Source organism: Glutamicibacter sp. AOP12-B1-11, from assembly GCF_052379245.1.
Classification (GTDB): Bacteria; Actinomycetota; Actinomycetes; order Actinomycetales; family Micrococcaceae; genus Glutamicibacter.
This window is the reverse complement of the sequence record NZ_JBQSYL010000006.1, coordinates 1-57,671: the sequence shown is the minus strand read 5'-3', so window position 1 is coordinate 57,671 and position 57,671 is coordinate 1. Positions and strand designations below refer to the sequence as shown.

The 57,671-nt window shown below is 57.1% G+C and carries 45 protein-coding genes and 2 tRNA genes (1 of these 47 running past the window's edge); 9 read left to right on the top strand and 38 right to left on the bottom strand.

Features of this window, described 5'->3' with window-relative positions:
• Together ACT3UQ_RS04840 and ACT3UQ_RS04835 are read right to left on the bottom strand one after the other, a co-directional pair.
• Positions 1–143: the beginning of an SH3 domain-containing protein gene (locus ACT3UQ_RS04840; RefSeq protein ID WP_444636562.1), read on the bottom strand. Its footprint begins 1,147 nt before the window's first position; the window shows 143 of its 1,290 coding nt (coding positions 1–143); its start codon is at positions 141–143; the stop codon falls past the left edge of the window.
• A gap of 334 nt (positions 144–477) precedes the next feature.
• The gene (locus ACT3UQ_RS04835) at positions 478–2,610 is read right to left on the bottom strand and encodes an acyltransferase family protein (protein WP_444636561.1); all 2,133 of its coding nucleotides are present in this window, start codon (positions 2,608–2,610) and stop codon (positions 478–480) included.
• A 568-nt stretch (positions 2,611–3,178) separates the two neighbouring features.
• Between ACT3UQ_RS04835 and ACT3UQ_RS04830 the strand changes: the two genes are divergently transcribed.
• Positions 3,179–3,337, top strand: coding sequence for a hypothetical protein (locus ACT3UQ_RS04830; protein ID WP_181150328.1), 159 nt, complete (start codon positions 3,179–3,181; stop codon positions 3,335–3,337).
• 83 nt (positions 3,338–3,420) lie between these two features.
• Here ACT3UQ_RS04830 and ftsY read toward each other — a convergent pair whose 3' ends face one another.
• Positions 3,421–4,611: a signal recognition particle-docking protein FtsY gene (ftsY, locus tag ACT3UQ_RS04825; RefSeq protein WP_444636560.1), complete on the bottom strand. Its 1,191-nt coding sequence runs from the start codon at positions 4,609–4,611 to the stop codon at positions 3,421–3,423.
• 186 nt (positions 4,612–4,797) lie between these two features.
• Between ftsY and ACT3UQ_RS04820 the strand changes: the two genes are divergently transcribed.
• Positions 4,798–6,051: an MFS transporter gene (locus tag ACT3UQ_RS04820; protein WP_181148275.1), complete on the top strand. Its 1,254-nt coding sequence runs from the start codon at positions 4,798–4,800 to the stop codon at positions 6,049–6,051.
• Between the two features lie 107 nt (positions 6,052–6,158).
• Positions 6,159–8,321 carry a cell wall-binding repeat-containing protein gene (locus ACT3UQ_RS04815; RefSeq protein ID WP_444636559.1) on the top strand — a complete coding sequence of 721 codons (2,163 nt, stop codon included), beginning with the start codon at positions 6,159–6,161 and terminating at the stop codon, positions 8,319–8,321.
• 38 nt (positions 8,322–8,359) lie between these two features.
• Here ACT3UQ_RS04815 and ACT3UQ_RS04810 read toward each other — a convergent pair whose 3' ends face one another.
• Together ACT3UQ_RS04810 and smc are read right to left on the bottom strand one after the other, a co-directional pair.
• Positions 8,360–9,790 (bottom strand): glycosyltransferase family 2 protein, encoded by a 1,431-nt coding sequence (locus ACT3UQ_RS04810; protein ID WP_444636558.1) that lies wholly within the window; start codon positions 9,788–9,790, stop codon positions 8,360–8,362.
• A 79-nt stretch (positions 9,791–9,869) separates the two neighbouring features.
• On the bottom strand, positions 9,870–13,442 hold the full coding sequence (gene smc, locus ACT3UQ_RS04805) for a chromosome segregation protein SMC (RefSeq protein WP_444636557.1): 3,573 nt from the start codon (positions 13,440–13,442) through the stop codon (positions 9,870–9,872).
• Between the two features lie 150 nt (positions 13,443–13,592).
• On the opposite strand from smc, the gene ACT3UQ_RS04800 reads away from it, so the two are divergent.
• Positions 13,593–14,408: a serine hydrolase domain-containing protein gene (locus tag ACT3UQ_RS04800; protein ID WP_105649210.1), complete on the top strand. Its 816-nt coding sequence runs from the start codon at positions 13,593–13,595 to the stop codon at positions 14,406–14,408.
• 12 nt (positions 14,409–14,420) lie between these two features.
• Here ACT3UQ_RS04800 and mutM read toward each other — a convergent pair whose 3' ends face one another.
• The 4 genes from mutM to ACT3UQ_RS04780 are packed head-to-tail and all read right to left on the bottom strand — an operon-like array spanning position 14,421 to position 16,786.
• Complete coding sequence (gene mutM / locus ACT3UQ_RS04795) at positions 14,421–15,347, bottom strand: bifunctional DNA-formamidopyrimidine glycosylase/DNA-(apurinic or apyrimidinic site) lyase (protein ID WP_444636556.1); 927 nt, start codon at positions 15,345–15,347, stop codon at positions 14,421–14,423.
• Between the two features lie 9 nt (positions 15,348–15,356).
• Entirely contained in the window at positions 15,357–16,055 is a 699-nt protein-coding gene (rnc, locus tag ACT3UQ_RS04790; protein WP_105554591.1) for a ribonuclease III, read from the bottom strand.
• Positions 16,056–16,058: 3 nt separating this feature from the next.
• Positions 16,059–16,262 carry a 50S ribosomal protein L32 gene (gene rpmF, locus ACT3UQ_RS04785; RefSeq protein ID WP_060701450.1) on the bottom strand — a complete coding sequence of 68 codons (204 nt, stop codon included), beginning with the start codon at positions 16,260–16,262 and terminating at the stop codon, positions 16,059–16,061.
• Between the two features lie 2 nt (positions 16,263–16,264).
• A complete protein-coding gene (locus ACT3UQ_RS04780; protein WP_096287240.1) occupies positions 16,265–16,786 on the bottom strand; it encodes a YceD family protein in 522 nt (173 codons plus the stop codon).
• Between the two features lie 391 nt (positions 16,787–17,177).
• On the opposite strand from ACT3UQ_RS04780, the gene ACT3UQ_RS04775 reads away from it, so the two are divergent.
• The gene (locus ACT3UQ_RS04775; protein WP_105649213.1) at positions 17,178–18,374 is read left to right on the top strand and encodes a CDP-glycerol glycerophosphotransferase family protein; all 1,197 of its coding nucleotides are present in this window, start codon (positions 17,178–17,180) and stop codon (positions 18,372–18,374) included.
• On the opposite strand, the gene ACT3UQ_RS04770 is transcribed toward ACT3UQ_RS04775, so the two are convergent.
• From ACT3UQ_RS04770 to coaD, 12 genes are all read right to left on the bottom strand, one after another.
• Positions 18,371–22,045 (bottom strand): CDP-glycerol glycerophosphotransferase family protein, encoded by a 3,675-nt coding sequence (locus ACT3UQ_RS04770; protein ID WP_181150329.1) that lies wholly within the window; start codon positions 22,043–22,045, stop codon positions 18,371–18,373. The genes ACT3UQ_RS04775 and ACT3UQ_RS04770 overlap by 4 nt on opposite strands.
• 337 nt (positions 22,046–22,382) lie before the next feature.
• Positions 22,383–25,892 carry a CDP-glycerol glycerophosphotransferase family protein gene (locus ACT3UQ_RS04765; RefSeq protein ID WP_444636555.1) on the bottom strand — a complete coding sequence of 1,170 codons (3,510 nt, stop codon included), beginning with the start codon at positions 25,890–25,892 and terminating at the stop codon, positions 22,383–22,385.
• Between the two features lie 61 nt (positions 25,893–25,953).
• Positions 25,954–27,069, bottom strand: coding sequence for a stealth family protein (locus ACT3UQ_RS04760; RefSeq protein WP_146113997.1), 1,116 nt, complete (start codon positions 27,067–27,069; stop codon positions 25,954–25,956).
• Positions 27,070–27,765: 696 nt separating this feature from the next.
• Positions 27,766–28,227, bottom strand: coding sequence for an adenylyltransferase/cytidyltransferase family protein (locus tag ACT3UQ_RS04755; protein ID WP_105649217.1), 462 nt, complete (start codon positions 28,225–28,227; stop codon positions 27,766–27,768).
• A gap of 66 nt (positions 28,228–28,293) precedes the next feature.
• Positions 28,294–29,184: a glycosyltransferase family 2 protein gene (locus ACT3UQ_RS04750; RefSeq protein ID WP_105649218.1), complete on the bottom strand. Its 891-nt coding sequence runs from the start codon at positions 29,182–29,184 to the stop codon at positions 28,294–28,296.
• A gap of 18 nt (positions 29,185–29,202) precedes the next feature.
• Positions 29,203–30,027 carry a CDP-alcohol phosphatidyltransferase family protein gene (locus ACT3UQ_RS04745; RefSeq protein WP_105649219.1) on the bottom strand — a complete coding sequence of 275 codons (825 nt, stop codon included), beginning with the start codon at positions 30,025–30,027 and terminating at the stop codon, positions 29,203–29,205.
• Positions 30,024–31,061 carry a glycosyltransferase family 2 protein gene (locus ACT3UQ_RS04740; RefSeq protein WP_444636554.1) on the bottom strand — a complete coding sequence of 346 codons (1,038 nt, stop codon included), beginning with the start codon at positions 31,059–31,061 and terminating at the stop codon, positions 30,024–30,026. Before ACT3UQ_RS04740 ends, ACT3UQ_RS04745 begins: the two co-directional genes overlap by 4 nt.
• An 8-nt stretch (positions 31,062–31,069) precedes the next feature.
• Positions 31,070–31,954: an ABC transporter ATP-binding protein gene (locus tag ACT3UQ_RS04735; RefSeq protein ID WP_258138435.1), complete on the bottom strand. Its 885-nt coding sequence runs from the start codon at positions 31,952–31,954 to the stop codon at positions 31,070–31,072.
• Positions 31,944–32,792 carry an ABC transporter permease gene (locus ACT3UQ_RS04730; protein WP_105649221.1) on the bottom strand — a complete coding sequence of 283 codons (849 nt, stop codon included), beginning with the start codon at positions 32,790–32,792 and terminating at the stop codon, positions 31,944–31,946. Before ACT3UQ_RS04730 ends, ACT3UQ_RS04735 begins: the two co-directional genes overlap by 11 nt.
• 144 nt (positions 32,793–32,936) lie before the next feature.
• On the bottom strand, positions 32,937–33,998 hold the full coding sequence (locus ACT3UQ_RS04725; protein ID WP_105649222.1) for an LCP family protein: 1,062 nt from the start codon (positions 33,996–33,998) through the stop codon (positions 32,937–32,939).
• A 120-nt stretch (positions 33,999–34,118) separates the two neighbouring features.
• Complete coding sequence (galU, locus tag ACT3UQ_RS04720) at positions 34,119–35,021, bottom strand: UTP--glucose-1-phosphate uridylyltransferase GalU (protein ID WP_105649223.1); 903 nt, start codon at positions 35,019–35,021, stop codon at positions 34,119–34,121.
• Between the two features lie 77 nt (positions 35,022–35,098).
• Complete coding sequence (coaD, locus tag ACT3UQ_RS04715; RefSeq protein WP_105649224.1) at positions 35,099–35,572, bottom strand: pantetheine-phosphate adenylyltransferase; 474 nt, start codon at positions 35,570–35,572, stop codon at positions 35,099–35,101.
• Positions 35,573–35,685: 113 nt separating this feature from the next.
• Here coaD and ACT3UQ_RS04710 point away from each other — a divergent pair, with 113 nt between their 5' ends.
• Positions 35,686–36,897 carry an aminotransferase class I/II-fold pyridoxal phosphate-dependent enzyme gene (locus ACT3UQ_RS04710; protein ID WP_105649225.1) on the top strand — a complete coding sequence of 404 codons (1,212 nt, stop codon included), beginning with the start codon at positions 35,686–35,688 and terminating at the stop codon, positions 36,895–36,897.
• Positions 36,894–37,676, top strand: coding sequence for a spermidine synthase (locus ACT3UQ_RS04705; RefSeq protein WP_105649226.1), 783 nt, complete (start codon positions 36,894–36,896; stop codon positions 37,674–37,676). Before ACT3UQ_RS04710 ends, ACT3UQ_RS04705 begins: the two co-directional genes overlap by 4 nt.
• Here the strand turns inward: ACT3UQ_RS04705 and rsmD are convergent.
• Genes rsmD through ACT3UQ_RS04685 form a run of 4 tightly spaced genes read right to left on the bottom strand, consistent with a single transcriptional unit; the run spans position 37,647 to position 42,480 of the window.
• Positions 37,647–38,237 carry a 16S rRNA (guanine(966)-N(2))-methyltransferase RsmD gene (rsmD, locus tag ACT3UQ_RS04700; protein ID WP_105649227.1) on the bottom strand — a complete coding sequence of 197 codons (591 nt, stop codon included), beginning with the start codon at positions 38,235–38,237 and terminating at the stop codon, positions 37,647–37,649. The two genes, ACT3UQ_RS04705 and rsmD, sit on opposite strands and share 30 nt — an antisense overlap.
• A 29-nt stretch (positions 38,238–38,266) precedes the next feature.
• Positions 38,267–40,438 (bottom strand): ATP-dependent DNA helicase RecG, encoded by a 2,172-nt coding sequence (recG, locus tag ACT3UQ_RS04695; RefSeq protein WP_258138430.1) that lies wholly within the window; start codon positions 40,436–40,438, stop codon positions 38,267–38,269.
• Positions 40,439–40,445: 7 nt separating this feature from the next.
• The gene (locus ACT3UQ_RS04690; protein WP_181148279.1) at positions 40,446–41,411 is read right to left on the bottom strand and encodes a DAK2 domain-containing protein; all 966 of its coding nucleotides are present in this window, start codon (positions 41,409–41,411) and stop codon (positions 40,446–40,448) included.
• 22 nt (positions 41,412–41,433) lie between these two features.
• Positions 41,434–42,480 (bottom strand): LCP family protein, encoded by a 1,047-nt coding sequence (locus ACT3UQ_RS04685; protein ID WP_105649229.1) that lies wholly within the window; start codon positions 42,478–42,480, stop codon positions 41,434–41,436.
• Positions 42,481–42,546: 66 nt separating this feature from the next.
• Between ACT3UQ_RS04685 and ACT3UQ_RS04680 the strand changes: the two genes are divergently transcribed.
• Positions 42,547–43,068: a DUF3515 domain-containing protein gene (locus tag ACT3UQ_RS04680; protein ID WP_308727283.1), complete on the top strand. Its 522-nt coding sequence runs from the start codon at positions 42,547–42,549 to the stop codon at positions 43,066–43,068.
• A 65-nt stretch (positions 43,069–43,133) separates the two neighbouring features.
• On the opposite strand, the gene ACT3UQ_RS04675 is transcribed toward ACT3UQ_RS04680, so the two are convergent.
• The 6 genes from ACT3UQ_RS04675 to leuC all read right to left on the bottom strand — a co-directional run bounded on the left by ACT3UQ_RS04675 (position 43,134) and on the right by leuC (position 49,722).
• Positions 43,134–44,246 (bottom strand): D-alanine--D-alanine ligase family protein, encoded by a 1,113-nt coding sequence (locus tag ACT3UQ_RS04675; RefSeq protein WP_105649230.1) that lies wholly within the window; start codon positions 44,244–44,246, stop codon positions 43,134–43,136.
• Positions 44,246–45,280 (bottom strand): NAD(P)H-dependent glycerol-3-phosphate dehydrogenase, encoded by a 1,035-nt coding sequence (locus tag ACT3UQ_RS04670; RefSeq protein ID WP_444636553.1) that lies wholly within the window; start codon positions 45,278–45,280, stop codon positions 44,246–44,248. Before ACT3UQ_RS04670 ends, ACT3UQ_RS04675 begins: the two co-directional genes overlap by 1 nt.
• Before the next feature lie 27 nt (positions 45,281–45,307).
• Positions 45,308–46,081, bottom strand: a complete 774-nt coding sequence (locus ACT3UQ_RS04665; protein WP_444636552.1) for a lysophospholipid acyltransferase family protein — start codon at positions 46,079–46,081, stop codon at positions 45,308–45,310.
• A 14-nt stretch (positions 46,082–46,095) separates the two neighbouring features.
• Entirely contained in the window at positions 46,096–47,415 is a 1,320-nt protein-coding gene (murA, locus tag ACT3UQ_RS04660) for a UDP-N-acetylglucosamine 1-carboxyvinyltransferase (protein ID WP_105569207.1), read from the bottom strand.
• 247 nt (positions 47,416–47,662) lie between these two features.
• Complete coding sequence (leuD, locus tag ACT3UQ_RS04655; protein ID WP_105569208.1) at positions 47,663–48,268, bottom strand: 3-isopropylmalate dehydratase small subunit; 606 nt, start codon at positions 48,266–48,268, stop codon at positions 47,663–47,665.
• A 14-nt stretch (positions 48,269–48,282) separates the two neighbouring features.
• Complete coding sequence (gene leuC, locus ACT3UQ_RS04650) at positions 48,283–49,722, bottom strand: 3-isopropylmalate dehydratase large subunit (protein WP_105649274.1); 1,440 nt, start codon at positions 49,720–49,722, stop codon at positions 48,283–48,285.
• 122 nt (positions 49,723–49,844) lie between these two features.
• Here leuC and ACT3UQ_RS04645 point away from each other — a divergent pair, with 122 nt between their 5' ends.
• Entirely contained in the window at positions 49,845–50,567 is a 723-nt protein-coding gene (locus tag ACT3UQ_RS04645) for an IclR family transcriptional regulator (protein ID WP_096287226.1), read from the top strand.
• A 12-nt stretch (positions 50,568–50,579) separates the two neighbouring features.
• Here ACT3UQ_RS04645 and thiL read toward each other — a convergent pair whose 3' ends face one another.
• The 7 genes from thiL to gltX all read right to left on the bottom strand — a co-directional run bounded on the left by thiL (position 50,580) and on the right by gltX (position 57,595).
• Positions 50,580–51,596 (bottom strand): thiamine-phosphate kinase, encoded by a 1,017-nt coding sequence (gene thiL / locus ACT3UQ_RS04640; protein WP_105649232.1) that lies wholly within the window; start codon positions 51,594–51,596, stop codon positions 50,580–50,582.
• A 6-nt stretch (positions 51,597–51,602) separates the two neighbouring features.
• Positions 51,603–53,246: a GTPase gene (locus tag ACT3UQ_RS04635; RefSeq protein ID WP_105649233.1), complete on the bottom strand. Its 1,644-nt coding sequence runs from the start codon at positions 53,244–53,246 to the stop codon at positions 51,603–51,605.
• Positions 53,243–55,012, bottom strand: a complete 1,770-nt coding sequence (locus ACT3UQ_RS04630) for a dynamin family protein (protein WP_105649234.1) — start codon at positions 55,010–55,012, stop codon at positions 53,243–53,245. The genes ACT3UQ_RS04635 and ACT3UQ_RS04630 overlap by 4 nt, the downstream gene beginning before the upstream one ends.
• A gap of 95 nt (positions 55,013–55,107) precedes the next feature.
• Positions 55,108–55,180: transfer RNA gene (locus ACT3UQ_RS04625), tRNA-Glu, on the bottom strand.
• Between the two features lie 48 nt (positions 55,181–55,228).
• A tRNA-Gln gene (locus ACT3UQ_RS04620) sits at positions 55,229–55,300 on the bottom strand.
• Positions 55,301–55,429: 129 nt separating this feature from the next.
• Complete coding sequence (locus ACT3UQ_RS04615) at positions 55,430–55,777, bottom strand: HAD family hydrolase (RefSeq protein ID WP_444636551.1); 348 nt, start codon at positions 55,775–55,777, stop codon at positions 55,430–55,432.
• Between the two features lie 312 nt (positions 55,778–56,089).
• A complete protein-coding gene (gltX, locus tag ACT3UQ_RS04610) occupies positions 56,090–57,595 on the bottom strand; it encodes a glutamate--tRNA ligase (RefSeq protein ID WP_105649236.1) in 1,506 nt (501 codons plus the stop codon).
• Positions 57,596–57,671 lie beyond the last annotated feature (76 nt).

The window sequence follows — 57,671 nt, the reverse complement described above, 5'->3', positions numbered from 1 at the left end:
GATTCCTGCCCGGCGGCTTGAAGCGGTACGGAGTCGACCGGCGCTAGGCCAAGTGCCGGGGGTGCCAGCGACAGCGGCGCCGCCAACGCGAGGAAGCCAACGATTGCCATCAATCGTTGGCCGAGTTTAGGTTGCTTGCGCATTGGAAAGCGCGCTCGGCCCATCGCCCACCTAGGAACCGATTTTCTAACCATCGATTACCCACCGGAATCTGTCACGATTCCGAGCAATAGAAAGTCCGGTGATGCCCGCAAGCTTTTTATCGATTGTTTGTAATTTGTTCATCCTTGCAAGCAGTTCACTTGCCAAATTCCTACGCGGCCGGCCGCGCAACGGGGCCGGTCCGCAGGTACCGCTGGGCAAGCACTGGGCGCGGCATGGCTGTGGGGCACGTTTCGCCGACGAAACGTGCCCCACAGCTTTATTCGATTGCCTGCCGCCGAACCGTACTGACGAGGCGCTGGGTTGCATTTACCCTTAGGACGAGGCGAACAGCTTGTCGTTGTCGAGCACCGATTTCAGTCGGGCATCCAGTGGTTTGGCCAGGTGCGCGGCCATGGTCTGCGACAGATGAGAGTGATCCCAAAAGGCGATCACCCCGCCAACAACGCCGCGGCACAACTCGTCCCGGCAGAATTTGTCATTCATGCTCAGCGAGACGATATTCGGATCGTCCAGAGAATTCACCGCATCGACCTGTGGATCCATGGGAATCCATTCTTCGGCCGCACCGCTGCATTCGCCCAAGCGTTGCTCATTTTCGGCTACGCAATCGGGCAGGTTATCCATGGTGCTTCCGGGGAATGGGGTATCACGGATGACCGCGACCTGCGCTCCGGTATTCTCCCACTCACGCAGGGTCTTTTCGAATGCTTTTCTTGCTGGCCCTGCGGAGCCTTCCAGATCTTCCCCGACAACCGGCAACGACTGTCGACTCGATGAGATGACCAAGTCGTAGTCCTTTTTCTCAATCTCACTGGTAACCCACCCGGCGTACTCAGTGCAGCCATCAATGGAGGCTTGCTCGTCATAGTCCTGCGGCTCGCCCATCACTGCGCAGCGACTGATCAGGTAGGTGTCTAGCGCCCAACCGCGTTTTTCTGCAATGGACTTCAGCGCAGGAACCCACTGCCCAGCATGCGAGTTGCCGACGAGAGCAACCTTGATTTTCCCTTCGCCGAAGCTGCACACGGGACGCTCGGCGTAGTTGTCACCTTGGCCGGCGAAGCAGTCGTCCTTGTAGATATCGGGCTTGTCCTCCTTGGCCATGATGGGCGCCGGAGCCAGTTGCTGATATCTGTCCGGAATGCCCTTTTTGGCCACGCAATCATCCGTCAGCCCGTTGGACGCAAAGCAATCGACGCCGACTTGGGCGCTAACCCGCTTGACGGACGCGGAGATGTCCTTGGACTCCTCCATGATGGCGCCGCTCATCGAATAGAACGCGCCGGCGGCCAAGGCCAAGGTCGCGGAGCCTGCAAGCAAGAAGCGCGGAGCGCTGAAATGCTTGGATACCTCGATGAACTTGCGGAAGCGGACTTCCACGAGCTTCTGCGTGAGCACCGACAGCACCAAGGTCAGAGCCAGCGCACCGAGCTGGGCCGCGACTCCGAAGTCTGCCACCACGTAGGGGGCAAGGATCAGTATCGGCCAGTGCCACAGGTAGATGGCGTAGGAATTATCGCCGAAGAAACCCATGAAGCGGTTTGCCAGCAACTTGTTCGGAGACCACTTGTGTGTCGAATGAGCTAGCAGCAGCAGAGCGGTGCCAAGGACCGGAAGGAGTGCAATGTATCCGGGGAAAGGCATCTCGCCGTCGAAGCTCAGCGCACTGAACACGATGGCCGCTAGCCCCACCCAGGTGGCCAGCATACTCAGCACGCTATTCTTTGCGGCGTAGGCTCGCTTGCCCAACGCAGCGACCAACGCGCCTGCGGCAAATTCCCAGGCACGGGTGAAGGTCGAGAAGTAGGCGGTGCCCGCATCATTGGCCGTAGCGTACATGGAATACCCCAGGGACAAGGCGAAGATCAGCCCGACGCCGGCCAAGGCAACGTTGCGCCGGTTCCATCCCAAGCGCACGGCCGCCATGATCAGCACGCCAATGAGAATCGGCCAGACCAGATAGAACTGCTCTTCGCCCGAGAGGGACCAGAAGTGCTGGAAGGGGCTTGGAGAATCCGCCTCGGCGAGATAGTCGACCTTGGAGGTGGCCAGGTACCAGTTCTGGAAATAGAAGGTGGCCGCGATGGCCTGGAATCCCCAGTCCTGCCAGAGGGTGATCGGTGCCAGCAGCCAAACTCCGACGAGGGCACTGAGGATCACCAGAAATGAGGCGGGCAGCAGGCGCTTGACGCGGCGCATCCAGAATTGCGCTACGTCCTTGATGTTCTGCGGTGGGCGTTTGATCAGGTGCGTGGTGATCAAGAATCCGGAGATCACGAAGAAGACGTCGACCCCGACAAATCCGCCGGGCAGGGCGGTGGGCCAGAAATGATAGAGCACCACGATTCCCACCGCAATGGCACGCAGCCCTTGGATGTCCCCACGAAAAACCGCCGGTTTGGGTTGTGGCGCGGACGCGACAGTCTTGGTTTGCTGCAGGCTCACGTGCGGCGGGATCCTTTGTCCGGGGATAGATTCGCAAGGCAAGACGGGTATGCGCGGCTTGCCAACGTAGAAACGGCCTCGAATAATCGAGGCCTGCTTTTCATGTCTATCGATCTAAGCTGAACAAAGACTGAACAGTTACCTAATCTTAGCTTGACGCGGGAGCGGCTTGATCTGCATCTATATATAAACTTCCCTACCCATCGGTGCATTCAAGGGGGTTCTTGCCCATCTGCATCGATGGCATTGTGACCCAAGGCTCAGGAAACTCCTATTAGCTGCGGGCCAAAAAGGTCCCGCGGTGCGCAAGCATGCCTGGCAGCACCGGCAGTTGCCGCTTGCTAAACGCGCAATTGCTCACCAGCTGCCTACTGGATCTGACTCCGGCCGCGCATGGCACACCGCGTGCGGCACCTCGCAAGAACACCCAGCAATGGCTTCCGAGGTTGCACTGCTGCAGAATTGGAAGATGGCTCCGCGTACGGATTCGAGCTGATGCCCGCACCTCCACTGGTGCCACATCTCCAATAGTCTGGATCTTGGAGGCCGCGAGTTCACACGAAGACGCTTGCCCACACTCGGCGGCGGGCTTTCCAGCCTCGTCGGCGTTCTTGGCCACCTGCCATTCGAAATCAAGCAGATCTTCTCCCCGGCCAGCGGATCGGTGGCCTTCGCTCGCGAAATCACCAGGCGCCGAGGCGATACCTCGAGCTCTGGCTTCTGTTGAAGTATCCCTCGCCGGTTAATGCAAGAGACACCTGGCCCTGTACGGAAGCACAGGGCCAGGTGCCTCTTGCCGGATTTCGAAGATTAGTCTTCGAGCAATGCGTCCACAAATGCTTCTGGATCAAAGGGCGCCAGATCATCCGGGCCCTCGCCCAGACCCACGAGCTTCACCGGAACACCGAGCTGGCGCTGGATGGCCACGACGATGCCGCCCTTGGCGGTGCCGTCAAGCTTGGTCAGCACGATGCCGTTGACGTTGACGACCTCGGAGAACACCTTGGCCTGGGCCAAGCCGTTCTGCCCGGTGGTGGCGTCCAAGACGAGCAGCACCTCATCGATGGTTGCCTTCTTTTCGACCACGCGCTTGATTTTGCCAAGCTCGTCCATCAGGCCGACCTTGTTCTGCAGGCGCCCGGCGGTGTCGATCATGACGATGTCCACTTCCTGGTCGATGCCGGCCGAGACCGCTTCGAAGGCTACGGATGCCGGATCCGCCCCGTCGATCTCCGAACGCACGGTGGGCACTCCGACCCGGTCGCCCCAGGTAGCCAGTTGCTCTGCGGCTGCGGCACGGAAGGTATCCGCGGCTCCGAGCAACACGTCCTTGTCCTCGGCAACCAGCACGCGGGCGAGCTTGCCGATGGTGGTCGTCTTGCCGACACCGTTGACGCCAACCACCATGATGATGCTTGGACGGTCCGGATGCGGAGCAGGCAGGTAGCTGCGGTCCAGAGTTGGGTCCACCAGCTTGAGCAGCTCTTCACGGAGCATTGCCTTCACCCGCTGCGGGTCGCGGCTGCCTTCAACCTTCACTCGCTCGCGCAGGGCGTCCACGAGTTCGAGAGCTGGTTCGGTGCCGAGATCCGCCAGCAGCAGGGTCTCTTCGATCTCTTCCCAGACGTCCTCATCAATCGAGTCCTGGCTGAGCAGGGCCAGCAGGCCCTTGGAGAACATGTTGTTCGACTTGGTCAGGCGAGCGCGCAAGCGCGCCAGACGTCCCTGCACCGGCTCCGGAACATCCAGTGCCGGGGCGGCGGGAGCCGCCGGCTCGACGGGAGGTTCTTCGGTCAGTACTGCGCCAGCCGGGCTCTGCCCCGCTGCTGGGGTATCGCCTGGCTCGGCTGAGGACGCGCTGGTTGGCGTATCGTCGGCGTCGCGCTCGGAAGTGTATGGAGTCTTGGGCTTGCGCCCCTTGGCCACGAACGCGATGACACCTATGGCCACCACGGCGATGACCGCGACAATGATAATGGTAATTAATAGCTGATCGGTCACGAGTGAAATTCTCTCATAGTCTTGCCAAGCCGAGGCGCTTAGACCTCGCACGAGTCTTCGGTCACCAGTTGGACGCCGCTTCGCCAAGACGGCATAGACTTGCTGTGGCCTTACCGCCAGCAGTTTTCATTGTCCTCAAGAAAGGTCACACCACGCTGTCGCGATGACAGTTTGGAACCGGTCACAATGCCACGTCAACGTTCGTCTAAGCCACGTCCGCCCATCCCCCGTGAAATCGGGATCCTCTTGGTCGCAGCCTTCATCATTGCCTTGGGCTTCGGGCTCATTGCACCGATCTTGCCGCAGTATGCGGTGAGCTTTGATGTCGGCGCGGCCGCCGCCAGCGTGATCGTCAGCATCTTTGCCTTTACCCGGCTGATCTTCGCCCCGGTCGCGGGCGTGCTGGTAGGCAAGCTGGGCGAACCACGCATCTACGTCACCGGCGTCCTGCTGGTTGCGGTCTCCACGCTGCTGTGCGCGGTGGTCCAGGATTACACGCAGCTGCTGATCGCGCGCGGGCTCGGCGGCTTCGGCTCCACCATGTTCACCATCTCGGCCATGGCGCTCATTGCCCGTCTGGCACCGCAGGAATCGCGCGGCCGGATCTCGGGCATGTATGCCGGTTCCTTCTTGCTCGGCAACGTGATCGGCCCGGTGCTGGGCAGCCTCTTGGCACCCTTTGGCATGCGCATCCCCTTCGTCATCTACGGCACCGCCCTGGTGATCGCCGCGGCCGTCGTCTATTTCGCGCTGGGCCGCCGGCGTGACCTGGACAAGGACCCGGCAAAGAACGGCGCCGCCTCCGCGGTGGAGGTGGTCACCACCCGCGAAGCCTTGAGTTCACCGGCCTACCGGGCGGCCCTGGCCTCGGGCTTCAGCTATGGATGGCTGGCTTTTGGCATTCGCACCAGCATGATTCCGCTCTTCGCGCTGGCGGTCTTCGGCGAGGACCTCGGCCCGAAGGTCGCCGGCATCTCGCTGGCCATCTTCGCCGTCGGCAACGGAATCGCGCTGATCTTCTCGGGCAAGCTCACGGATCGAATCGGACGAAAGATCCCGATCCTGGTCGGTATGACGGTGCTGCTCGGCTCCATTGTGGCCATGGGCTACTTCACCTCGCTGACCGGGTTCATCATCCTCTCGGTCTTGGCTGGTTTCGGCGGCGGCATCTTGGGCCCAGCCCAGCAGGCGGCCGTGGCAGACGTCATTGGCTCGGGACGCAACGGCGGCAAGGCGCTGGCCGGATTCCAGATGTTCACGGACCTTGGGGCGATTATCGGCCCGCTGATCGCCGGGGCCATGGCGGATGCCATCAGCTACCAGGTGGCCTTGAGCGCTTCGGGGGCCGCTTGCCTCGTCGGCGTGGTCGCGTGGTTGCTGGTCCCCAAAACCATTCGCCCGGTTGCCGTTGACGCGGAGAACGCAAACCAAGGCAAATAACTGAAGTCTCCCGGACCCGCACGCGGAACAGGGCGACTTTCGTTTGTCGGTTTTATAGACTGTGGGGAATCACCGCTGACACACTCGCATTCCCTACAGGAGATTTTATGCCTGAACACCGTTGGGCAGGCACACGCCTGCTTGCGCTATCCCTGGGGGCGGCATTAGTTTTGCCGCTGGCCGCCACAGCACCAGCCGTGGCTCAACCCGCCGAAGAAACCGCCCCTAGCGCTTCGCCCTCCCCCACGCCATCACCGAGCGGCTCCGCAGAACCGGATACCCCCGAACCTTCGACGCCAGCAAGCGCCCCTAGCCTTGCCGGGTCTGCAGCCAAGGCCATTGAAGACGGGCTAGCCAAGCGCACCGATCTTTCGGCGGAGGAACGTATTTCGCTGGCGGATCTGGCCCTGGATGCCCTCGGCGAAGATTTCATCGACGCGACCATGGGCCAAGGCCAGAAGCGAATCGATGAGTCCGGGGATCCAACCGCTCCGACGCTGGCAGAGCTCGCCGACCTCGCCCAAGAGGTCGCCGTCGAAACCGGGCAGCAGGAAGAGCTGGACCTCGCGGTGCCGGGGTCGCTCGAAGAACTTCGCACCTGGCGCCCGCCTGGTCCATTGGGAATCGACGTCTCCCACCACCAAGGGACCGTCGACTGGACGCAGGCCTATAAGAATGGTGCGCGCTTCGGCTACATCAAGGCCACCCAGTCTTGGCCTTCCACCCTCTTCAAAGATCCAAAGTTCAATGCGAACTACGCCGCTTCGCGCAACGCAGGAGTCATCCGCGGCGCCTACCACTTCGCCATGCCGGCCCACTCCTCGGGTGCCGCGCAAGCAAAAGAGTTCCTGGCCAATGGTGGCGGATGGTCAGCCGATGGCAAGACCATGCCACCGCTGCTGGACATCGAATGGAACCCATACTCGGCCAAGGCCTACCCGCAGGGCAAGGGCGATGTCTGCTACGGCATGTCTCCGGCCCAGACGGTGAACTGGATCAAGAGCTTTGGCAGCACCATCAAGGCTAGCACCGGACGCCTGCCGATGATCTACACCGCCCAGTCCTGGTGGGATAAGTGCACCGGCGATTCCGAGGTCTTCAAGTCCTGGCCGCTGCATGTTTCAGTCTTCCCCACCGCAAACGTTCCCAAGAACCCACGTGAGCTTCCCGAAGGATGGAAGACCTTCAGCGTGTGGCAGTATTCATCGAATTCGAACCTCATTGGCAGCGCAAAGAATGTGGATGCCAATGTGTGGAACGGGGACCTCACCTCGCTGCGTGACTTCGCCAAGAACACGCGCAGCACCCCTTACCGGATGGTGACCTCATATCTTGGCAATGCGGATGTGTGGCCTACCCGGCTGGAGCCCGTACGCCTCTACGGGCACCGCTGGTTCGATACCCCGGTGGCGATCTCCAAGCGCACCTTCCCGTCCTCGGCATCCACCGTGGTGATCACCTCCGGCGAACGCTTCCCCGACGCCCTCGCCGGTTCGCCCCTTGCCTCGTTGAAAAATGCGCCGCTGCTCTTGACGCAGAAGAATTCCTTGCCCTCTTCCGTGGCCGCCGAACTGAAGCGGTTGAAGCCAAAGAACATCGTCGTCTTGGGCGGTCCGATTGCCATCAGCGAGAGTACCGTCGAGAAGATTAAGGCCTACGGCCCGGTGACCCGAATTTGGGGCAACGACCTCTACGACACCAGCGCCTTGATTTCCAAGAATTGGAAGACCTCCAATCAGGTGTTCCTGGCCACCGGCGAGCGATTCGAAGACGCGATGTCGCTGGCAGCCGTGGCTTCCGGACGCGAGGCCCCGATGCTGCTGACCAAGAAAGCCTCGGTTCCGTCGGCAACCATTCGCGAACTCAAGCGCCTGAAGCCAACGCGCGTGTATCTGGCCGGCGGCCCGCTCGCCATCTCCGCGAAGGCCGAACGCCAGGTACGCAATGCGGTTCCCAACGCGAAGGTGATTCGCTACGAAGGGGCTACGCGCTATGACACGAGTGCGCTGATTGCCAAGACCTTCTGGCCTAAGGGCTCGCAGCGCCAGTTTGTGGCCACGGCCGACGATTTCCGGGACGGGCTCACCGGTGCCGTGATTGCTTCTTACAATGATGCGCCCTTGTTGTTGACCAAGAAGAGCTGCATGCCCTCTTCCGTGGCCAGCGCCATGCGGTCCATGAAGGGCTGGACCAATGTCTTGCTCGGCGGCCCGGTGGTGCTGGACGAGACCGTGGCCTATAAGAAAAATGGCCAGCAGAATATCTGCTGACCATTTTAGCTAGGTAGTACCGAGAGGCTCGGCGGGCGTTAGCCCCGCTGGGCCTCTCGTGTATCCACGCTCAAATAACCGTAGGCGGTGCGGTAGACCCGCACACCGGCGTGGACCACTTCTCCGGCTTCCTCCGGGAGGCTGATCCGGCGGCGGTCCGTCTCGGAGTAGTGGACAAGTGCATTGCCCAAGCGCGGGATCTGCGCTATCAGCGCGTGGTGCGCGAACTTCGCGACGTACGTATGGGAAGCGGTCGCCACCAGTTCGGCGTTCACGGTTGTTTTTGACTCGCGGTCTTCGAACAGCAGGGCCTTGGGCACCGGGGCTCCGGCCGGTGAGGTCAACACGACCTCGAGAGTGGAATCGGCGGCACGGATCTTCTCCACCACGGGGTTGGCGGTGGCCTCGATTTCACCGGTTGCCAGGCGTTCCAGAGCTGCCAGGTCTCCGCGGGCGATGAGCTCGACCTTGACCAGCCGCGCAGGATTGAATACCGTCTCGCGGTCGGTGGCGATGAACTCGTCGAGGTATTTGCGGTGATGATCCACCCAGGCTTGGCGTGCCTCGGGCGTGTATTTCATGAAGCGCCGCCCTTCGTAGAAGGACAGGGCCTTGCGCGTGAATAGTCCTGCCATCAGGCGCCGGGTATAGGCGGCATCCTGCTGGGTGTGGTTGCGTACGGTCCGGGCTATGTGGCTGAGCGAAGCGACGTAGCCGGCCGGGTCGATTTTCCCCACGCTGATATTCTGCCCATCGGAGCGCAGCCGAATCTCGTAGTAGTCGTAGTCGGCGAGGATGCTGATGCGTTCGGCCGCCACATAGGCCTGGACCATCGCCATGCCGTCCTCCAGGCGCACCTTGTCTTCGCGGAAGCGTATCTGGTGCTGCTCGATGAGCCGGCGGCGAATCATCTTCTGCGGGGACAGTGAGGCCAGCACGAATTCGAGGGAGATCTCCGGGCGCGTCTTGGCGAAGAATCCTTGCTGGACACGGCGCCCGCCGATTCCGACCATCCGCGGTATGAGGATGTCGAGGTCATGGGTGGTGGCGTAGCTGGTCATCCGCCGCAGTGCTTCGGAACCCAAGCGGTCATCGGCGTCGCAGAAGAAGACGTAGTCGCCCCGGGCATGGTCGATGCCGACGTTTCGCGGTTTGCCGGGCCAGCCGCTGTTTTCCTGATGGATGATGCGGAAGTTGGCGTTCCGCTTGGCGTAGATATCAAGAATTTCATCACCGAAGTCCGTAGATCCGTCGTTCACTGCGATGACTTCGAACTTCTCAGCTGCCAGATCTTGGGTCTCCAGCGAATTCAGCAGCTCGGTGAGATAGGGCATCGAGTTGTAGACCGGGATGATCACGCTGATCAGCGGCGCCGTCCCGGGTTGTGCTTCCAGGCCAGCGTTTTTCGAATCATCCGCAGCCGGAGGAACAACGGTTTTGTCCCGTTTGCGATTACTGAACAATGCCATGGAACACCCGCATAATCATTTGTCACTGAATTCGACCAGATGGCCTGTGACCAGTATATCGACAGACGTGAAATAGATGCTAAACGGGCTGGGACCGAGCCATCTTCTGGCTGATCACCGTGGAGACACCGTCTCCGCGCATGGTCACCCCGTAGAGCGCGTCGGCAACTTCCATGGTCTTCTTCTGGTGCGTGATGACGATGAGCTGTGAAGCTTCCCGGAGCTCCTCGAAGACGGTGATCAGGCGCCCCAGATTCACGTCATCGAGTGCGGCCTCAACCTCGTCCATCACATAGAAGGGCGAGGGGCGAGCCTTGAAGATCGCTACCAGCAGCGCCACGGCGGTCAGCGAGCGTTCGCCGCCGGAGAGCAGGGAGAGCCGCTTGATCTTCTTGCCTGCCGGTCGCGCCTCGACTTCGATGCCGGTGGTGAGCATGTTCTCCGGATCGGTGAGCACCAGCTGGCCCTCTCCCCCGGGGAAAAGACGTTCGAAGATTCTTTTGAACTGCACCGCGGTGTCGTTATAGGCCTCGGTGAAGACGCGTTCCACATGTGCATCTACATCCTTGATGATCTGCTGCAGATCGCTTCGCGACTTCTTCAGATCCTCCAGCTGTCCGCTGAGGAATTTATGCCGCTCTTCAAGGGCCGCAAATTCCTCCAATGCCAGCGGGTTGACCTTGCCCAGGGCGGCGAGGTCGCGCACGGCCTTTTTCAGCCGTTTTTCCTGCTCCACGCGGTCAAAGGGCTTGGTCCCCAGGAGGTTGCCTTCTTCATCCACGTTTTGGCGAAGCTCGGCCCATTTGTCATCGGGGTCCGCTTCTTCGGGAATCAGCTGGTCCGGACCGAAGTTGGCGATCAGGTGATCCGGGGAGAGCCCCAGATCTTCCAAGGACTTGCTCTCCAAGGCCTCGATGCGCATGCGCAGTTCGGCGCGCGCCATTTCGTCGCGGTGCACCGCATCGGAAAGGCGGGCGAGTTCCGCGGTCAATTGCTCGGCTTCGACCCGCTGGCTGGAAATCAGCTGGTCCAGCTCATGCTGCTTGCCGGTCAGCTCTTCGCGTTCCTGGGCCGCCAGGCCCACCGAAACCTCGATGAACTGCAAGACGCGTTCGGCGGCTTGCGCTACGCGTTGCGCGTTGGCCGCTTGCGCCCGGCGTTCCTCGGCTCGGCGGGCGGCCACCTCGCGGTGGGTGCGCTCGGCTGCGGCGGTCCGGCGCAGCCCCTCTACGCGCGAGCGCAGGGCGCTGACGCGTTCCTCGCTGCTGCGCAGGGCAAGGCGTGCTTCGAGTTCGCGCTGGCGGGCCGAGGAGGCGGCATCTGCCAAGGCCGCCCGCCCGGCATCATCTACCGCGTCTTCCTCCTGGTCTTCGGAAGCCATCTCCATGCGTTCGGTGATTTCTTCCAGGGACTCTTGCTCGAGCTCAAGCTTTTCCCGGGTCGCCAGAACCCGCTGGTGCAAGGTGTCCTTGTCGGTGCGTGCGGTGCGCAGCTTCTGCCCCAGCTTGGCCAGGTAGCTGGAGATCTCATCGATGCTGGCATCCGACTCGGCCAGCGCACCTTGGGCGTCCTCGTACGCCAGTTGCGCCTCGGAGAGCACCGGGGCCCGGGCTGCCAGGCTGGATTCGCAGTCTTCCAGCTCACGCTGGGCGGTGGCCAGCTCGGAGGCCGTCTGCTCCACCAGAGCCTGTTGGGCAATGAGCGAAGCACCGGCCGAGTCCCCCACGGAGCTGCGCAGCGCGGAGACCGTGGTGCCTTCCAGGGTCGTGAGCTGAGCGAGTGGGTCGACCTGCAGCAGGGCTGCGGCTTCGGCGAGATCCTCCACGACGTAGTGATGCGCAAACAGCGCGTCCAGGAGATTGCCGAGCTCCGGGCCCGCAGCGACAACGTCCCGGGCGGCAATCGCCGCAGACTCTGGCGTCGGGGTGCTTATATGAGTTGCCGAGGCATGGACGAAGCTCGCATGCGTGGCTTCGTCCGAGCCGATGGCCTGAAGCAGCTGCAGCGCCGACGCTTGATCCCGGGTGACCAGGGATTCTGCCGATTCGCGCAGGATTGCAGAAATTGCCTGCTCATATCCGGGAGTCACCGATATCAGCTCGCCGAGCCGGCCCAGGATCGCCTCCGGAGCCTGCTGGATCATCCTTTCGGAATGATCGTCGCGTTTGGTGTTGAGTTGCAACGCATCAAGGCGGGCCTTCAGTCCGGAAATCTGGACCGACAGTGCGCGTTCCTGCGCGGCGGCCTCGGACTGTGCCTTGGTGTGCAGGGCGTAGTCCTTTTCCGCGCGGTCGAATTCGTCGTTCAACGCGGATTCCATGGCCAGGCGATGTTCTAGGTCCACCGACAGCTCGGCATGCGACTTCGCGTCCGCGTCGAGATCCGCGTCAAAGGAGCGCAGCCCGTCTTCCAATCGCGCAATCTCTGCTCGCGTGACATCCACACGGCTGCGCGCCGAGGCTACCTGGGAGGCCAGGCGCGACATGCCTTCGCGGCGGTCGGCGGCCGCGCGCAGCAGCGCGGCCATCCGCTGCTGTTCGGCCCGCGATTGCTCCTCGGCCAGTTCCTTGGCTTCGATTGCTTCGGCCAGGATTTCGTGCCGGTCTTCGACCGACTCCTCGAGCTCTGCCAGCTCTTCGGCTAAGCGCTCCGCTTGGGATTCCAGCCTGTCCGGGTCGCGGCTCGAGTCGAAGTGCGCCTGGTTGCCTTCCAACAGCTTCCCGCGCTCATGTGCCAAGGCGGCCAGGGACCGGAACCGCTCGGACTGGGTAGTCAGTGCTACCCATGAATCGTTGATCAGGCCGAGCCGTGGCGCCAGCAGTTCCATTTCTCCGCTCAGCTTGGCCACATGCTTCTTCACATGTTCCAGCTTGAGGTTGGTGTCTTGCTGGCGAGCTTGGATCTTGGTCTCGTCGTCAATGTCCTGAGCCAACTTGTTATTCAGCGACACCAGGTCATCGGCTAGAAGCCTGGCCTTGGCATCACGCACATCGAGCTGCACACTCTGCGCACGGCGCGCTATTTTTGCCTGGCGTCCCAGCGGCGCCAGCTGCCGGCGCACCTCCGAATTCAGGTCCTCAAGGCGGTCCAGGTTGCCCTGCATGCCCTGAAGCTTGCGGAGGGTCTTCTCCTTGCGCCTGCGGTGCTTGAGCACGCCCGCGGCTTCTTCGATGAATCCGCGGCGGTCTTCGGCCGTGGCGTGCAAGATTCTATCCAGCTGGCCCTGGCCGACAATGACGTGCATTTCTCGGCCCAGACCGGAGTCCGAGAGCAGTTCTTGGATATCCAGCAATCTGCACGACGAGCCATTGATAGCATATTCGGATCCGCCGGCGCGAAAGAGGGTCCGTGAAATGGTGACTTCCGCATAATCGATGGGAAGCTTGCCGTCGGCGTTATCGATGGTCAGCGACACATGGGCACGGCCCAACGGTGCGCGTCCGGAGGTGCCTGCGAAGATGACGTCTTCCATCTTGCCGCCACGCAGGGTCTTGGCCCCTTGCTCCCCCATCACCCAAGCCAGTGCATCCACCACATTGGACTTCCCTGAACCGTTGGGGCCGACCACGGCGGTGACGCCGGGCTCGAATTCAAAGGTGGTCGCCGAGGCAAAAGACTTGAATCCGCGAACGGTGAGAGTCTTCAGATGCACGGCGTAAAGTTCCTATGTTTGGCGTTGTGTCGCTATGGTTGGCTAGGGAAATCCATCCAATCCTTGCTCGTAATTCTAGCGAAGCGATGCCTCGATTGGGTGTTTCCCGCTCGCTTTCACGAGAACGAATATTGAGGGATTGGTCAAATCATGAGCGTCTTAGCCGAGATCGAACAGTGGCCGGCAGATAACGCGGTATCGGTCGTGGTCCATGGAGATGGTTCGATATCCGACCAGCACGGCGACATGCAGCGCGTATATCCTTTAGCCTCCGTGACGAAACTACTGAGCACCTACGCGTTCCTCATCGCCCTCGAAGAAGAAGCAATAACGTTGGAAGATCCTGCCGGCCCGGAAGGTTCCACGGTTCACCATCTGCTGGCGCACACGGCCGGCTACGACTTCGACTCGACCACCATCCGTTTTGCCGTGGGAACCAAACGAGGCTATTCGAACACCGGCTTTGAGGTACTGGCGGAGCATCTGGAACGCGAAACCGGCATGAGCATTTCGGAATACGCCCGGGAAGCCGTCTTCACGCCACTCGGAATGAGCAATACCGAGATTGCCGGAAGCTGCGCCAAGGACGGCAGGTCGACCGCGTCCGATCTTGCGTTGTTCGCAGCAGAATTGCTCAATCCAACGTTGCTGGCTCCGCAGACCATGGCCGATGCGACCAGCGTCCACTTTGAAAACCTGGCCGGCATCCTGCCCGGATACGGAAGGCAGAATCCGAATGATTGGGGCTTGGGCTTCGAAATCCGCTCCACCAAGAATCCGCACTGGACCGGCCCAAGCCACCCGGCAACGACCATTGGACACTTCGGACAATCAGGTACGTTCCTGTGGGTTGATCCAGAGAATCGGATTGCTTGCGTGGCTTTGACCGATAAACCATTCGGGCAATGGGCCGTGGACGCATGGGCGCCATTCAACGAAAAAGTACTTAGCGAATTTACCCAGTAATTCGCAGATAGGTTATCGGCGCCGCCGAGGCCGCGGCTGACATACAGGGCAGCTGTACGAGGAGCGTCCCATGAAAGGATCTCGGCGGATCACCGATTCTCGTCCGTTTCCGGCGCAGCGTTGGCAGGTCTTGCCCTCGCGACCGTAGGCGTTCAGGGAACGGGAAAAGTAGCCACTAGCGCCGTTGACATTGACGTATAGGGAATCGAAGCTTGTCCCTCCGGCGTCAAGCGCACGGGACATCACATCGATCAGTGCCGCGTCCAGGCGTTCGACCTCTGGGCGCCTGATGGTCGCGGTGTTACGGAGTCCCGATAGTCCTGCCTGCCAAAGCGCCTCGTCGGCGTAGATATTTCCAACCCCGGAGATCACCGTCTGGTCAAGAATCGCCCTCTTCAGATCGGTGGTGCGTTTACGCAGCGAAAGATAAAGCGAATCAGTGTCCCTGTAGGGGTCCAAGACATCTCGGGCTATATGCGCGGCGGCTTGTGCAATACACGGTTTATCGCTGCCTGCACCGCCTGGATGCCCATCCACGGTCGGCACCAGCGGGGACAGGAACATCCCGCCAAAAATTCGCTGGTCGACGAAGCGCAGCTCGGATGGTGCGTCGCTGCGTTCGCTGAGCGACAACCGGACCTTCAGGTGCTTTTCATCCGGCGCATCTGGCTCTTCGACCAGGAGCTGACCGCTCATTCCAAGATGCGCCACTAAGGCTGCCGGCGCAGAAAGGCCTTCGAGGTCCATCCAGAGAAACTTGCCCCGACGTACCACCGAAGCCAGGGTGCATCCGGCCAGGGTTTCTTCGAAATCGCGCACACCGTCGGCATGCCGCCGAACGGACCGTGGGTCCAGGACCTGGGCAGATTCGATCAATCGCGCGCGAATCCATTTATCTAGTCCTTCACGGACAACTTCTACCTCTGGCAGCTCAGGCATATCCGTGCCCTAGTGTTTCGGGAGATCTTCACCGGGGTGAAGCATCTTCCAGGTGTTCCGCGCGGCTTCTTGCTCGGCTTCCTTTTTCGACGGACCGGTGCCTTTGCCGTGCAGCTTATCGCCAATGAGCAGTTCCGCTACGTATGAGCGAGCATGGTCAGGGCCGGATCCGGTAACCGCATAGCGCATTTCACCGTTTTTGGCGGCGGCGACTTCTTCTTGGATGACGGTTTTCCAGTCGGTGGCAGCACCGAGCAGTTGCGGGTCGGAAAGCAGCGGGCCGACGAGGCGCATCACCATGTCACGCGCTTCATCCATGCCGTGCACCAGATAGACGGCGCCGATAAGGGCCTCTACGGTGTCTGCGAGGATGGAAGACTTGTTAGCACCGTTGGACTGGCTTTCGCCGCGGCCCAGGAGAATGTGCTGGCCAAGTTCGAGGCCTCGGGCAATATCAGCCAAGGCGCGGGTACTGACTACTGCGGCACGCAGCTTTGCGAGATCGCCTTCAGGGAGATCGGGGCACGTCTTATAGAGGTGCTCTGCAACGCTAAAGCCCAAGATGGAGTCGCCAAGAAACTCTAGGCGCTCATTAGTGGGTATGCCACCGTTTTCGTATGAGTACGAACGGTGGGTCAACGAAAGATGAAGCGTCTCGGAATCGATGTCGATTCCGAGACGCTTCAAAAGTTCTTCTTTAGAAGACATGTCTTAGACGTCTGCGACCTTGCGACCCTTGTATTCAAGGAACAACTCGGTACCTGCTGAGTCAGTGACAACCTTTGCCTGGTGAGGCAGGCTGTAGGTTACGCGGCCGTTTTCAACGGTCTTCACCAAGCTCGGTGCGGTAGCCTTCCACTGTGAACGGCGGGCACGAGTATTCGCACGGGACATCTTCCGCTTTGGAACAGCCACGACTACTTCTCTTCTCTCTCGTCTGACGTTTTATCTGTTGCCACATCTTCTGTGGCGGCCTCGGACAGCTGCGCAAGCGCTGCCCAACGAGGATCTACTACCTCGTGGTGGTGCTCAGGTTCATCGTTGAGGCTGACTCCGCATTCATTGCAGAGGCCCAAACAATTATCCCGGCATACCGGCTGGAACGGTAGGGCTGTGCCCACTGCGTTCCGCAATACCGGATCGATGTCAATATAGTCACCGACAACCCAATACTGATCTACATCATCATCTTCTTCGAATTCATCGCTCTCTTCATAGTAGAAGAGTTCCTGAATATCAGCCCCGTAGTTGAACCCGATAGGCGCAAGGCACCGTCCACATTCGCCAGCGATTTCCACCGTGGCAATGCCGGATACCAAAATTCCCTCGTGCACAGCTTCGAGGCGAAGATCTAAGGAAATCTCAGATCCTCCACGAATACCAATGAGTGCGTTACCCACATCAGCGGGTGCCGGAACTTGTTCGTTAAGAGCCTTCATGGAACCTGGCGCTCGGCCAAGGTCCATGGCTGATATAACCAATGGCGAGTTGCGATCGAGTGCGCCATGTGACGATCGATCAGAACGCTTATCGCTAATGATGACTCCTATAAAAACATAGTCCGACATTTCATCTTAGCTTGATTGAAGCTCAGTTCCCAAACCAGGAACGCTTCAAACGGCATAGAATCAATGTTGCACTAAACACACAATATCGCACCTTCCTCTCGCATCGAGACAAGAAGGGGCCCAATTCCGCGATTTTTGCTCGAATGAGCCCAGATCATCACACGATTTGAAATTTTTCTGCCATTTGGCCTGTCCACCAATTCCCGAAATAATCTCTTGCATAGAATGATTCATGAGTTTCTGAGGTTCATGAGAGGGATAAATGCGCGCGATTCCAGTTTTGGCCGGTGCAGCTAAATTTGCCAAGATGCGTTTGGACGCCCGCCAGCAGCGCGCTCATGTCCAGCGGCACGCTCGTCACCTATTCCATCAGCCCACCGGTGAGCAACGGTATCGAGTGGCACTGTACTTTGCCGATGCGATGGTCAATGCGTATCAGATCCGCCAGTGGTATGAGCCGTTGAAGCACCTGGCCGAGTCCGCTCCGGTCGTGGTGATTACCCGCAACGCCGGTACCGCGCTGGCCTTGTCTGATGAATGCCCGCTTCCCGTGTATCTTGCACCCACAATTGGCGATATCGAAGAATTAGTTGATTCCCAGAATCTCAACGTGGTGTTCTACATCAACCAGAACATCCGCAACTTCCAGATGCTCCGCTTCAACGAACCCAACCACGTGTTCATCTGCCATGGGGAGAGCGAAAAGGCCTATATGTGGTCTAACCAGCTCAAAGCCTATGACTATGTTTTCAGTGCAGGCCAGGCCGCTCGTGACCGGCTAGCGCTGAACTTGCGTAGCTATGATGTCGAGCAGCGAACCCGATTGGTTGGCCGGCCGCAGATTGATGCGGAATATCTGGCTCCCTATGCGCTGAATAGCGCGCTGCCCACGGTGCTCTATGCACCCACTTGGGAAGGGGACCGTCCGTCAATGAACTACGGATCGGTATCGAGCCACGGCGTGCAGGTCATCGATTCGTTGATCAATGACGGAGGCTTCAACGTCATTTTCCGCCCGCATCCTCGGTCCGGGGTCAACGTTGAACAATACGGCGCGGACGTTGCCAAGATCCGGGAAAAACTCAACTCGGCGAATTCAAGATCAACTGGACGGTTGCTCTTTGACGACACCGCGCATTGGGGATGGCAATGGCATAAGGCGGACGCCTGCATCACGGACATCTCGGCTGTAGCCTACGATTTCTTTGCTACCGGGAAACCCATATTCATCACCACGCCTGTGTCCTCGGAGGCTGTCGTGGCCGACTCCCCCGCATTGGAACAGCTACCGGGCCTAAGCTCAGTTCAAGCCGCGCACACTGCAGGTCTAGTCCGTGAAGCGCTGGAAACCAAGGATGCCGAGCGTGATGCCCTCATTGAGAAGTACTTCGGGGACATCACGCCCGGCGCGAGCATGACGCGGTTCCTGACGGAGTCGCTCGCCCTGCTCGACTCCTAGCCCAGGCGCGAACCGGTAGGCACTGGCTTTTTCACCAGAGTTTCGAATTGTTCTAGCGCCTGCAATTGGTAGCGTTCGGCATTAAACTCAAGCTCGGCCTTGTACCCGTTGAGATGACGCTCCATGCCTTCGGCCAATCCCTCGACGGAATTTTCGACAAGCAGTCCGAATCCTCCGGTCAAGACGCTGCGCGAACCGACGACGTCGGTGGAGACTGCCGGTAGGCCCAGCATCATCGCCTCAATCATTGCGAGTCCTTGTCCTTCATAGTCCGAGGAGAAGACGAAACAATCGGCAGATTTCAAGGTCGGGAACGGGTTGGCTAGCAGACCGGTGATAACTACTTGGCCGGATAAGCCAAGTTCGGTTATCTGCTCTTCGAGGCTCAGACGCAACGGTCCGTCGCCGATGAGCAGCAGGCGGGTATTTGCATGAGCGGCGTGCACCCGAGCGAATGCGTGCAGCAGCTTTGCCTGCCCCTTTTCGGGGGAAAGACGTGCCATATTCGCGAAGACCGTCAAACCCTCTCCGCTGAACTCGTGCACCGGTTCGGACAGTTCTGCCCAATCCGAAGGCTTGTTCAGATCCAGCAGGTTTTCCGAGACGGTGAATTTTGATTCGTCGATACCGAACCGTTCACCTAGTTGCCGTTGATTGATCTCCCCCACGCTGTCGGTCACCGAAACGAGGGCGTCATAGTGCCCGTAGGTGGCGAACAAGCCTGGCATGGTGCCGAAGCGCAGCAGCCATTCGCCCACCATATCGTTGTGAAGGTAGATGCTCGTGCTAGCTGCGTGGCTGTGGGCCGCGGCGAAGAGCGCGGCCCAGAACCGTGAATATCCTTCAAAATTGATGGCCATGTCAAAGCGAGCGGAGCCGAAGCTGCGGTTCATTTCCCGCGCCATGGTGCCCAGATGAATATTTTCAGCCTCCGCCGAGCTGAAACCGCGCTGCGCATGGAAAGAATCAGATACCCAGCGTTCCTCGGCGGACATCGCCGTGGCTCCTGCGCGCGGCAGCACCTTCACATGGCTGGGCAGCGAATTGAGGATTTCCATGGCAGCAGGGTCGGAACCCGTCGCGTTCATGTCCACTGCCACCGCGACGAGATACTTGTCGGGATCCAAGGAGCCAATCAGGTTCACGAAAGCAGTTGCGATTCCGTTGGGCTTGAATGGGCCCTGGTAGAAGAGGAGTTTGGTTCGAGTGTCGGCCTCTGGGGCGAGTACGTGCGCCTGATCTTCAAAGAAGAAGAATTCGATGACCCGTGCGCTCGCGTTTCCATCCTCCATCGGAGCGAACTCTGCAAGATTCTCCTCGAAATTTGGGTGCGCGATGCCTGCAGTGGCTTCCAGCGTCTGGCGCAGGCTGCTGACCAAATCGTCAATGTTGTCGCTAACTTCTCCGGGCCAGCTTTCGCGCTCGAAATACAGCCCGCGTTCGGCATCATAGGCTTCGAAGTCCGGGGTGTAGAAGAGTACGGGCTTTCGCGCCGGGAGAAAATCATAGAAAATCGATGAATAGTCTGTGATCAGCACGTCGACAACGGCTAGAAGTTCGTTGGTATCAATCGATGCCGGAACCACTGTGGCGTCCAATTGCGCGTCGCCAATGAGCTGTTCGGCGAAGCGGTGCGCGCGGAACAGCATCTGGTGGTCGCCGCGCGCCATTTTGGCTACGTCCGTCACCAACGAATCCACGTTATAGCTTCGGTCATTGAGCTGTCCGCGCCAGGTGGGGGCAAAGAGCACGACAGGTTCATGGTTCTGCGGATCAATCCCCAGCTCGGTGAGTATTTCTGCACGGCGCTGCGCGCTGAGGTTCACCATCGAGTCAACACGTGGGCTGCCGGTCAGTGCCACGGTAGCCGGGAACATCCCGTCCAGGTCGTGATCCTGCGACAGCGTCTTCAGCGTGTGCCGGTTCGGCACCATCAGGTGTGTGGTGTGCAGGAAGTTGCGCTGCACATTTCTATGTTCTCCAACGGCGCCCTTGACGAGCTTTCCCATGAATTTCAGCGGGGTGCCATGCCAGGTATTCAGGACTTGCTGCCCCTCGCGCCTTGAGTAATATGCCGGGAAGGTAGCGTTATTCACCAGGAATTTAGCGGTTCCCAGCACCCGGATATAAGCATCCGAGTGTTGCTTGATAATCGCTACATCCAGATCTTCCGAAAGCTGCGCAGGGACCTCGTTGTGGTCGTTGTAGACCCACGCGTAGCGGAACCCGTCGAAGCGTTCGTCTTGGCGCATGGCCTGGTAAATGGCCAGAGGGTGGCAATGCACGTTTTTTCCATGAGAAGACTCAAAAAGCACCAGCTTCTCATCCAGCGGAAGCTGTTCGCTCGCGTGAATGTATAAGGCGCCCCGGTGCCGCCCCACGCCCTTGAGTGCGGTTCCTAGACCTGCCACCGAAATCTCGGTGAAGAGCAGCATATTCTCAAAATAGCCGCAGGCAACTCGCGGCTCACCGCTCTTGGCTAGCGCTTGTCCTGCACGTGCCTGCCACGTCCGTTGGGTCGTAGAGGTGTGCCATAGCGCATCTCGATACGCTTCCGCGGCGTCATCCCACTGCCCGCGTTCTTCGGCCGCCTGTGCTAGGTCGATATGGTGGGCGGCGCGCGGCCCGGCTGCGGCCGGGACCTTCAGCGTTCCGTCGAGGTAGCCCCACGCGCTAGCCGCCCGAAGGTACACTCTTGCCGCTTGTTCATAATCGTTCATTCGGTGCAGGGCATGGGCATAACGGTAGAGCGCTACAGGTTCTTCCACACGGCTTTGCTCCGGCAACAATTCGACAAAGCTCGAGTAGGTATCCGCGGCACCGGCGGAATTGCCGACACGGGCGTAGACCCGGGCTTGGGCGTATGCCGATAATACCTGCTCCTCTACTGTCGTGGCGGTTGCCCGAGCTTCGCCGAAGTACTTGGCTGCCGCTTCGAGATTGAACAGTTTGCTGTTCACTTCGCCTGCGCGATAGTTGAGTCCTTGCCTCGTCCCCGGGCTGCTGGAGACGGCCAACGCTTCCCGGTAGGATTCCGAGGCTCGCACCCAGTCGTTTGCTCGTTCGTGCAACCGTCCGACACCTAGCGTCGATATTTGTTCGTCATTGCTGGTGAGCACGGCTTGGGCGTCGGCTCGTTGTGCGTTCTCGTATTCGCCTAGTTCCTCGTAGGCACGAGCTAGGCCATACCAGGCCTTGGAATACTCCGGATCCAGGGCCGTGGCCTGCTGGAAATAGTCTCGGGATATTTCGAACCGAGCCATGAATTGTGCCGCCTGGCCGGTGAGCAGCATCCACTTGGCTTCATGCTCGTGCACCGGGGCGTATGCCTGGCGTACTTCGAGCTCACGCCACCGCTGCCCGGTTTGAAGCAGATGATCTGCGAGGGAAGCGGAGCTCGAAGGCTCGGAGGGGAACCTGACGACGAGATTCTCTAATATTGACCCGGCAAGATCCTTCTTGCGGGCAGCAACCGCGCACTTGGCGTAACGGGTGTGCCACCGAATATTTTGCGGTTGTCCAGCGCAAGCCGCCGCGAACAGCTCCAGGGCGCGGTCGAACTTTTTCATCCGCTGCATGTTCATGGCAAGGGCTTGAATCCAGCCGAAGCGGTGGGGTTGGTGGGCAATGGCGGATTCCATATTAACCATGGCCAAGGAATACTTTTTCATCTTGAACTGACAGAATCCCAGCCGGAAACGAATTTCGTCGGATTTCAGGAGTTTCGTTGCCAGCGCCCGTTCATAGAATATTGCGGCAAGGCGGAATTTGCCGCGATGTTCGATACGTCGTCCAATTCCTAGGATGACGCGGGTACTAAATCTATTCACAATGTTCCTTAAAACCATCGGTCCGCGCTGGATCACGCAGGCTGTCCATCGGTGGCTCGCGAGCTACCTGATGATTCTTCCCTATTTACCCGGACAATCAGCTATATTTCAGCCGTGTTGGCCGCCCTTCGCAGTAAAGCCCGGCATCGATAGATCAATGCCGGGCTTTACTGACTAGCTATGAACTGCGTGGGAAGAAGCGTTCAACGACGCGCTGTGAGGCTGATCCGTCGTCGTGTGGCGCGAAACGGGCAATGAAGCTCTCACGGTCCACTCCCCCAATGTCCTTGCCATCCAGAGCTCGCTGCACCGTATCCCACAGCTCCGTTTCGGTCTCGACAATCGGGCCAGGCATTTCTTTCTGGTAATCCAGATAGAACCCGCGAAGGTTATCCCGATAATTTTCCAAGTCATAGGCGTAGAAAACGATCGGTCGACGCAGCAGGGAATAGTCGAAGAACACAGATGAATAGTCCGTGATCAGAACGTCTGCCGCCAGGTACAGCTCCTGGATGTCCGCGTAGCTCGAGACATCCATGATCCGCGTTTGGAGCTCTTCCGGAATGCTGATCGCGTTGGAGACGAGCACGTGCATGCGCAGCAGCAGCACGGTGTCCGCACCGAAGCGCCGGTCAAATTCCTCCAGATCCATGGGAAGTTCGAAGCGGAATCGACCGCGGCCCGTTCCTGCGTCATCTCGGAAGGTGGGCGCATAGAGGATGGTTTGCGCTCCCGGTGCAAGACCGAGCCCTTCACGAATCTTTGCCTCCCTGGCTGGTGCGTCGATGGACATGAGAATGTCGTTGCGCGGATAGCCAAGTTCGGCGGCGATCCCTGAGAATGAATACGCCGATTTCATGATCTCGGTGGTGTACTGCGACGGCGAGATGAGGTGGGACCACTGCTTGGTTGCATTGAGCACACGCTGGACATATCCCTCATCGCGGCCATGGATCTCCTCGATATCCAGGGCCATATGCTTCAGCGGCGTTCCGTGCCAGGTCTGCAAGAAGATGCCATCCTTGCGACGGCGCAGGTAGTGCGGGAAGCTCTGGTTGCTCACCCAGTATTTAGCCCTCGCCAAGTACCAGAAGTACTCGGGAGAGAGCCGTTTGATGGTGATCGTGTTGGAATCGGTGAAGCGATGAGCACCCGAATAGATCCAGACCTTTTTACGGGTATCGCCGCTGCGAACCAGTTCCTCATAGATGTACCGCGGAGAGTCGCCGTATTGCTTGCCCAGACCCGACTCGAAAACAATCAGGTTATCGTCGGCCGGCGTGCGCGACACCGCCTTGAACAGGGCGCGCATGACCGAGAAGTAGCGCTTGTCCTTCCGGAATCGGCGCATGAGCTTCTCGGGCAGTTCAGCCTTCCATCCGTCCTGTGCACGGCGGCGCAACGCGGCCTGCTCGATCTCAGCGGTAACGCGCTGGCTGTTACGTTGGTCCCGGTGGGTCATGAAGGCGTCTGCTCGCAGGACGTATTCGGCCTCCATGGCCTTGTCGCGGTCCATCGTCTGCGCAAGATCCTGCAGGAGGGTAGCGCTGTCAAACGCGATACGCCCCGGCAGCTCGGCATCCAGGTCAAGATGCGAGCCTTGCCTGCCCAGGAAGCGCGCACGGTCGAATTGGAAGTAGTGCACCGGTTTGTGCAGGAAGCTGAAGTCGAAAGCCACCGAGGAGTAATCGGTAACCATCACCGCAGCAGTTTTGATCAGTTCCTGGACATCGACTTCGCCCTGAACGATCAGTCGCGCGGGAGTATCCTTGAAATGCTCGCGGAAGTGCTGCATATTCGGGTGCAGGCTGAAGACAACCTCCAGCGAATGCTCGGCAGCCAATGCCGCGAGTTCCGGAGACGAGAGCAGATCCTTCCACTGCTGCAAGTACTCTGATTCGAGGAATGCTTCCTCGTTCTGCAGCCAATCCCGCCAGGTGGGAATGATCAGCAGCATGTTCTGGTTGGTTGGAATATCTTCGGCAAGCAGGGAGTCGAACCTCGACAGGCCCGTGACTTTGACATCTTCCGCGGAATACAGGAAGTCCGAGACGATGTACTGCTTTTCGCGCTCGGAGGACACCATGAACAAGTCCGTGGTGAAGCCCGGGGAGTTCTTTCCGTAGTTGGGCACCATCCATTTGGTGCCCATGACACCGTGCTGGAGGAAGACTCGGGTCGCGCGGGTTCGGGACGAGAAGCTTTGGTGACGGGTGGGGTACAGATAGTCCGCATGGTGGGTGCCGACAAATCGGGATGCTCTAATGGCCAACTCGAAGTGCTCTTTGCTGCCATGGAACACTACATGATCCATCGAGTCGAAGTTGCGCAGATCCGGGGCATTCTCGTCAATGACATAGTAGGCATCGATGTCCTTGCGCTCGGCACGCAAATAGCGGAACAGATGAAGCCCATTGTCTTGAGCTTTGTAGGACAGCTCTCCGACAATCCAGATGGGCTTGCGCCCGGCCTCAAGAATCGGGAAATGCCGCGCCTTTGAATCGGCCAGGACCGCGAAGGCCTCCTTGTCGAAGACTTCTAGAGTCAAGGACGTGGATTTGGCCTTGAAGGTGAAGTACGGCGAGATTGCCAGCGTCTGGTTCCCCACCTGTACTGCACCGGCACGGGTGGTTGAACGGACCACGAACGGGGTTCTGGTGACACGGATGCGACGTGGTTCGTCGCTTCCCACGGAGGTGACCATCAAGTAGACATCGTAGTTGTCACCCCGGTCGATCAAAGACCAGTCTTCTTTGGAGAAGTCCAGAGAAGTCTGCCAAGAGTACGTAGCCTTGCCAAACCGGCGGTCCGCAAGAGCATCGTCCAATGCCAATTCCACGGGCGACTCGAAAACCAGTTGGGAGCGGCGCCCGACAATGCTCAAGTGCGCCCCGGTCAGCCGATCGGTTTGCGTGTCAAGAATCCCGGCAAGGCTGAAAACTCCCTCATGGACTTGCGTCTTGTCGGTTCGAATCCGGTAGGAGTGCGAAACATCGCGGTTCAACCCGATGGAAACCTCGGCGCGTTTGTTCACGTAGACGCCGGCGCTGCGTTCTCCCGCATGGAAGTGAGCGGCACTGCGCAGTTCGGTCTTTTCGAACCTTCCCATAATGCGGTGCGCGATCACCGGTCCGTCGAGGACCAACGCTTCCTCGGCGAGAAGATCCTTGACTTCCTTGCGGCGCAACAACTCGCCATTGGGTTCTAGCTGTACCCAGGCGATCCCGGTTGGCAAATCTTCAAAGAGGCAGTTGAAGCTGAATGCCAAGCGTACGGTGCCCGCGGGAAGACCCTCGTCGTCCACTGCGGACTCTTCGGATACCGCAACGTCGTCATCATCCGGGACGGTGTTCCCCGCCTCTGCAGCTTTCTGGGCGCGGTAGTCTTCCCATGCATCAAGCAGTGCTGCTAGCTCGATCTTTGCTTTGGCAGTGATCCGTCCGGTATCTGCGTGCTCCTCGTTATCCGTGGGCGTGTTGAACACGAGGGTCCGGCCATGCAGCACCGAGACGCCGGAGGGAGCGTAGTCCAGGCCCGCGTCCACGAGCAGGGCACCGTCGCGTGATTCCAGGCCTAGCGCGTGATGACCAGCGTAGTAGCGGAATGACTTCCTTTTCAGTCGCTGGCCGCGGACATCGCTGACGAGCGACTGGACCAGCGTTTGTGCGGAAAGCTTCTTAAGAACCACTGACGATATTCCTTAAAATTGTGCGTCACTAACTTTCAGATGCTGGCGTTGCGGCCAGAACCTATTTTTCGAATGAAGAACGATACGGATACAGGACTTCGAGCAACTGCTTCACCACGCGCGCTCGCTGCCGGATGTCTGTTGGCTGCCGGACTTCATTCAGGCAGAACATTTGCGGCGGTTTACGCCGGGCTAGCCGAAGCGCCTGCACTGAAAGACTAGGGCTGCCTATATCTAAGTAAGCGTAGTCGAATTCTGCAGGGTATCCGTGACCGGTCCGGGCAGCTAGCTGATGCGCAAGCGACGACGGCAGAGAAATATCGGCGGGGTTTCGAAATTTGTTCATTGCCGTCGCGGCCAGCTCTTCTTCAAATATTTCATGGGCTAGCCGGTGAACGCTGAGTCGCTGGGGGTGCGCGATGTGCTTAAATTTACGCGAGGTAGTGCGTCCGTAGGACGAAACTACGAGCTCGCGATTATTTGCCGCAGCCACGTTGACTGGAAGTTCTGCCTCTGCGGCATCCGCAAAGTGCCCTTGAGCCAGGGAGAACTTCGCTTGCCCAGTCGGTCCGAAGAAGGTGTGGGGCGAAAGCGGTTGCCCGAAGAAGACATCATCATTGACGTAAATAAAATGTTCGCTGAGGCCCGAGATGAACGATAACCGCGATTCGATGGCATGAGAGTTGAACGTTGGCAGGCAATGTGGGTCGAAGATCTCTGCGTGGTCAACCACTGTGAGTTTTGGGTGCTCAGCTACAAGCCACTCGGGCACTTGAGCAGCAGTAACCAGATATATGTTGTTGACCCAGGGAAGATGCATTTCCAGCGAACGCAGCGAATACCGGAGCTCATCATGAGAAACGAATCGCCCTAAGTCCGCCGCACTTGATTCGAGTTCGCCCTGTTCCTCCAACAGTGCCTGCCGATACTCGGTCCGCCAAGTCGGGTCGTCGGCATCTACCCAGGTGTAGACCACATCGATGGGGCCGACAAAGTCCAAGGCATCGTGCGTTGGTTCTATTTCTCCCGGAAATACATTCCATCTCGCTCCGGTGCCTTGGGAACGAGAATCGAGCCGCGAGAGACCCACTGCCCAAGAGCTGGAAGCTGCGTATGAACCAAGCTCCGTGATGGGGTAGCAGAACATTCCAGCCAGTTGGAGCTCTGCTTCCAACACGCGCCAAGAGTCTTGGTTCGTGACGTAGCTAGTGGAATTTTGATCCCAAGAGTAGTTTATGCCCAGCCGATCGGCGACGGCCCTTACTGCATCTTCATTCTCAGAACGCACGTTGGATATAGAAGCCAATGGCGGTAAATCCCCGGATTGCTGGGAAGCTAGGATCTTGCGCAGCAGTGCCGACGGCAGGATCCTGCCTAGTCTGCCACGCCATCCAGCGAATTCCACGACTCTCCCGATTCTTGGTCAACTTAATAGTCCGTACCCATTCTATGGATTGCTGGGTCCGCAGCGGCGAGAACATCCGGGCGTAATCGCCTAGTATTCCCTGATAGTTTTATCCAAGTCTGCCCCGTAGAAGTCCAAGCGTTCGAACTGCTCCATGAACATTTGTCGTGGGTTTCGCAAAACTTATGGCCGGGTCTGTGGCATAAACCCGACCCGAAAAACTCGTCGTACGGGTTCTATTCAAATCACGACGTGACTTTCAGCCCGCCTCGTGCCGGTGAGCGAAGCAGTCAAGGAAATATTCGGAATGCGGAGCAGCCAAGCAGTTCCGGACTTTCTGCGGATACAAGCCGAGTCATTAGGAATGCTCTGTGACTAATCGATGTAGCCGGTTGCCAAGCGACAGCATTCCGGGCAATCAATCGCTTCTTGGGGCATCTTCCTCGGGGAGAAAACCACTCACTCCGACTAGCTCAGTTCCTTAACGATTTGGCTCAACGAGTCCAAGGTATTTTTCAATGATTCAACATGCCGCTCATCGAATTCGCTCAATACGCGTTTCATCTCGGTAGTCGAGATCCCGGCGGTGCGCGGCAAGTAGACTACTTCTACTTCGTCGCCCAGGTCATCAAATTTGCCCTTCCAGTCTTCGCCGATGCCAAAGACCTTCGCATCATATTTTTTGATGTCCAAACGCTTCTGCTCCCAGTTCTCTTCCGGGATCGCCAAATCAACATACTTGATGGCTTGGACGATTTCTAGACGCTGCGCAAACGGAACAACGGGCTTCTTGCCCTTGATCGCATTGAATTCATCAGTTGATACGCCGACGACGAGTCGGTCACCTTTTTCCTTCAGGCGCTTGAGAATATTCAGGTGTCCAATATGGAACAAGTCGAAGGTTCCGTAAGTGAGAACTGTTTTAGTCATGTTTACCTCCGCGCCATTTAGCTGGTGCATAGTTATAGTGGCGAGCTATGTCGCTCGCCATAAGTTTTAAAGTACTGGTGGTCTTCCCGCCATAGTCATTCTAAGCACGGTTGACCATCTAAGCTTAGGCCGAGCTTCTCGATGCCAGGGGCTTCCACGCCAGCCAGCGCGCCAACCAGCCACATATTGACTGACTGCAGAACGATTTTTCCTCATCCTGAGGCACTCAACCAAGAGCCATGAAGTTGGATAGATCCAGCACAAGGGAGCCGGCAGATTTCGACGTGCCAGCCATACCCTGTTTCGTGCGTTGAGCCGGTAAAACTCGTCGTGGCGACGCGGGTCAACCACTGGATGGCCGATCCTCATGTCTCCGGCATACCAAACATAGTGTCCGGTGTCCCAGATGCGCCAAGCTAGTTCGATTCCCTCATGTGCGTACCAGAAACCGGCGGCCCAGCCCCCAGTTTGGTCAAATAGCGCGCGAGGGCTGACCAAGCAGGTCTCCCCCACGTGGAAAACCTTGCTTGGTTCTTCTGCCGTGCGCTTATTCAAGCGAGGGATCCAACGGGTGGGATCATTCTCGAAAGATTTCGGATCGGTAATACGCGGCTGCAGCAATCCCATCTTCGGATAGCTCTTGAAGCGCTCAACTGAGGTAATCAAAAAGTCATCGTCAAGGAACCAAGAGTCATCATCGAGAAAGCAGAGAAATTCGCCTTCAACTAGACTCACACCGGCATTGCGGCCCGCAGGAATTCCAAGGTTCTCCGGAAGGAAATGCGTCTTTATGGATGAAGGGATATCAACAGGGTCCCAACCATTGCCAACGACCACGGCGTCAATCTGTACTGACTCCTGGGCAAGTAGGGAGTCCAAAGCACGCCGCAACTCTGCGGGGCGATTTCCCATTGTCAGCACTACGACACCGACGCGAGGTAATTCTTTTTCAGACATCTTCTTCCTCCCTTCGAACTAACTAGCTTTAAGCCGTGTGGACGCCATGTTCGCGATGAAATGACCAACATTAACCAAGACGGTTGCTGGCAATAGAATCCAAATCATCCACTTTTCGGCAATTCCAGGAACTCCTGCCAGAGCGGAGATGATTGAACAAGCCAAAATTACCAAGCTGAGTTCCACCGCGTGAAGCATCCGGTGGAAGGGCAAGAAGCGGGCCAGCGAACGCAAGCGACCTACGATGGATGTCACTGGAATTGAACGCGCATCCGCGGTATCTGGAAGTTTCGCCAGTCCAGCCATGCTCCGTGCAGCATGCACCATCAAGGACTGGGACCTGTTTAATACAAGCAACACAGCTAGACACCCAGCCATGAACAGTGTTGGCCAGGCTTGGACTGAGCTTGCTCCGCCTGCCGATAGTTCCAGGAAAACGCGATATCCCAAGGCAATAGGTATTAGGGCTTCGGTCGTATGGTGACCGACCATGTCGATAAAAATGCCACGTGGTGACTGCGTACCACGCCACCGAGCGACTTCCCCGTCCGAACAATCAAAGTAAAGCTGGACTTGCGACAGTACCACCGCGAGAATGGGGCCCCAGATCCCCGGGATCAGCAATGCCAGGGACATGCACCAACCGGCAAGAATCATCAACCCGGTAACACCATTGGCCGAGATACGGGTGCGGACCAACACTGCGGTGAGATAAATCGAGATATGGCGCAGGTACAGCTCAGCTGTCCAGTGTTCCGCGTTCTTGCGCGCGCGGACTTCAGGGGGTTGGCAAACGGCCCGCAGCTCTTCTAGCGTGGGCCGAGTCGGGCGCTCGGCAATCATTTGATTCGCCCTTTGTCGAGAGTACTTCCTGCTCCCACTGCACGGCCCTTGATATAACCGGCGGCCCATGGAAGGTGTATGGCCGGGAAGGTGGCCGCGGTAAGCAGCTTTTCCTTGAGGCCTTCTCCCTTGGCACGAAAGCCGGCGAGCAAGGTGCACACGCCGTAGAGAACCGGAATTGCTTTACTGAGCGTCAGCAGGATATTGACTGGCTTCGGAAGTCTTTCACCAGCCATCGGCTGAATTACTGTTGAAGCTATTCCCGCGCCAATCCCGGCAAGGAGCAATGGAGGAAGGTCATGGCGCAACGACTTGCCCTCTGGGAAACGACGAGCAATTTCCCCGCGCCAAGTTCCGGAGGCAAATGACTGCTTAATCAGGGAAGGGAAGTTGTCCCGCGGGTAGTAGCCAACTTTAAGTTCCGGATCAAACCAGACCTTATGCCCAGCCTGCCGAATTCGCAGGCATAGCTCCCAGTCTTGAGCACGCCACATGTTTTCGTCGAAATAGCCCACTTCTTCAAAAACTTCGCGACGGAAGATACCTAGGTATGCTGACTCCGCTTCGCCCTCGGGTGCGCCCGAATGGTAAGCAGGTCCGCCAAAACCGAACTTCGAGTGATAAGCCGCGGCAACGGCCCGTTGGAGTACAGTGCGGCCACGGGCGTCCATAAGGCCACCCACGTCGTGTGCGCCTACTCGATTCAAAGTCTCAATGCCCTGCTTCGTGTACGAAGCGGGCAGTTCGCTATGCGCATCGACGCGAATAACAATCGGATTCGTCGAGTTGCGGATGGCGAGATTCAGCGCAATCGGGGTTCGCCCTTGCGGGTTGTCTACCAAGGTGATGCGAGAGTCTTGAGCCGCGAGGCGCTGTGCGACAAGATTCGTCTCATCCGTGCTTGGACCCAATGCAAGCACCAGCTCCTTGTCACCGTCGTAGTCCTGAGCCAAGATCGATTCAACTGCTTCTTGAAGGTAGTTGGCTTCGTTCAGCACAGGCATTACGTAGGCAACGCCAGGATATTCAGTCATCCGTCCCTTTATTTCTTCTTCAGGTGTGCTTGATAGGCCTTGATCACGGAGTCAGGGTCGCCATCCATTTTCTGGACGCCCTTTTCAATCCAGATGCAACGGTTGCAGGTTTCCTTGATGGAATTCATGGAGTGGGACACGTTGAAGATCGTTCCCGCGTTCTCACGGATTTCGCGGATCTTCGCTTCACTGCGTTTTTTGAACTTCGCGTCACCGACCGCCAAGGCCTCGTCGATAATCAAGATGTCGTGCTGCTTCGACGCCGCTATTGCAAATTTAAGGCGCGCGCTCATGCCGGAAGAGTAAGTTCGCATGGGCAAATCGATAAATTCTTCAAGTTCGGCAAACTTGATGATATCTTCGCGCATCTTCTCGACTTCTTGACGGTTGTAGCCAAGGGCGAGTCCACCAAGAGTAATATTCTTATCTCCCGAGAGTCCAGGGATAAGGGCAGCGCCGACGCCCAAAAGGCTCGGGCGCGATCTTGCAAACACGCTTCCGGAAGCAGGAGGAGTCAAGCCCGTTATGGCCTTGAGCAACGTCGACTTACCTGAACCATTTGATCCGATAACTCCGATTGACTCATTCTCATAAGCTACGAAGGAGATCCCTTTCAGGGCATGAACCGTACGGACACCGCGCATATTTGACTGGAGCAACCGACGAGCGCCAGAAGCTCCCACCGCTTTGCCACTTGAGTACACCTGGTACTTCACGTGGAGGTTATCCACCATGACTACAGGTTGGCGGCTGGAATCAATACTGAGATTCGAGCTCGTGACGTCTTCCGCGCCCACCACATCAATAAATGACGTGTCGTCTGAAAAAATCCGTTCTGGCTCATATTCCGGGTGTAATTCAGGATTGATGAGGTCATCAAAATTAATCCGCACGGCCGTAACGCTCCTCAGCTTTCCAGAAGTAAACAAGCCCGACCACCAAAGTTGCTAATGCCCAAAGACCAACAACAAACCAAGCACGCGGATCATAAGGACTATTATCCATAATCATTGCTCGTGCAATGCTCAGGGTCTGGTACAGCGGGTGATAGTCAAAGATCGCGACCATCCATGGCCATTGGTTCAGGATTCGATCAACACTGAACAACACGCCTGATGTATAGAACAGGACTCGTCCGATCAGCGGCAGAATGTTCGTAAAGTCTCGGATATGAACGGTAATACGCGCACAGATAAGGGCCACACCCATGTTAAACACGCTGAATATAAGCACGAGAGGAATGATCACGAACCAGGTCCATTTCGGAGCTGTGCCCAATATGAGCGCGTAAACGAACATTACGCCTAGCATTGGCGCCAAAGTTAGAAGATTTTGAGTAACTTGCGCTACCGGGAGCGAAAGCCGTGGGAATGCTAACGACTGCACAAGTGCCGTATTTCCTGTAATCGACTTTGCACCGCCATTCATCGAAGTCGTAAAGAATTCGAAAAGGAACACACCGATGACTACGAAGATCGGGAAATCCGCCGGCTTACTCTCACCCTGCAGGACGCCGAAAATGAACCCATACATCAAGGCATTGAAGGTTGGCTTAAGTACCACCCAAATCATCCCAAGACGGTTGCGTTCGTTCTGCGATTGTACGCGGGCCTTGGCAAGTTCATAAATGAATTCGCGACGACTCCAAGTCTGCTTCAGGTAATTAGCCAATGACGGCCTTGCCCCTACTCGGTGCAAGCCGTACTTCTCGGCCTCCTCCGCAACTGTCATGTGCAAAATGTCCTCTTGTCGAATGCTAACTACTACTTGAATTCGTAAGCACAGATGATCAAAGTCTAGTTTACGAGTGGTGGTTACACGTGATTTCGCGCTGCGTACGCGAGTGCAATTGCTCCCACTCGTGCTTGGGCAGGTCTACTCTGGCGGGTATTCAGCCAAATAATTTGCCATCGTATCGGTTTGCAGTGCCTCAGAAATTTGAGCGACTGCAAGTTCGCTGACAAGTTCGATTGACTGCCCATCGGCACTAGTGGAACTACCTGCAGTCGGCATCGTGAACATCTCCAGGTTTTCGGTGTCCACGTTTTTGAGCTGCATGCCCAAACCAACTAGTGTCGCCGCATCGAATTGTGAGTCGAAGGTGAGGTAAGGCGAAACTTTATCTACAATATCGTAGAGCTTCACCGGATTGGTGAGCGTATCGTTGGACAGCATCTGGTTCACAGCCGCAACGAGGAATGTCCGTTGATTCTTGACGCGCTGGTAATCACCGTCGCTGAATGACTTTCGTTCACGTACGAAACGCAAGGCACGATCCCCTTCAAGAGTGACCTCGCCTGCAGGATAGAAGTAGTCCGTGTCATTCGCGGTGAAGGGTATTTCATTGGAGACCGTAACGCCGCCCAGGGCCGTGGAAAGCTCTCGGAAGCCCTCAAAATCTATCATCGCCACGTGATCAACTTTCGTGTCGAATAGACCTTCCACGGTTTGCATCAGTAACGGTACCCCTCCAAGCGACACCGCAGCGTTGAGCTTGTTCTGGCCATATCCTGGGATATCTACCCACATATCTCTGACCAAAGACATGATGTAAATTTGCTCTCGGTTTTCTGGAATATGCACCAGCATCATGGAGTCACTGCGTTGATTCACCGCGCCGTCTAGCGCCGCTGCGTCCGATTGCTCATCATCAGCATGATCTACTCCTAGCATCAAGATATTCATGGAGCCATCGTCGGGATCTTTGACAGGTCTCGAACTCTGCTGCTCATCGCTGTAGTCGATGGACAAGGTATTGGTTTTCGAATTGAACTGATGTTGAAGACTAAATAGGTAGAACCCTGCACTCAAGGCTGCAACGACTACGACCGCAACGACGGATAATAAAACGCCGCGCAGGCGGCGCTTCCGCCGTCGCTCCACACCGTAGCGCGCGCTACGAGACGTAAAGCTTTCACTTGTGTTTTGGGTATTCATTCCTGCAGCTTCTCAAAGAAAATCTAGGGTATGCCCATGTGGCAAGTTCAATGCTCGCTACAGGGGCAAAGAAAAAGACTACTCAAGATAAATGTGATTATCCTGAGTAGTCCCTTATGATTAGTCTTCGAGGTTTGCGACAAACGTCCTTAGCCACGTCTTCATGCCCGCGCCTAGTTCCTCGTTTTCAACGGCCAAAGTCACGTTTGCCTGGAGATAGCTCAGCTTGTCACCAGTGTCATAACGTCGGCCGCGGAAAACTACGGCATGCACTCCGGCTCCTTCATCGCTGCCCACAGCAAGCTCCTGAAGAGCATCCGTCAACTGAATTTCACCGCCGCGCCCCGGAGCCGTGTGCTCAAGCACTTCGAAAACTCTGGGGTGCAGCAGGTACCGGCCAATGATTGCCAGATTGCTTGGGGCTTCCTCCAAGCTCGGCTTCTCAACCAGGGCGTTCACTTTCACATAGTCTTCGCCCTCGACGACAGAAACGTCCGCACAGCCGTAGGCGCTAATCTGTTCAGGCTCGACCTCCATGAGCGCGATCACCGATCCACCGGTCTTCTGCTGGGTTTCTACCATGAGTGAAAGAAGTTCATCGCGTGAATCAATTAAGTCGTCCCCCAGCAAAACCGCGAAGGGTTCCTGCCCTACGTGCTGCTTTGCGCATAGGACCGCATGCCCAAGGCCTCGCGGGTCGCGTTGGCGAACGTAGTGAATATCGCCAAGTTCCGTTGCTTCCTGAACCGAACGCAACTTCTTTACGTCGCCTTTGGCTTCCAAGGATGCCTCCAAGGAAGGAACCCGATCGAAGTGATCTTCGAGAGCACGCTTGCTACGTCCGGTAATCATCAGCACATCATTCAGTCCCGCGTTCACGGCTTCGGCAACGACATACTGGATTGCAGGCTTATCAACTACGGGAAGCATCTCTTTAGGCATTGCCTTCGTTGCTGGCAAAAACCGAGTTCCCAGCCCGGCAGCTGGAATGACTGCCTTGGTAATTTTTGGAGTCAACGCCATTTTGATAATCCCTACTGTTCTCAAAAGGTAATTTAAATCTGATGAAGTAAGCAATCTTCATCTCTCGAGCAATGTTTCTAGCTCTTCTTCGACAATCGCTTGATAACCGCGCGTGGAAAGTATTCATTGACATCGCCACCGAGTGCCTGCACTTCTTTGAGCAGTGACGAAGACAAATGAGTAAATCTCGTGTCCGCCTGCAAGAAGACGGTTTCCACGCCGGTGAGGTGGCGGTTCATGGTGGCCATGGGGATCTCATAGGCATAATCCACGGTGCTGCGCAGCCCCTTGACAATGGCTTCGGCGCCCTGCTCCTTGCAGAAATCCGCGAGGAGCCCTTGGCCCATGGGCATTGCGGAAACTCCGCGAAGACCTCCTACTGTCTCTTCGACAATGGCTACTCGTTCTTCTTCGCTAAAACGATACTTCTTGGAGTAGTTCGTCGACACAGCAACGATTACCTCGTCAAAGAGGCTCGCCGCACGGGCAATGATCTCAACATGGCCATTGTGAATGGGATCAAAAGATCCTGGGCATACAGCTCTGCGCATATATTGAATCTATCAACAAACCGCTGATAGCGCGTGATTTTGAAGGGGCTGTCACGTAACGATTCATGCGTGTTACCTAACGCCAAAATCCTGATACGAAGCATAATTGACCTATGACCTACGAATCCACGCCATGGCGGCGTACCGCACACAGTGCAAACCTGATGGGACCAACGGGAGAACCCGGGGTCACAATCTTCGAGGAGATTACCGGTCTGGCAAATAAACACCAGGCAATAAATTTAGGTCAAGGATTCCCCGACACCGAAGGCCCTCAAGAAATTCGCGAATTGGCAGTCAAAGCCATACATGACGGAGCCAATCAGTACGCTCCAGGCAGCGGTATTCCTGCGTTGCGGCAGTCTATCGCGGCGCACCAGAATCGTTTTTATGGTTTGAAAATTGATCCGGATACACAGGTGGTAGTCTCCACCGGCGCCACGGAAGCTATCGCGGCGACAATTTTGGCATTTGTCGAGGCTGGTGACGAGGTAGTCACTTTTGAGCCTTACTACGACTCCTATGCAGCCATGATTGGGTTGGCAAATGCTGCGCACAAGGTGGTGAAACTGCGAGCACCATCATTCGCGCCAGATCTGGTTGAACTTCGGGCTGCCGTCACCGACAAGACACGATTAATCATTGTCAATAATCCGCATAATCCCACGGGCACGGTTTTCGACGAAAACGTCTTGAATGAAATCATTGCCCTCGCGCATAAGCATGATTGCATCATTATGGCGGATGAAGTCTATGAACACCTCACCTTCAATTCGCCGCATATCCCCGTCGCCTCTCTTGCTGGCGGTTTTGAACGCACGGTCACGATTTCCTCTGCCGGCAAATCGTTTTCCTTCACCGGATGGAAAGTTGGGTGGGCGTCTGGGCCTCGGGAACTCATTACCGCAGTACGAACAGTGAAACAGTTCCTTTCGTATTCCTCTGGACCAGCTTTCCAGCCAGCCGTCGCTGAGGCTCTGGCGCTTCCGGATTCATTCTTCAACAACTTTTCTGCCGATCTCGGTGCGCGAGGTGCACAACTTGCGGACGGGCTAGAAAAGGTGGGGATCCCGGTGATGCGCCCTAAAGGCACCTATTTCTTGGTCGCCGATCTCAAGGGACAGGGTGCAGAAAGCGCCGTGGACGTGGCGAAGCTAATGCCCGAACGAATCGGTGTGGCCGCAATACCGCTATCGGTTTTTGCGCACCAAGAAAATCAGTCGGATTATGCTTCTTTACTGCGTTTTGCCTTCTGCAAAAAACCCGAAGTCATTACACGCGCAGTAGAACTGCTGCAGAACCTACCCGGAGAGCTCGCTAAATGAGCAATAGACCCATCAAACGCTGGCTCGGTGGTGTTCAGGCTCATGCGACCATTTATGACGATGATCTAGTTCCCGGTGCCAAGATTCTCGCCATTGGTGGCGCCGAGCAGTCACATGTAAATTTGGCTGATCCGGAACAGATTTTCTATGAATACTTGGCTCGGATTGCCAATCATTTGAGCGTGTTGCGCCCCGAGCCAGAACCGTTAAAGTTCCTCCATCTGGGTGCCGGAGCGCTGACCTTAGCCCGTTGGGGCGCCCAACGCTATCCAAATAGCACGCACGTTGCTGTTGATATCGAACGCGAACTGCTCGACTTCGTACAGTCGCACCTTCCCTTGCCAAAAGAATGCGATTTACGGGCCATTGTGGCCGATGCCCGTGCGGTGCTTTACGAAGAACTGGCAGGTGAGCTCTATGACGTCATTGTCGTCGATATTTTTAGCGGACCAGAGGCACCGGCGCATCTGACCACGGCAGCGTACTATGCAGAACTTGCGAACTCGCTGGTTGCGGATGGACTGCTCTTCGTGAATATCGGAGATGACCCGCCCTTGGCCTTCACCGATCGCCAGGTGGCGGCCGCGCAAACTGTTTTCGAACACGTACTGCTCAGCTCAACTCCAGAAATGTTTACCCGGCGATTCCCCGGAAACCTCATCCTTACCGCGTCGAAAGCCAGGATCGACGAGCCGGCTATAGAGGCTTGCCAAGCTGCAGGTCCCTATCCGTCAGAGATCAAACATTCTCTAGCCTTGGACCGGTTCGGCAAACCATAGGTGCGTCTCTCCGTATTTCTTATCCGCGATCTTCTCAAGGCTCGACGGCCATTGCGGTTCAGGAGAACGGCTGGAACGTTCAACAATAAGGGTCGCGTCCTCGGAAAGAACCTTGGAGACTTTCTTCAAGGTCGCCGAGAGCTCCTGCTCTGTCAACGGGTACGGCGGATCCATGAAGACCAGGTCAAATGTCTTGCGGGGCAGGGAAGTTTCTTCGTCGAAGAAACCTGCGAGTATAGAATCCACCTTGCCTCGTTGGACCGAAGCAATCTTGTTCTTCAAGGCCTCATTGATTTTTGCGGCATTCTGCTGGCACACGCTTACAGCTTTTGGTGCCAGTTCCACCAGCAGCACCTGACGCGCGCCACGGCTGGCGGTTTCTAGCCCGAGAGCGCCGGAACCGGCAAAAAGGTCCAGCACTCGCGCCGAAGAAATGACGTTCCAGCTTTCCAGCCGGGAGAACAAAGCCTCCTTGACCCTGTCGGTGGTGGGCCTCGTGGCATCTCCAGGAACCGACTTCAAGGTAGTGCCACCGGCTATGCCGGAGATAATACGGCTCATGTGATGCTGCCACTTTCGAAAGATAGATATTAGTTTTTATTCAAGAATTCGCTGGTGGACTGATCGATCCACGATCCTACAACCGAGGCGAGCTGTGAGTGCTCGGTAGCCCAATTCCCGGATCGCATGAGCAGTTGAACGTCGTCACGGGCCGATTCGATCAAGCCACGATCTTTGATGATACTCAATTCACGCAGTGTTGACCGGCTACCGGACTGTTGAACGCCAAGGATATTTCCTTCCTTGCGTTCGGCAAGGTCCGCTTCGGCTAATTCGAATCCATCCAAAGTCGATTCAATGGTGCGCAGCCTATTCACCGACTGGTGATCGGCATCCAACCAGGTAGTCAGCAGGCAGGTACCCGGCAATCCTCCACGGCCGACACGACCGCGCAGCTGGTGGAGTTGTGAGATCCCGAATCTTTCGGCATCCATGATCACCATCAAGGTTGCGTTGTGCACGTCCACACCGACTTCAATCACCGTGGTGGATACCAGGACATCTATCTGCCCGGCTGCAAATTCATCCATGATCTCTTGCTTTTCATAGGAGTCAAGCTGCGAATGCAAAGCTTCCAGACGAACGTCCGTGAACGAAGGCATAGAGGATAGAAGCTCAAACATTGCTTCAACGCTCATGGTTTGGTTGGCCCCGTCTTCGGCGGTGGCTACCAAGATTCCTTGCTCCGCTGCCGTTTCTGAAATTCTCGGACAGACCACATACACCTGATGCCCTTTGGTGACTTCTTCTCGTATCCGTGAGAACAGCCGGTCCCGGTATCCGGTGAGCTGCATGGGAACGATATGCGTGGAGATGGGGGCGCGACCGGCAGGAAGCTTCCTGATGGTGGAGGTGTCCAAGTCGCCGAAGACAGTCATCGCCACCGTCCGTGGAATGGGCGTAGCGGTCATGACAAGGGTGTGAGGTACTGCGTCTTCACCCTTGGCCCGCAACGCATCACGCTGTTCGACACCGAATCGATGCTGTTCATCGATGACGACTAGGCCGAGCTCGGCAAATCGCACGTGTTCGCCGAGCAGTGCGTGCGTGCCGATGATCAGTCCGGTCTCCCCGCTGGCAATGCCTAACAAGGCTTCCCGGCGTTGAGCCGTTTTGGCGGAACCGGTCAGCAGCGCTACCCCAGTTCCCTCGCCCTCACCGAAGAGGCCTGGTTCGGCTAGGTCCCCCAGCATCTTCTTAATCGAGGAAAAATGCTGCGCGGCGAGGACCTCCGTCGGTGCCAACAGCGCCGCTTGTCCCCCGGCGTCAATGACTTGCAAGATTGCACGGAGGGCAACGACGGTTTTACCCGAACCAACTTCGCCTTGCAGCAATCGGTGCATGGGATGCGCTCTAGCTAGGTCGGCGGTGATCGCAGCCCCGACCTCTAGCTGATCGTCAGTGAGTTCGAAGGGCAATCTTGATTCGAATTTATCGGCGAGCCCGTCTTTGACTTGCGTTCGGGCGATTGCTGGCTGACTTCCCAGCTTTCGATTTCGTTCGGCGAGCGAAAGTTGCAGCAGAAAGGCCTCTTCGAAGGCAAAGCGCTGCCGGGCAATATACGCCTGTTTGATTTCGCGCGGGCTATGCCTATCCAGGTAGGCCTTCGCCCGACGAGGGTAATGATGCTGCTCGAGGATCTTCTCTGGCAGGAACTCCGGAAGCTGCTCTTCGGTGAACAAATCGGTGAGCAGGCCCATCAGGTCACGAATTTTCTTATTCGGCATTTTGGCCGAGGCCGGATAGATCGGTATTGGCCGCGGATCGGCCTGCTCGGCCGTGTCCAGAATTGCGTAATCCGGCTGGCTCAGCTGCAAATGATCTTGGTACCAGCCCACCTTGCCGCTGAACATCGCGATGGTTCCGATTTGCAGATCATTGCGCGCTTGGTAACCGTTGAAGAAGGTCATTCGCAGTTCTTGCCCATTGCTGGCAAGTTCATCGCTCACCGTCACTTCAAAGATGAAACCACGCCGTGAGTGCATCTGCCGCTGGCTGACGTTGACCACCTGGGCTACTACGGTGACATGTTCGTCAAAGGGCAGCTCGGCAATGGGGGTCAGCTCCCCTACGTCCACATAGCGGCGGGGAAAATGCCAGAGAAACTCTCCGACGGTGGTGTACCCGAAGGCCTTCTCTAGGGCTCCAGCATTCTTGGCGCCCAGAACCTCGGAGAGTTCGGCAAGCTCAAAAGTCTTCAAACGGACTTCATCCATCATGGGTACACAGATCTGTGACGCTGACGTTCACCGGCTCGCCCTGTTGACGGATGAGGTCTAGCGCAGCCTCTGCTTGGGCAACATGAACGTGGACTCGCCAACGGTAGAATTCTTCGCTGGTCGAATTGACCGGCGACATGATGACCGAATCTCCGACTCGATCCAGTTGGCCACGCAAGGTCGCAGCTCCCAAAGCGTCCAAGGTGATGGTGCACATGACCTCTACACCCTGGGCGTCGTTTTGGATCAGATGCACATGTGGGTCTTGGATATGGTACCCATGGAATCCTTCATAATATTCGAAATCCGTCTCGGTGCCGCGGACTGCAGCGCAAAGCTCATCAAGAATAACCAGCATCCCAACCGCCCCGGCATCTACTACGCCGGCACTTTCAAGGCTGGGCAACTCGTTTTCAGTGCCGTGCACGGCCATACGTGCGGCTTGGGATACCTGGCTTAGCACCGAATCCAGCGCTGCACGGCTTTCGGCATCGGTTTTCAGGTGGGCTAGCGTGGATCCGGCTGCCAGCGCGGCGGCACTGATCACCGAGAGCATGGTGCCCTCCACTGGCTCGCTTAGCGCAGACCATGAGCGGACCTTGGCGCGTTCCAGCCCCTTGGCCAGAATGCTGGCATTCAGCCGGTCATGACCCAGCCAAGGTTCCGCTAGACCGCTGAGGAAGACCGCAAGCAGCGTCCCCGAATTGCCACGCGCCGACTCCATGGCGGCGCGGGCGGCAACTTCCAAAAAGGCGCCGATATCATCGCTTTCCAACTTGCTGACCGCGTCTTGCCCCGCCCGGGCGGTGAGATACAGGTTGCTACCTGTATCTCCATCCGCCACGGGGAAAACATTAATGGCATTCAGCCGATCGGAATGATTCCCGAGACTCTTCACGCTCCGCTGCAACCATTCACCGATGGCGCGCACGGAGGTATCGAGTTTTTGTGTCATGGGAAATCGGGTCTTTCAGTTCTTAGCGGGAAAGGTCCGTGGTATTCACGAATTCTTCCATCTTGTCTTCCTGCAACGCGGTACCAAACTTGTCTATGGTTGCCATATCCGGAATGACAATCGACTGACCGTCCGCCGAACGGCCAGGGCCATTGTTCGGGAGCGTAAAGAATGTCATGTCGTTTGGACGCACATTCATCATCGAGGTGGCATAACCGGCCACGGTAGATGCATCCAACGATTCATCAACCGCGATAAATGGTGCCATCTCACTGACCACGCTATTAAGCTTAGCCGGATTGGTCAGGGTTTCCTTAGACATAATCTGCCCAAGCATTGCTTTGACAAACAGCTGCTGGTTCTTGACTCGTCCATAGTCGCTGCCCGGGAACGATTTGCGTTCACGAACAAAGGCCAAGGCCTGTTCTCCATCAAGGGTCTGGACACCAGCCGGGAAATACATGCCATTGGTAATTGACTGGCGGAAAGCCTGAGGATTGTTAACGGTCACGCCGCCAAGCGCGTCCGTCAATCCCTTGAATCCCTCAAAGTCAATTGATGCTACGTGGTTGATGCGCACCCCGAAGAGGCCCTCTAAGGTCTCAACTGCTTTTGGAACACCTCCGCTGGCAAAAGCACGGTTGATCTTCGCAGTACCGACGCCCGGAATTTCCAGCCAGGTATCGCGCATGACCGACGTGACATAAACGCCGTCGCGGTCAGCCGGAATATGCACCAGCATCATCGTGTCCGAACGACCACCATTGGGCAGTGTGCCAAAGTCATCTTCCGCATCATCAACATCACGAGTGGCTCGTGTATCGCTGCCAAGGAGCAGAATGTTTACGGCGTCCTTTGACTCTTCCTTAACTTCTGGACGAGTCTCCTCGGCCGGGAAAGCCTCGGCGATCTTGTCGCTCTTCTCATCGAAGGTGCGACCAAGATTCCATACGTACCCGCCGGCTACCAATCCGGCAATAACGACCAGTGCCAGAATACCGATAAGGATCCCACGCCCCGTACGTTTCTTCTTCGCACGCGGGCGTACAGGCTGTTCTTCAAAGGACATATGCTACCTTTCACAGTTTCAACTCTTTACATCCTATCTTTCAGAAACGAACGGTAGGCTGATAAAGTGCCAGTTTTCAGTAATAAGAGTCAAGAGTCATCAAAACTTAATCTAAGGATTAGGCGTACAGGAGCGCTATTCGTTGGAGTAGCAGTACTTGCACCGACGCTCTCCGCGTGCGCATCAATTGCCGCCGTTGAGCCTGCCGCAGATGCAGGAAATCCATTGTGCGCCGAGATGATGGTTATCCTCCCCGAATTCGTCGGCGATGCCGAGCGTCGAAGTACCAATTCACAGGCAACGTCCGTGTGGGGCGACCCTTCGAAGGTGGTCCTGCGATGCGGTGTCGAGGTGCCCGGACCAACTACGGATCCGTGCGTATCAGTCAATGATGTTGACTGGATTGCCCACGAGGGTGACGACGGGATTTGGACGCTGACCACCTACGGCCGCACGCCAGCTACCGAAGTTGTGTTGGATCCGCAAGTCATTCCATCCAGTACGGTCCTGGCTTCGCTTTCCCAAGCAGCCTCGCGCATTCCGGCCGAGGGTGCTTGCCTGACCGTCGATAAGAATGTGAATCTCTGATTAATGCAAAAGAAGTGTTTGACCGCGATCCTAATTCTTGCGCGGTCAAACACTTCTTGAGCGGTTTAGCGTAAACCGATTTTCCGCTCGCAGGCCAACGCAATCAACTCGTCAATCAAAGCGCTGTAGCCAATCCCGGTTTTGTCCCACATCTGCGGGTACATGCTGGAAGGCGTGAAGCCAGGCATGGTATTGATCTCGTTGATGATCCACTGGCCATCTGGCGTGTAGAAAAAGTCCACCCGAGACAATCCCTCGGCATCGATGGCTTCGAATGCTTTGACCGCCAGCTCACGAATGCTCGCCGTAGCCTCATCGCTGAGTACCGCCGGGCAGCTAAGTTTCGCGGCAGTGCCATCAACGTATTTGGCTTCGAAGTCATAAAAGGTATGACCATTATCAGCAACGGCGATTTCTCCGGGCATTGATGCACGGGCAGGCGCTGAGCGACGGCCTTCCAGTACCCCGCACTCAATTTCACGGCCACTGATTCCTTGCTCAACAATGACCTTTGGATCTTCAAGACGTGCCGTTTCAATGGCCGCTCGGAGATCTGAGAATTCATCAACTTTGGTGATGCCCACCGAAGACCCGGCCCGTGCAGGCTTGACGAACAAGGGGTACTGCAAGTTTTCGCAACGAGCCAGTGCGGCTGCGCTGTCGCGCAGCCATTGCTTGCTGGTTATCACTTCGTAGGGACCTACATTGAACCCCGCGTTTTCGAACACGACTTTCATAAAATGCTTGTCCATGCCCATGGCGCTGGCAGCAATGCCTGAACCTACGTAGGCGACGCCAGACATCTCAAGCATGCCTTGGATGGAGCCATCCTCGCCAAAGGGCCCGTGGAGCAGAGGGAATACAACGTCGATCTGTCCCAAATCCGTGATTTGAGAGTCCGAGTAATGCAGCAGGGATGTACGTTCAGAATCATTTGAGAGGTGGACCGGCCTGTCAGCCACGGCGATTTCGGGAAGTTTCCCGGAGCTCAACGTCCACCCCGATGAATCTTCATCGACTAAGGTCCAAGCACCATCGCGAGTAATCCCGACGGGGATCACATCAAATCGATCCTTGTCGATTTCCTGCATCACGCCGGCTGCGGTTACGCAGGAGACCGAATGTTCAGAGGAACGGCCGCCGAAGAGTAATAGCACCCGTGGTTTACGCTGACTCATTAATGCTGTTCCCCTTCAGATTTCAATTCTCGTGCCAGAAGTCGCTCAGCCATGTTCTCCACGCTTAAGTTTCCTTCCAGGACCATCACCACTGCTTCGGTGATAGGCATTTCTACCCCATGACTGCGTGAGAGATCAAAGACCGCACGGGCGGATTTGATCCCCTCGGCCGTCTGCGACATCCGGTCATTGACTTCTTCGATGAAAAGCCCCTGACCGAGCAGACGTCCGGCGGTGTTGTTTCGCGAAAGCGAGGATGAGCAGGTTGCGACTAAGTCGCCCAGACCGGACAGGCCAGCCAAGGTGTCCAACCGTCCGCCTAAGGAAATAACCAGGCGAGTGGTCTCCGCCAATCCACGCGTAATGACCGTGGACTTGGTGTTGTCCCCCATCCCCATGCCGTCGCACATTCCAACTGCCAGGGCAATGATGTTTTTTACAATGCCCCCAAGCTCTACGCCGAGCACGTCATCATTTGTATATGGACGGAAATAAGGCGCGGAGCATAACTGTGCGATCCAATGGGCGGTTTCATTGCTGGTGCAGGCAACCACCGAAGCGGTTGGTTGCTCGCGGGCAATTTCCATGGCCAAGTTCGGACCGGAAAGCACTACAATGCGGTCTGCAGGAATTCCAGTGACCTCTGCCATGACTTCGCTCATACGCAAATCCGTACCGCGCTCCAGGCCCTTCATCAGGGAAAGCAAAACCACGTCTTGCTCAAAGTGCGCGGCGAACTTCGCTAATTCCTCACGAAGCGACTGCGCCGGAATTGCCAAGACCACCAGGTCTGCATTGGCCAGCACTTCTTCAACATTGGAAGATGCAGTCACATTTGCGGGAAGCCTCGTGTCACGCAAATAGCGCGAGTTCGTGTGCCGCTCATTGATTTCCTGTGCGGCTTCATCCCGACGAGCCCAAATTTGCACCGGAATGCCTTGTTCAGGCACCGCGTCCGCAAGCACCTTCGCAAAGGTTGTTCCCCAGCTTCCGGCACCCATGACGGCGATCTTACGTGGTAGCGGCTTACTCAAGGCATTTCCTTCGCTAGGTATTGAGACTTAGTCGTTCGGAGGTTTTGGGGCATCAAATTCCCGACCCGTAGCTGTTTGTCCATGTTCGGTCGGATTCCAGAGCTTCTCGGGCGGAGTCTGCTGTCGCAGTTCGGACTGCAACTCGGTAATCGAAGCCATGATTCGCTCGGTTGCTGCTTGCAGGACCGAACGCGTTCGCGGACCACTACGCAGATCGTCAAGTTGCACCTGATCCCCCACGCTCAAGGTGACGTGTTTTCTCGGGAATGGGTACATCTTCTTGGCATAGCGAGGGAACAGCTCTTGGTCACCCCAATGCGCCATGGGAACTACTGGGGCACCAGTTTGCAACGCGAGTCGCGCGGCCCCGGTGCGGCCGACCATTGGCCACAAGTCAGGATCACGGGTCAAGGTACCCTCGGGGTAGATGACGATGACACCGCCTGCTTCAAGAACCCGTTTCGCCGCACTTAACGAATCTGCCGCGTTGGATCCACTACGTGAGACAGGGATCTGACCGGTGGCACGCAAAGCCGCGCCGAAGACCGGAATCTTGAACAAGGATTCCTTGGCTAACCAGCGAGGCAGACGACCACTGCTATAGATCGCGTGACCGACAACGAGCGGGTCAATTTCAGTGAGGTGATTGGGGCAAAGAATAAATCCTCCGGAGGGAAGCTTGTCAAAGTCCTTCCAGGTCTTGCCGATCAACACGTTCATTGTCGGTCGGACAACCCCGGCCAAGATGGCAAAGACAGTCTTGGTTTTAACTGTTTCCCGGTGCACTAGATTATCTGTCACGATCCAGTGTTCCCCTAGTTGCTCAGTTCAACATTTGCGCCCAGGGCAGTGAGCTTCTCCATGAAGTGCTCGTAGCCACGGTTGATGATTTCAATTCCGGTAACTTTGCTGGTGCCTTCGGATGCAAGCGCGGCAATCATATGGGAGAACCCGCCACGGAGGTCCGGGACATCAATGTTTGCACCTTTGAGCTGCGCTGGGCCCAGCACCACTGCAGAGTGCTTGAAGTTCCGCTGCCCAAAGCGGCATGGGGTGGATCCCAAGCAATCCGTATGCACCTGAACCGTAGCGCCCATGCGCACCAAGGCGTCAGTGAAGCCGAAGCGGTTTTCGTAAACGGTTTCGTGGATCACCGAAACGCCATTGGCCTGCGTCAACGCGACAACCAACGGCTGCTGCCAGTCCGTCATGAAGCCTGGATGCACGTCGGTCTCCAAGATCAACGGATTTAGCTCGCCGCCTGGGTGGAAGAAACGTATACCGTTGTGGGCGACCTCGAACTCGCCACCGATCTGGCGGTAGACATGAAGGAATGCGGTCAGATCCCGCTGCTGAGCATCTTCTACGAAAATGTCACCCTTGGTGACCAGCGCTGCCGAAGCCCATGAGGCTGCCTCATTGCGGTCGGGCAACGCGTAGTGGTCATAGCCGCGCAGTTCATCAACGCCCTGGATACGGATGACACGGTCACGGTGAACCGAAATGATGGCACCCATTTTTTGCAGCAAAGAAATGAGATCCAAGATCTCAGGCTCGATAGCAGCGTTGCTGACTTCGGTCACGCCCTTGGCGCGTACCGCAGAGAGCAGGACTTGCTCAGTGGTTCCAACACTTGGGTATTGAAGTTCAAGCTTGGCGCCGGTCAGCCCCATGGGTGCAGAAATGCGGATACCTGCCGCTTCCTTGTCCACGACCGCGCCGAATTCGCGCAGCACCTCTAAGTGGAAGTCGATTGGCCGGTCACCAATACGGCAGCCACCCAGATCAGGAATGAAGGCTTCACCTAGGGAATGGATGAGCGGGCCGCAGAAAAGAATTGGAATACGCGAGTCGCCTGCGTGGGCGTCAATCGCCTGATTCGAGGCACTCTTCGCCGCGACCGGATCCATGGTCAGGTCGCCTGTTTCAGGATCCTGGGAAACCTTGACACCATGGATCTCCAAAAGGCTACGCACTACCGCGACGTCTTTGATTTCCGGTACGTTGCGTAGTACCGAGGGAGAGCTTCCGAGCAGGGCTGCAACCATTGCCTTAGGGACCAGGTTCTTAGCGCCGCCTACTCGAACGGTGCCCTTCAAGGGGACACCGCCATGGACCGTTAGAATCTTACCCATGTATGAATAAACCTCATCGCGTAGTCGTTTTTCCTGCCCGGACCGGTGGGCCAACAAAACAGGCAGGACTTAGCAAGCATACCGCCATCGTGGGAGCAGTTCTGGGCAGTTTAGCCCGTGGCGCACACATTGTGAGCATGCTTTCAGGGTTGGACCATCGATGGACCCGCTCGCAATTGCGACAAAACGAGAAAAGCCTCGCCCGCAGACACTTACTAGTGGGTACGGACGAGGCTTAAATTCGTTGTTAGCCGGCAGTTCTTGCAGGTAAGGTCTGCGGCTTGAACGCTGGACGAGTAGCTTCGAAGGATGTGATGTCTTCCTCATGCTGCAGGGTCAGGCCAATATCATCAAGGCCCTCCATCAGACGCCAACGCGTGTAGTCATCGATCTGGAATGGTGCCAGGATCGAACCGCACTGCACGGTGCGTGCTTCCAAATTTACGGTGACCTCGGTACCGGGATTGTTCTCCAGTTCCTTCCAGATCAGTTCGATATCGCTCTGCGCGACCTCGGCAGCAACTAGGCCCTGCTTACCCGAGTTGCCGCGAAAGATATCGGCAAAACGTGAGGAGATAACCGCTTTGAAGCCATAGTCCTTCAAGGCCCAGACCGCGTGTTCACGGGATGAACCGGTGCCGAAGTCCGGACCGGCAACCAGCACCGAACCATTCGTGTACGGCTCGGTATTCAGGATGAAATTTTCATCCCGGCGCCAGCCGGCAAACAACGCATCTTCAAAGCCCGTGCGAGTGATTCGCTTGAGGTAGACGGCCGGGATGATCTGGTCGGTGTCGATATTGCTCTGACGCAGTGGGACACCAATCCCGGTGTGGGTAATAACTTTTTCCATGATGGTGTTCCTTCCTAGACCGATACCGGAGCGTTAATGAGATCCGAAGGCGAAGCCAGCGTGCCACGGACGGCGGTGGCCGCTGCGACCAGCGGGGACACCAGGTGGGTGCGCCCGCCCTTGCCTTGACGTCCTTCAAAGTTTCGGTTTGAAGTGGACGCGCAGCGTTCCTCCTCAGCCAATTGATCCGGGTTCATCCCCAAGCACATGGAGCAGCCAGCAAAACGCCACTCGGCACCAAAGTCCTTGAACACTTGGTCAAGGCCTTCCGCTTCGGCTTCGAGTCGAACTCGTGCCGAACCTGGAACCACGATCATGCGGATCTGCGGGTCCTTTTCACGGCCCTTGATAATCTCGGCCGCGGCGCGCAGGTCTTCCATCCGCGAGTTGGTGCAGGAACCCAGGAATACGGTGTCGACACGGATTTCCTTCATCGGTGTTCCACCGATGAGTCCCATGTATTCGAGTGCGCGTTCGCAGGCCTTGCGATCGTTTTCGTCTTCAAAATCTTCAGGTACCGGAACCCTGGAGGAAAGTGAAACGCCTTGCCCCGGGTTGGTTCCCCAGGTGACGAATGGTTCCAATTCATCCGCGTTCAGGAACACTTCATTGTCGAAGCGTGCGCCTTCATCGCTTTGCAGAGTCTGCCAATATTCAACAGCGGCATCCCAGTCGGCACCCTGTGGCGCATGCGGGCGGCCCTTGACATATTCAAAGGTGGTTTCGTCCGGCGCAATCATTCCTGCGCGCGCACCGGCCTCAATCGACATATTGCAGATGGTCATGCGTGCGTCCATGGACAACGCACGGATCGCGGAGCCACGGTATTCCAACACGTAGCCCTGCCCGCCGCCGGTGCCGATCTTGGCGATGACAGCCAAGATAATGTCCTTTGCGGTCACTCCGGGCTTGAGCGTGCCTTCAACATTGACGGACATGGTCTTGAATGGCTTCAGGCTCAACGACTGGGTTGCCATCACGTGCTCAACCTCGGACGTACCGATGCCGAAGGCCAATGCACCGAAGGCGCCGTGGGTTGAGGTGTGGGAGTCACCGCACACCACGGTCATGCCCGGCTGCGTCAGACCCAGCTGCGGGCCAACCACGTGCACGATCCCCTGTTCCTTGTCACCCAAGGAGTGCAGGCGAACACCGAATTCCTTGCAGTTATCTCGCAAGGTGAAAATCTGTGTCCGGCTGGTCAAATCCGCAATGGGCTTGTCGATGTCGAGGGTCGGGGTGTTGTGATCCTCGGTGGCGATAGTGAGATCTGGGCGGCGCAGCTTGCGCCCGGCCAACCGCAGGCCTTCGAAGGCTTGCGGCGAGGTGACCTCGTGTAGCAGGTGAAGGTCAATGTAGATCAAATCGGGCTGACGGGCTTCGCCCTGCCCTTCTCCCTGGCGCACTACGTGCGCGTTCCAGACCTTTTCTGCCAAGGTCTGGGGCGACTGCATGGTGGACATGCGACACACTCCTCAAGCTACGAACTATCAACACCATTACTTTGACACTTCACAGAACTCCATTTCCAGTATCTGGACTTGAATCTCAAATACTGAGACATGATAATGGTTTTATGACTACAGGTAGCGGTGTTGGTGTTCTGGATAAGGCAGCAGCCATTCTCAATGCATTGGAAAATGGGCCAACGTCCCTCTCGCAGCTGGTAGAGATCACGAGAATTTCCCGGCCAACGGTGCACCGCATCGCCCAATCATTGGTGCACCATGGCCTGGTGGGCCGCGACTTGCACGGCCGATTTGAGCTCGGTGGACGACTTGTCGAACTCGCCAGCGCGGCCGGTGAAGACAGATTGGTCAGCACTGCGGGGCCGGTATTGACCAAGCTGCGCGACCTGACCGGTGAGAGCACACAGGTATTCCGCAAGCAGGGTGAATTCCGTGTGTGTATCGCCAGCGCAGAACGTCCTGTGGGATTGCGCGACACCATTCCGGTGGGTACTCAGTTGTCCATGAAGGCAGGTTCCGCCGCGCAGGTTCTCTTAGCCTGGGAAGACAACGAACGCATGATCGGCGGCTTGCAACACGCTCGATTTACCCCGACCATCTTGGCCGGGGTACGTCGCCGCGGGTGGGCCCAGTCGCTAGGCGAACGTGAACCAGGTGTCGCCTCGGTATCGGCTCCCGTGCGCGGCCAATCGGGTCGGGTCATTGCAGCATTATCGATGTCTGGCCCGATTGAACGACTGACCCGCCAGCCGGGAAAGATCCACCACGATTCCATAGTCAATGCCGCGCGCGAGCTTTCGGACTTGCTGCGGATCCAATCAGAAGGATAATACAGCGGGTGTTTAGCCGAAGTGGTCGAAGCCGCTTCGGTAGTCCAGTTGCTTTCCATCGAGCAAAACATTGGAACGCCGACCCGTCAGAGGAACCACTTCGCCCACCACCGAGAATTCCTCTGGAATCCCAATGCCTGCCGGGAAGCAAGCGAGCAGCCCGAAGTCCTCACCGCCGTGCAGTACCCACTGCATAGGATCAAAGTCCAAGAGCTTTGCCGCTGGTTCCAGCCGATGTGCAAAGACTTCAAGAGCGGAACTATCTAACTCGATGCTGACATGACTCGCCTTGGCCAGTCGTCCGGCATCTCGGACGAGCCCGTCTGAAATATCCATCATGGCGTGGGCGCCGGCTTGGGCAGCCCGCGGGCCAGATTCCAAGGGCGGGGTTGGCTTGCACTGGGCATCGGCAAGACGAAGCACCGCGCGGCTCCAGGACGTTGCTTCGTGCTTTCCCTCTAGCAAGGCTAGCCCCGCCCCAGCTGCACCAAGCCGGCCTGCTACGGCGAGCCGATCTCCGGGCTTAGCCCCCGTGCGAAGGACTTTTCCATATTCGCACTCGCCCAACACGGTGGTAGTCACCGAAATCTCAGATGAACGGCTGAGGTCACCGCCTAAAACGGCCAAGCGCTCGGCCCCGAGCGAAGAAATCGCGGCAGCAATTCCACGAGCGAATTCCTTGGCCCAAAACAGCGAAACCTCCGCTGGCATGGAAAGTGAAATGACGGCACCTGTAGGGACGCCGCCCATGGCGTTGATGTCAGAAACATTTTGAGCTATCGACTTCCAGCCGATGTCATACGCCGCATGTTCGTGTCCGCTGGGCCAAACCAAACGGAAATCTTGGTCTTGGACAATGGTATCCACGGAGACGACCACTTCTCCCCCGGCAACGCGTAGCGCTCCGGCATCATCTCCAGGCCCGAGTCCCGCATCCTTGGCGTCCAAGAGCGGAAGGATCTCGTTCAAGATTCCTTGTTCACCAATGTCGCCCACGGTCGGGCTATTGTCAGTCTGTTGATTAGTCACAGGTTGCTATTCGGCTTTCTTCGCCGCGTTGGAAATCAACGCTGCATAACTGTTGTATTGCTCTAAGTGGTGTGCTGTGGGGTCCACGATATATCGCCGGACGACCCCCGACACTGAATTCTGCAGGTTTCTGAGTGCTTTCCTACGCTTCAGTCTAGCGACCATTCTATTGACAAAAGAACCAAGAATCCCGAGGACTATACCCAGAAGTATCCCGGTGAAGACCATCAGCGTGGGAATCGCGATCCCTTCAACTCGCGGCGTCTGCGGCAACTCGAATTGGAAGTATGCGGCCAACGCTATTCCGCCCAGCCATAACGCGCCGACCAGAGCCACGATGACGCCAAGCCATTGGACAAACTTGGTGACCGGCCACCACCAGGACTTCTTTTCAACGCCCAAGGTGGTGCTGGCAATGGCTATATCAATATCGTTGGCTAGTTCTTCTTTCCGCTCATGAACGCCATCCTTCAATGATTGGGACCAGCGCGGCGACAGATCTTCGGTGGCTTCGCTAAGATAGCGCCCTACCGATTGGTCAACAGCGGCATTTTCGGCCATCGAAAGATCTGGACGAGACGTCAATGAAATTTCTGGCTTTTCGATTCCACGCCCAAGGTTCATGCGTTTGAGCGGATCGTTGCGCAGCCGGGTGAGCCAACTAGTGATTGGCCAGCCCGTATTCGTTGACGCACGTAGCTTATATGAAGTCTGCACAGCCTCGGCGATGCGGTGCGTTCCATGAGCTTTGGCGATATTGCGCTCCAGATCGGATTGCTCCATCACTCCTGGCATTCTGACCTTTGGCACGGCGAGTTCGCCTTCAAGCGTGCGCAGCAATTCGTCAACATCAGCGCGTAAGCGCCGGGTGGCTTGCACCTTGGTTTTCAGTGCCGAGGCGAACTTTCCGCGAATTTCTTCTAGTCCCTCGCCCGTACGCGCTGAGGCCAAAATAACGGGAACCTGGCCAACCCCTTCGCTTTCAAGCAACGCCGCCAAGGAGCCGCTCACTGGTGCCCGATCATTAGTTGCAATGGTGTCTATCTGGTTGAGCACGACTAAGAGGTTTCCGCGCTGTCCTGAAAGTTCGCTGAGGTATCCATGATGAATCGACGCGTCGGCATACTTCTGGGGATCTAGAACCCATACTAGATAATCGACTTGCCCAGCCAATCGCGAAGCGATCTGATGGTGCTCGGTGGAGGTTGAATCCATATCCGGCAGGTCGAGCAGGATCAGTCCTCCACTTTGGTCCTGTGGTTTTTTTGCTTCCGCACCAAGCACCTGCGAATCAAGAACATGACGCTCGCTGACTTCCAGCCAATCGAGCAGCTCACCGGCGCCTTCCGGCTGCCAAATGGCGGCCACCGTCTTGGTAGTGGTGGGCCGAATGACGCCGGTTTGTGCAATATCTGACCCGACAAGCGCGTTGAAAAGCGATGACTTGCCGCTGCCTGTCGCACCGAACAGCCCGAAGACCACGTGGTCTGCCGACAGTTGGCGGCGGGCTTCCGCTCGTTCGATGACCACCGCAGCGTGATCAACTACTTCAGGTTCAAGATAGTGTTCGGCAATCTGCATTGCCGAAACCACCGCGTTGATTTGCTCGCTAAGCCCCGAATGAGCACGATTCACCTTGCGCTCGCTCATGCCTTGAATCCTCCCTTGCGCAGACCGTTGACCTGTTCGCGTAGTTCTTGCACGATTAGCGGCTGAAGATTAGCTTCGATCTGTCCCCGATAGACAGCCAGGTTCTCATCCATGAGTTCGCGTGTTCTGGCTTCCAGCATGGTTCGTGCGCGCGTGGCCATACGCCGGACTGCCTCTTCACCGAATATTGCTTCCAATAATTTCTGTCCCACAACGGCAGAGCCACCGGCGATGCCTAGTTCCAGCCCGGTCATGCCGGCGGTAGAAGCGAAGACGACAACCATGAGCGCTACCGCCACACCATTGACGCCGAAGGCAGCAATCCTCGCGGTTTTTCGTTTGCCAGCTCCCTCGCTCCGGATCATTTCCAAGACATCTTTCTGCCACGCCCGGATGCTATCCGCAGCCCGAACTTCGAGGTCTTTTCCGGGGCGCTCTGCCGGGAGCGATGCTAAAAGATGTGTCCCGATGGGTGTATTGCGCCAATTACGATCAATGTCTTGGAAGGCATTGGTGATTTCGCTGACCAACACGGTGTGAAGCCCAGATTCTATTGCTTCTTCCACCCGATGGGTCGCCACCGGCTTCCCGCTGAAAAAGGAACCGACTCGGTCTCGAATTCTGCCTATGACGCCTTCAATGCCGCGCAGTAGTTCGCCGGCTCCCACAAAATCTTGCCATCTGGCGAGGATCTCGCCACGAAGGAGCGAACCGTCGTTCAGGGCTTCAGTGGTTTTGCCCACGGCGAATTCAAAGCGTTCGGTCGCGACCTTCCCCAGGGCTTTGAGTTGCGAGTCTTGGTCTTCGGCTTCTTCGCTGAGCGCGTGGAGATCTTCGTGCAATCTCCTGATTGCGCCTTCGAGTGTTTGCTCAGCGATGCGTTGGCGTTCGGTGGCGTCAGCAGCCAAGGAATTCAGCCAAGCCGAAAATGGTTCAATTCGTTCCCCGGGAATCATTGCTTGTTCGTCCAGCTGAACTTCATTGATTACATGGAGTAGTTTGGGGTCCAGGTTTTTTGCGACAAGCAACCGTTCGAGATCTGGAACGATATCCGTTTCGGCGCCGGCCGGGACACGGTTGAGAATCACGCATACCGTGATTTCCCGGACGCCTGCTTCGGTCAGGACTTCCCACGGAATAGCGTCGGCATAGCGGTTTGCCGTGGTGACGAAGATCCAGAGGTCTGCGGCGTTCAAGAGCTGTCCGGCTAGGGCGCGATTGTCATCGGAAACCGAATCGATGTCCGGTGCGTCGAGGATTGCAAGCCCGCGCGGAACGTTCGGATGCGGCACAACAAGCAGCGCGTCGTGGCGGTCCATCCCATGCCCTGCGCTGAAGCCTGCGCCGCTCAGCCGGGTCAGTTCGGGAAGTACCCGTTCGTTTGCGAACCAAGGTTCGTCTGCGGGGTTGACCGCAAGCACGGGCGTTCGCGTGGTGGGTCGCACGGCGCCGGAGCGGCTTATCTGGTCGCCGAGCAGGGAGTTCACCAAGGTGGATTTACCGGCACCGGTTGATCCGCCAACAACAGCCAGCAGCGGGGCGTTCAAGTTCTTGAGCCGAGGTTCCAGATAATCATTAATCTGGTGCAAAGCCTTTACTCTTAGCTGTTCGCCGCCGGGAGCTGAATGCGAGGTGGAGAGGATAAAGTTCAGATCATTCAATGACGATTCGAGCTTGGCAAACCGATCCAGTAACTGAACGGCACCGGCGTCAGGTAGCTGGTTCGCCGGTTCGGTCGGCTCCTGCGGCAATGATGTGGACTCCATAAGCTCCATCATGCCTTATGGAAAGCGCTCTGCCATCAGCACACGAATGCTTTGGCCGGTTAAAGGAAAAAACCACGACCGTGTCGTGGTTTTCGTGACCCCAACGGGATTCGAACCCGTGTTGCCGCCGTGAGAGGGCGGAGTACTAGGCCGCTATACGATGGGGCCGTACGTTGAAGATTTCTCTTCAACTCACCAAATTACTCTGGTGAAGCGCTGGGATACCAGGACTCGAACCTAGAATGACGGAACCAGAAACCGTTGTGTTGCCAATTACACCATATCCCAATGTGACTTGGACGTTTGATCAAAAAACCTCGAAGGGATTCGGATCGCACGCCGTAGCACGAGAATTAACTATACCCACGTAGCCGAGCCATGACAAATTGATCATGCGCGCTTAGAGTCCGTCGTGAGTCATGCGGTTTTCCGCAGCAGAGCGGTGAGCTCTGCCAGGCCGGCCATCGTGGCTCCGGAGTGGGGCTCACGCTCCAATGTGCGGACAACCAAAGCCGCGATGAGTCCTACGTTCTTCGCGCCGCGCACGTCTCTAACGGGATTATCTCCGACGTACAGCGTCCTAGGGGGCAAGGTTGCCGATTCAGAGCATCCTGCCAAAAATAGTGGCGGATTTGGTTTCGGAACGCCCGCGGTACCGGCACCATTCACCACGGAGAATCCTGAGAGGCCCGCCGCCTCCGGCTTCGTTCGCTGGCAAGACGCGTACTCTTCGACCCAGATGCGCAACTCGTCATTGCGGGGCATCTCTTGTCAGGCTAGTGCGAAAGAACGCTTCAGGCGCTGTTGGCGCTGTGCTAGGACTGCGAGTTCTCCGGACATGCATCGCGCGTAGTCGCCCGCTTGATCAACGGCGAAGCCCTCTGCTAAGAGAGCAAAGTACGGCGCGCGTGACGTCTTACAGTTTTTCGGCGGACATCGCGATGAATGCCTCGATGGCACCGTACGCAAATCCGTTAAAGTATCTTCAATATCAAAAAGAACGCCTTCGATACGTCCATCCGAAAGGACAGAGATATCGAAGGCGTTCTTTATTTCACTCATTCAGGTTTTACCCTGCTAGCGGGATTCACCGAACACGCGAAGACGGTTCAGGCTGGATTCCCGGCCCAGAATTTCCATTGACTCGAACAGCGGTGGCGAGACTCGCTTTCCGGAGACAGCGACACGTGCCGGCCCGAAAGCCTGACGTGGCTTCAATCCGAGCTCGTCAATCAGCTTGGCGCGCAGCGCTTCCTGAATGGTTTCGGCGTTCCAGGCCTGAACGCCCTCCAAAGCCTGAATGCTCGCTTCTACGACTTCGACAAGGTTCGTTGGCATTCCCTTCAGGGCCTTGTCGTCAATCACGATCTGGTCATCAGTTTTGAAGAGGAATTCCATCATCTCTGCAGCTTCGCCCAATAGCCCAATGCGTTCCTGGACCAACGGTGCAGCCGCATCAAGGACTTCGTTCTCACGAGCGGTAAGTTCGGATCCAACAAGCTCGGCAGCCTGCAGGTACGGAACCAGCCGGTCGCGGAAGTCCTGTGGCCCGAGCAGGCGTACGTGGGTGCCGTTAATGGCTTCCGCCTTTTTCAGGTCGAACCGTGCGGGGTTAGACAGCACGTCCTTGACATCAAAGGCTTCGATTAGCTGTTCACGAGTGAAGATGTCTTCATCTGCGCTCAACGACCAGCCCAGGAGCGAGAGGTAATTCAGCAATCCCTCGGGGATGAAGCCGCGGTCGCGGTGCAAGAACAGGCTCGACTCGGGGTCTCGCTTGGAGAGCTTCTTATTGCCCTGGCCCATCACGTAGGGAAGGTGGCCGAACAGTGGCATGTACTGAGCCACCTTGATGTCGATCAGGGCGCGGTAGAGCACGATCTGGCGAGGAGTGGACGAGAGCAGGTCTTCACCACGCAGCACGTGAGTAATGCCCATCAAGGCATCGTCCACGGGATTAACCAGGGTGTACAGCGGCTGGCCGTTTGCCCGAACCACCACGAAGTCTGGAATGGTGCCCGGCTTGAACGTGATTTCGCCACGGACCAAGTCGGTGAAGGTGAGGTCTTCTTCTGGCATGCGAATACGCAGCACCGGTTCGCGGCCCTCGGCCTTGAACGCGGCAATTTGCTCGTCGCTCAAGTCGCGGTCAAAGTTGTCATAACCCAGCTTTGGGTCGCGGTCTGCCGCCTTGTGGCGAGCCTCGACTTCTTCCGGGGTGGAGTAGGACTCATAGACGTGCCCGGCAGCGCGAAGCTTTGCAATGACATCCTGATAGATGTCGCCGCGCTGGGACTGGCGGTAAGGCTCATGCGGGCCACCGACATTGACGCCTTCATCCCAATCGATGCCCAGCCACGCCAAGGCGTCCAGCAGCTGGTTGTAGCTTTCTTCGGAGTCGCGCTTCGCATCCGTATCTTCGATACGGAAAATCATCTTGCCCCCGGTGTGGCGTGCGTATGCCCAGTTGAACAAGGCGGTACGGATCAGGCCAACATGTGGAGTGCCCGTAGGCGATGGGCAGAAACGAACGCGAACCGGGGTTTCGTCGGTCACGGTAGGAATCAGCGATAGATCAGTCATGGTGTTTTCATTCTAGTCTCGTTGCAAGGCAAGAAGCACAATAGCGCGTTGGTCTTCGCATCACATAAGGATGCGA

Excerpts from the sequence above, each read along its gene's own strand:
- galU (WP_105649223.1), bottom strand. The coding sequence starts at position 35,021 with ATGGCGTTGACTCCAAAAATTACCAAGGCAGTCATTCCAGCTGCCGGG.
- ACT3UQ_RS04810 (WP_444636558.1), bottom strand. The coding sequence starts at position 9,790 with ATGGCATTGTTCAGTAATCGCAAACGGGACAAAACCGTTGTTCCTCCG.
- ACT3UQ_RS04705 (WP_105649226.1), top strand. The coding sequence starts at position 36,894 with ATGAGCAATAGACCCATCAAACGCTGGCTCGGTGGTGTTCAGGCTCAT.
- ACT3UQ_RS04740 (WP_444636554.1), bottom strand. The coding sequence starts at position 31,061 with ATGACTGAATATCCTGGCGTTGCCTACGTAATGCCTGTGCTGAACGAA.
- rsmD (WP_105649227.1), bottom strand. The coding sequence starts at position 38,237 with ATGAGCCGTATTATCTCCGGCATAGCCGGTGGCACTACCTTGAAGTCG.
- ACT3UQ_RS04800 (WP_105649210.1), top strand. The coding sequence starts at position 13,593 with ATGAGCGTCTTAGCCGAGATCGAACAGTGGCCGGCAGATAACGCGGTA.
- ACT3UQ_RS04725 (WP_105649222.1), bottom strand. The coding sequence starts at position 33,998 with ATGAATACCCAAAACACAAGTGAAAGCTTTACGTCTCGTAGCGCGCGC.
- ACT3UQ_RS04710 (WP_105649225.1), top strand. The coding sequence starts at position 35,686 with ATGACCTACGAATCCACGCCATGGCGGCGTACCGCACACAGTGCAAAC.
- ACT3UQ_RS04635 (WP_105649233.1), bottom strand. The coding sequence starts at position 53,246 with ATGAGCGAGCGCAAGGTGAATCGTGCTCATTCGGGGCTTAGCGAGCAA.
- ACT3UQ_RS04770 (WP_181150329.1), bottom strand. The coding sequence starts at position 22,045 with ATGAAAAAGTATTCCTTGGCCATGGTTAATATGGAATCCGCCATTGCC.
- mutM (WP_444636556.1), bottom strand. The coding sequence starts at position 15,347 with ATGCCTGAGCTGCCAGAGGTAGAAGTTGTCCGTGAAGGACTAGATAAA.
- murA (WP_105569207.1), bottom strand. The coding sequence starts at position 47,415 with ATGGGTAAGATTCTAACGGTCCATGGCGGTGTCCCCTTGAAGGGCACC.
- leuD (WP_105569208.1), bottom strand. The coding sequence starts at position 48,268 with ATGGAAAAAGTTATTACCCACACCGGGATTGGTGTCCCACTGCGTCAG.
- ACT3UQ_RS04730 (WP_105649221.1), bottom strand. The coding sequence starts at position 32,792 with ATGACAGTTGCGGAGGAGGCCGAGAAGTACGGCTTGCACCGAGTAGGG.
- ACT3UQ_RS04685 (WP_105649229.1), bottom strand. The coding sequence starts at position 42,480 with ATGTCCTTTGAAGAACAGCCTGTACGCCCGCGTGCGAAGAAGAAACGT.
- ACT3UQ_RS04645 (WP_096287226.1), top strand. The coding sequence starts at position 49,845 with ATGACTACAGGTAGCGGTGTTGGTGTTCTGGATAAGGCAGCAGCCATT.
- leuC (WP_105649274.1), bottom strand. The coding sequence starts at position 49,722 with ATGCAGTCGCCCCAGACCTTGGCAGAAAAGGTCTGGAACGCGCACGTA.
- ACT3UQ_RS04745 (WP_105649219.1), bottom strand. The coding sequence starts at position 30,027 with ATGATTGCCGAGCGCCCGACTCGGCCCACGCTAGAAGAGCTGCGGGCC.
- ACT3UQ_RS04750 (WP_105649218.1), bottom strand. The coding sequence starts at position 29,184 with ATGTCTGAAAAAGAATTACCTCGCGTCGGTGTCGTAGTGCTGACAATG.
- ACT3UQ_RS04775 (WP_105649213.1), top strand. The coding sequence starts at position 17,178 with ATGCGCGCGATTCCAGTTTTGGCCGGTGCAGCTAAATTTGCCAAGATG.
- coaD (WP_105649224.1), bottom strand. The coding sequence starts at position 35,572 with ATGCGCAGAGCTGTATGCCCAGGATCTTTTGATCCCATTCACAATGGC.
- ACT3UQ_RS04815 (WP_444636559.1), top strand. The coding sequence starts at position 6,159 with ATGCCTGAACACCGTTGGGCAGGCACACGCCTGCTTGCGCTATCCCTG.
- rnc (WP_105554591.1), bottom strand. The coding sequence starts at position 16,055 with ATGTCTTCTAAAGAAGAACTTTTGAAGCGTCTCGGAATCGACATCGAT.
- ACT3UQ_RS04820 (WP_181148275.1), top strand. The coding sequence starts at position 4,798 with ATGCCACGTCAACGTTCGTCTAAGCCACGTCCGCCCATCCCCCGTGAA.
- ACT3UQ_RS04630 (WP_105649234.1), bottom strand. The coding sequence starts at position 55,012 with ATGGAGTCCACATCATTGCCGCAGGAGCCGACCGAACCGGCGAACCAG.
- gltX (WP_105649236.1), bottom strand. The coding sequence starts at position 57,595 with ATGACTGATCTATCGCTGATTCCTACCGTGACCGACGAAACCCCGGTT.
- ACT3UQ_RS04675 (WP_105649230.1), bottom strand. The coding sequence starts at position 44,246 with ATGAGTCAGCGTAAACCACGGGTGCTATTACTCTTCGGCGGCCGTTCC.
- ACT3UQ_RS04780 (WP_096287240.1), bottom strand. The coding sequence starts at position 16,786 with ATGAAGGCTCTTAACGAACAAGTTCCGGCACCCGCTGATGTGGGTAAC.
- ACT3UQ_RS04690 (WP_181148279.1), bottom strand. The coding sequence starts at position 41,411 with ATGACACAAAAACTCGATACCTCCGTGCGCGCCATCGGTGAATGGTTG.
- ACT3UQ_RS04755 (WP_105649217.1), bottom strand. The coding sequence starts at position 28,227 with ATGACTAAAACAGTTCTCACTTACGGAACCTTCGACTTGTTCCATATT.
- ACT3UQ_RS04615 (WP_444636551.1), bottom strand. The coding sequence starts at position 55,777 with ATGCCCCGCAATGACGAGTTGCGCATCTGGGTCGAAGAGTACGCGTCT.